50 protein-coding genes and 7 tRNA genes (2 of these 57 cut by a window edge) are annotated in these 56,286 nt (G+C 68.6%); 23 read left to right on the top strand and 34 right to left on the bottom strand.

The annotated features are described in order from the left end of the window. The 4 genes from whiA to uvrA all read right to left on the bottom strand — a co-directional run. Window positions 1-811: the 5' portion of a DNA-binding protein WhiA gene (gene whiA, locus ACUYTF_RS12155; protein ID WP_449279856.1), read on the bottom strand. It extends 164 nt beyond the left edge of the window; the window shows 811 of its 975 coding nt (coding positions 1-811); the start codon lies at window positions 809-811; its stop codon lies off the left edge, out of view. A 63-nt stretch (window positions 812-874) separates the two neighbouring features. Next, entirely contained in the window at window positions 875-1,753 is an 879-nt protein-coding gene (rapZ, locus tag ACUYTF_RS12150) for an RNase adapter RapZ (protein WP_434143522.1), read from the bottom strand. Further along, a complete protein-coding gene (uvrC, locus tag ACUYTF_RS12145) occupies window positions 1,750-3,708 on the bottom strand; it encodes an excinuclease ABC subunit UvrC (RefSeq protein ID WP_434143521.1) in 1,959 nt (652 codons plus the stop codon). The genes rapZ and uvrC overlap by 4 nt, the downstream gene beginning before the upstream one ends. Continuing rightward, entirely contained in the window at window positions 3,705-6,704 is a 3,000-nt protein-coding gene (uvrA, locus tag ACUYTF_RS12140; RefSeq protein ID WP_434143519.1) for an excinuclease ABC subunit UvrA, read from the bottom strand. The genes uvrC and uvrA overlap by 4 nt, the downstream gene beginning before the upstream one ends. 143 nt (window positions 6,705-6,847) lie before the next feature. Between uvrA and ACUYTF_RS12135 the strand changes: the two genes are divergently transcribed. The 3 genes from ACUYTF_RS12135 to ACUYTF_RS12125 are packed head-to-tail and all read left to right on the top strand — an operon-like array spanning window position 6,848 to window position 8,869. Next, entirely contained in the window at window positions 6,848-7,486 is a 639-nt protein-coding gene (locus ACUYTF_RS12135) for a hypothetical protein (RefSeq protein WP_434143517.1), read from the top strand. Then, on the top strand, window positions 7,483-8,154 hold the full coding sequence (locus ACUYTF_RS12130) for a hypothetical protein (protein ID WP_434143516.1): 672 nt from the start codon (window positions 7,483-7,485) through the stop codon (window positions 8,152-8,154). Before ACUYTF_RS12135 ends, ACUYTF_RS12130 begins: the two co-directional genes overlap by 4 nt. Before the next feature lie 31 nt (window positions 8,155-8,185). Then, window positions 8,186-8,869, top strand: coding sequence for a GyrI-like domain-containing protein (locus ACUYTF_RS12125; protein ID WP_434143515.1), 684 nt, complete (start codon window positions 8,186-8,188; stop codon window positions 8,867-8,869). Window positions 8,870-8,903: 34 nt separating this feature from the next. Here the strand turns inward: ACUYTF_RS12125 and uvrB are convergent, their stop codons facing one another. Beyond that, the gene (gene uvrB / locus ACUYTF_RS12120) at window positions 8,904-10,994 is read right to left on the bottom strand and encodes an excinuclease ABC subunit UvrB (protein WP_434143513.1); all 2,091 of its coding nucleotides are present in this window, start codon (window positions 10,992-10,994) and stop codon (window positions 8,904-8,906) included. A gap of 230 nt (window positions 10,995-11,224) precedes the next feature. Here uvrB and ACUYTF_RS12115 point away from each other — a divergent pair, with 230 nt between their 5' ends. The 4 genes from ACUYTF_RS12115 (at window position 11,225) to ACUYTF_RS12100 (ending at window position 14,765) form a co-directional block, all read left to right on the top strand. After that, window positions 11,225-11,686 (top strand): hypothetical protein, encoded by a 462-nt coding sequence (locus ACUYTF_RS12115; protein ID WP_434143511.1) that lies wholly within the window; start codon window positions 11,225-11,227, stop codon window positions 11,684-11,686. Window positions 11,687-11,765: 79 nt separating this feature from the next. Next, the gene (locus tag ACUYTF_RS12110; protein WP_434143509.1) at window positions 11,766-12,914 is read left to right on the top strand and encodes a serine hydrolase; all 1,149 of its coding nucleotides are present in this window, start codon (window positions 11,766-11,768) and stop codon (window positions 12,912-12,914) included. Continuing rightward, window positions 12,911-13,582 (top strand): hypothetical protein, encoded by a 672-nt coding sequence (locus tag ACUYTF_RS12105; protein WP_434143507.1) that lies wholly within the window; start codon window positions 12,911-12,913, stop codon window positions 13,580-13,582. Before ACUYTF_RS12110 ends, ACUYTF_RS12105 begins: the two co-directional genes overlap by 4 nt. A 37-nt stretch (window positions 13,583-13,619) precedes the next feature. Next, window positions 13,620-14,765: a serine hydrolase gene (locus ACUYTF_RS12100; protein WP_434143506.1), complete on the top strand. Its 1,146-nt coding sequence runs from the start codon at window positions 13,620-13,622 to the stop codon at window positions 14,763-14,765. A gap of 8 nt (window positions 14,766-14,773) precedes the next feature. On the opposite strand, the gene ACUYTF_RS12095 is transcribed toward ACUYTF_RS12100, so the two are convergent. The 6 genes from ACUYTF_RS12095 to ileS are packed head-to-tail and all read right to left on the bottom strand — an operon-like array spanning window position 14,774 to window position 22,434. Then, complete coding sequence (locus tag ACUYTF_RS12095) at window positions 14,774-15,505, bottom strand: TSUP family transporter (RefSeq protein ID WP_434143504.1); 732 nt, start codon at window positions 15,503-15,505, stop codon at window positions 14,774-14,776. Window positions 15,506-15,516: 11 nt separating this feature from the next. Continuing rightward, a complete protein-coding gene (locus ACUYTF_RS12090; RefSeq protein ID WP_434143502.1) occupies window positions 15,517-16,758 on the bottom strand; it encodes a DNA glycosylase AlkZ-like family protein in 1,242 nt (413 codons plus the stop codon). A 34-nt stretch (window positions 16,759-16,792) separates the two neighbouring features. Then, window positions 16,793-17,209, bottom strand: a complete 417-nt coding sequence (ndk, locus tag ACUYTF_RS12085) for a nucleoside-diphosphate kinase (protein WP_434143500.1) — start codon at window positions 17,207-17,209, stop codon at window positions 16,793-16,795. A gap of 52 nt (window positions 17,210-17,261) precedes the next feature. After that, window positions 17,262-17,714 carry a DUF4233 domain-containing protein gene (locus ACUYTF_RS12080; RefSeq protein WP_434143498.1) on the bottom strand — a complete coding sequence of 151 codons (453 nt, stop codon included), beginning with the start codon at window positions 17,712-17,714 and terminating at the stop codon, window positions 17,262-17,264. After that, complete coding sequence (locus ACUYTF_RS12075) at window positions 17,711-19,084, bottom strand: glutamate ligase domain-containing protein (RefSeq protein ID WP_434143496.1); 1,374 nt, start codon at window positions 19,082-19,084, stop codon at window positions 17,711-17,713. Before ACUYTF_RS12075 ends, ACUYTF_RS12080 begins: the two co-directional genes overlap by 4 nt. Continuing rightward, window positions 19,081-22,434, bottom strand: coding sequence for an isoleucine--tRNA ligase (gene ileS, locus ACUYTF_RS12070; protein WP_434143494.1), 3,354 nt, complete (start codon window positions 22,432-22,434; stop codon window positions 19,081-19,083). Before ileS ends, ACUYTF_RS12075 begins: the two co-directional genes overlap by 4 nt. A gap of 684 nt (window positions 22,435-23,118) precedes the next feature. Between ileS and ACUYTF_RS12065 the strand changes: the two genes are divergently transcribed. The 6 genes from ACUYTF_RS12065 (at window position 23,119) to ACUYTF_RS12040 (ending at window position 29,899) form a co-directional block, all read left to right on the top strand. After that, window positions 23,119-24,441 carry a betaine/proline/choline family ABC transporter ATP-binding protein gene (locus ACUYTF_RS12065; RefSeq protein WP_434143493.1) on the top strand — a complete coding sequence of 441 codons (1,323 nt, stop codon included), beginning with the start codon at window positions 23,119-23,121 and terminating at the stop codon, window positions 24,439-24,441. Beyond that, complete coding sequence (locus tag ACUYTF_RS12060; protein WP_434143491.1) at window positions 24,441-25,346, top strand: ABC transporter permease subunit; 906 nt, start codon at window positions 24,441-24,443, stop codon at window positions 25,344-25,346. Before ACUYTF_RS12065 ends, ACUYTF_RS12060 begins: the two co-directional genes overlap by 1 nt. A gap of 68 nt (window positions 25,347-25,414) precedes the next feature. Then, window positions 25,415-26,317: a glycine betaine ABC transporter substrate-binding protein gene (locus ACUYTF_RS12055; protein ID WP_434143489.1), complete on the top strand. Its 903-nt coding sequence runs from the start codon at window positions 25,415-25,417 to the stop codon at window positions 26,315-26,317. Window positions 26,318-26,512: 195 nt separating this feature from the next. Next, window positions 26,513-29,101: a valine--tRNA ligase gene (gene valS / locus ACUYTF_RS12050; protein ID WP_434143487.1), complete on the top strand. Its 2,589-nt coding sequence runs from the start codon at window positions 26,513-26,515 to the stop codon at window positions 29,099-29,101. A gap of 2 nt (window positions 29,102-29,103) precedes the next feature. Further along, window positions 29,104-29,373, top strand: coding sequence for a Fe-S oxidoreductase (locus ACUYTF_RS12045; RefSeq protein WP_434143485.1), 270 nt, complete (start codon window positions 29,104-29,106; stop codon window positions 29,371-29,373). A 28-nt stretch (window positions 29,374-29,401) separates the two neighbouring features. Beyond that, window positions 29,402-29,899 (top strand): hypothetical protein, encoded by a 498-nt coding sequence (locus tag ACUYTF_RS12040; protein ID WP_434143483.1) that lies wholly within the window; start codon window positions 29,402-29,404, stop codon window positions 29,897-29,899. A gap of 33 nt (window positions 29,900-29,932) precedes the next feature. Here ACUYTF_RS12040 and clpX read toward each other — a convergent pair whose 3' ends face one another. The 5 genes from clpX to ACUYTF_RS12015 all read right to left on the bottom strand — a co-directional run bounded on the left by clpX (window position 29,933) and on the right by ACUYTF_RS12015 (window position 34,312). Then, a complete protein-coding gene (clpX, locus tag ACUYTF_RS12035) occupies window positions 29,933-31,207 on the bottom strand; it encodes an ATP-dependent Clp protease ATP-binding subunit ClpX (protein WP_434143482.1) in 1,275 nt (424 codons plus the stop codon). Window positions 31,208-31,376: 169 nt separating this feature from the next. After that, window positions 31,377-32,030 (bottom strand): ATP-dependent Clp protease proteolytic subunit, encoded by a 654-nt coding sequence (locus ACUYTF_RS12030; protein WP_434143480.1) that lies wholly within the window; start codon window positions 32,028-32,030, stop codon window positions 31,377-31,379. Between the two features lie 20 nt (window positions 32,031-32,050). After that, on the bottom strand, window positions 32,051-32,638 hold the full coding sequence (locus ACUYTF_RS12025) for an ATP-dependent Clp protease proteolytic subunit (protein WP_434143478.1): 588 nt from the start codon (window positions 32,636-32,638) through the stop codon (window positions 32,051-32,053). Window positions 32,639-32,822: 184 nt separating this feature from the next. Continuing rightward, window positions 32,823-34,181, bottom strand: a complete 1,359-nt coding sequence (gene tig, locus ACUYTF_RS12020; protein WP_434143476.1) for a trigger factor — start codon at window positions 34,179-34,181, stop codon at window positions 32,823-32,825. 53 nt (window positions 34,182-34,234) lie between these two features. Further along, window positions 34,235-34,312: transfer RNA gene (locus ACUYTF_RS12015), tRNA-Pro, on the bottom strand. Between the two features lie 151 nt (window positions 34,313-34,463). Between ACUYTF_RS12015 and ACUYTF_RS12010 the strand changes: the two genes are divergently transcribed. Beyond that, window positions 34,464-34,534: transfer RNA gene (locus ACUYTF_RS12010), tRNA-Gly, on the top strand. 344 nt (window positions 34,535-34,878) lie between these two features. Here the strand turns inward: ACUYTF_RS12010 and ACUYTF_RS12005 are convergent. The 8 genes from ACUYTF_RS12005 to recO all read right to left on the bottom strand — a co-directional run bounded on the left by ACUYTF_RS12005 (window position 34,879) and on the right by recO (window position 42,720). After that, the gene (locus tag ACUYTF_RS12005; protein ID WP_434143474.1) at window positions 34,879-35,433 is read right to left on the bottom strand and encodes a DapH/DapD/GlmU-related protein; all 555 of its coding nucleotides are present in this window, start codon (window positions 35,431-35,433) and stop codon (window positions 34,879-34,881) included. A 56-nt stretch (window positions 35,434-35,489) separates the two neighbouring features. Next, window positions 35,490-35,562, bottom strand: a tRNA-Asn gene (locus ACUYTF_RS12000). Between the two features lie 127 nt (window positions 35,563-35,689). Then, complete coding sequence (locus ACUYTF_RS11995) at window positions 35,690-36,538, bottom strand: ATP-binding cassette domain-containing protein (protein WP_434143472.1); 849 nt, start codon at window positions 36,536-36,538, stop codon at window positions 35,690-35,692. Window positions 36,539-36,596: 58 nt separating this feature from the next. Then, window positions 36,597-38,549: a DNA primase gene (gene dnaG, locus ACUYTF_RS11990; RefSeq protein WP_434143471.1), complete on the bottom strand. Its 1,953-nt coding sequence runs from the start codon at window positions 38,547-38,549 to the stop codon at window positions 36,597-36,599. Window positions 38,550-38,695: 146 nt separating this feature from the next. Beyond that, the gene (locus tag ACUYTF_RS11985; RefSeq protein ID WP_434143469.1) at window positions 38,696-39,967 is read right to left on the bottom strand and encodes a deoxyguanosinetriphosphate triphosphohydrolase; all 1,272 of its coding nucleotides are present in this window, start codon (window positions 39,965-39,967) and stop codon (window positions 38,696-38,698) included. Further along, a complete protein-coding gene (dusB, locus tag ACUYTF_RS11980) occupies window positions 39,960-41,156 on the bottom strand; it encodes a tRNA dihydrouridine synthase DusB (RefSeq protein ID WP_449279855.1) in 1,197 nt (398 codons plus the stop codon). The genes ACUYTF_RS11985 and dusB overlap by 8 nt, the downstream gene beginning before the upstream one ends. Window positions 41,157-41,176: 20 nt before the next feature. After that, the gene (locus ACUYTF_RS11975; protein ID WP_434143465.1) at window positions 41,177-41,962 is read right to left on the bottom strand and encodes an isoprenyl transferase; all 786 of its coding nucleotides are present in this window, start codon (window positions 41,960-41,962) and stop codon (window positions 41,177-41,179) included. 35 nt (window positions 41,963-41,997) lie between these two features. Then, the gene (gene recO / locus ACUYTF_RS11970) at window positions 41,998-42,720 is read right to left on the bottom strand and encodes a DNA repair protein RecO (RefSeq protein ID WP_434143463.1); all 723 of its coding nucleotides are present in this window, start codon (window positions 42,718-42,720) and stop codon (window positions 41,998-42,000) included. Window positions 42,721-42,820: 100 nt separating this feature from the next. Between recO and ACUYTF_RS11965 the strand changes: the two genes are divergently transcribed. Next, entirely contained in the window at window positions 42,821-43,642 is an 822-nt protein-coding gene (locus ACUYTF_RS11965; protein WP_434143461.1) for a TRIC cation channel family protein, read from the top strand. A 13-nt stretch (window positions 43,643-43,655) separates the two neighbouring features. Here the strand turns inward: ACUYTF_RS11965 and ruvC are convergent, their stop codons facing one another. The 5 genes from ruvC to ACUYTF_RS11940 all read right to left on the bottom strand — a co-directional run bounded on the left by ruvC (window position 43,656) and on the right by ACUYTF_RS11940 (window position 48,565). Beyond that, on the bottom strand, window positions 43,656-44,276 hold the full coding sequence (ruvC, locus tag ACUYTF_RS11960; RefSeq protein ID WP_434143459.1) for a crossover junction endodeoxyribonuclease RuvC: 621 nt from the start codon (window positions 44,274-44,276) through the stop codon (window positions 43,656-43,658). Between the two features lie 132 nt (window positions 44,277-44,408). Further along, complete coding sequence (locus ACUYTF_RS11955) at window positions 44,409-45,173, bottom strand: YebC/PmpR family DNA-binding transcriptional regulator (protein ID WP_434143457.1); 765 nt, start codon at window positions 45,171-45,173, stop codon at window positions 44,409-44,411. Window positions 45,174-45,230: 57 nt separating this feature from the next. After that, complete coding sequence (locus tag ACUYTF_RS11950) at window positions 45,231-45,734, bottom strand: HIT domain-containing protein (protein ID WP_434143624.1); 504 nt, start codon at window positions 45,732-45,734, stop codon at window positions 45,231-45,233. Between the two features lie 56 nt (window positions 45,735-45,790). Then, on the bottom strand, window positions 45,791-47,758 hold the full coding sequence (thrS, locus tag ACUYTF_RS11945) for a threonine--tRNA ligase (RefSeq protein WP_434143455.1): 1,968 nt from the start codon (window positions 47,756-47,758) through the stop codon (window positions 45,791-45,793). A gap of 54 nt (window positions 47,759-47,812) precedes the next feature. After that, window positions 47,813-48,565: a DUF4282 domain-containing protein gene (locus ACUYTF_RS11940; RefSeq protein WP_434143454.1), complete on the bottom strand. Its 753-nt coding sequence runs from the start codon at window positions 48,563-48,565 to the stop codon at window positions 47,813-47,815. Window positions 48,566-48,968: 403 nt separating this feature from the next. On the opposite strand from ACUYTF_RS11940, the gene ACUYTF_RS11935 reads away from it, so the two are divergent. After that, entirely contained in the window at window positions 48,969-49,235 is a 267-nt protein-coding gene (locus ACUYTF_RS11935; RefSeq protein WP_434143453.1) for a hypothetical protein, read from the top strand. A gap of 187 nt (window positions 49,236-49,422) precedes the next feature. Here the strand turns inward: ACUYTF_RS11935 and ACUYTF_RS11930 are convergent. The 3 genes from ACUYTF_RS11930 to ACUYTF_RS11920 all read right to left on the bottom strand — a co-directional run bounded on the left by ACUYTF_RS11930 (window position 49,423) and on the right by ACUYTF_RS11920 (window position 49,711). Beyond that, window positions 49,423-49,494: transfer RNA gene (locus ACUYTF_RS11930), tRNA-Val, on the bottom strand. Window positions 49,495-49,522: 28 nt separating this feature from the next. Continuing rightward, window positions 49,523-49,593 (bottom strand) — tRNA-Cys (locus ACUYTF_RS11925). Window positions 49,594-49,635: 42 nt separating this feature from the next. Next, window positions 49,636-49,711: transfer RNA gene (locus ACUYTF_RS11920), tRNA-Gly, on the bottom strand. Between the two features lie 203 nt (window positions 49,712-49,914). On the opposite strand from ACUYTF_RS11920, the gene ACUYTF_RS11915 reads away from it, so the two are divergent. From ACUYTF_RS11915 to ACUYTF_RS11900, 4 genes are all read left to right on the top strand, one after another. Beyond that, window positions 49,915-50,931, top strand: coding sequence for a hypothetical protein (locus tag ACUYTF_RS11915; RefSeq protein ID WP_434143452.1), 1,017 nt, complete (start codon window positions 49,915-49,917; stop codon window positions 50,929-50,931). A gap of 109 nt (window positions 50,932-51,040) precedes the next feature. Beyond that, window positions 51,041-51,113 (top strand) — tRNA-Val (locus ACUYTF_RS11910). 43 nt (window positions 51,114-51,156) lie between these two features. Further along, window positions 51,157-51,522, top strand: coding sequence for a hypothetical protein (locus ACUYTF_RS11905; protein WP_434143450.1), 366 nt, complete (start codon window positions 51,157-51,159; stop codon window positions 51,520-51,522). Next, window positions 51,465-52,598 carry an AAA family ATPase gene (locus ACUYTF_RS11900; protein WP_434143448.1) on the top strand — a complete coding sequence of 378 codons (1,134 nt, stop codon included), beginning with the start codon at window positions 51,465-51,467 and terminating at the stop codon, window positions 52,596-52,598. The genes ACUYTF_RS11905 and ACUYTF_RS11900 overlap by 58 nt, the downstream gene beginning before the upstream one ends. A 50-nt stretch (window positions 52,599-52,648) precedes the next feature. Here the strand turns inward: ACUYTF_RS11900 and ACUYTF_RS11895 are convergent, their stop codons facing one another. Further along, on the bottom strand, window positions 52,649-53,296 hold the full coding sequence (locus ACUYTF_RS11895) for a hypothetical protein (RefSeq protein ID WP_449279854.1): 648 nt from the start codon (window positions 53,294-53,296) through the stop codon (window positions 52,649-52,651). A 3-nt stretch (window positions 53,297-53,299) separates the two neighbouring features. On the opposite strand from ACUYTF_RS11895, the gene ACUYTF_RS11890 reads away from it, so the two are divergent. Next, window positions 53,300-53,626 (top strand): hypothetical protein, encoded by a 327-nt coding sequence (locus ACUYTF_RS11890; protein WP_449279853.1) that lies wholly within the window; start codon window positions 53,300-53,302, stop codon window positions 53,624-53,626. A gap of 202 nt (window positions 53,627-53,828) precedes the next feature. Here ACUYTF_RS11890 and ACUYTF_RS11885 read toward each other — a convergent pair whose 3' ends face one another. Beyond that, entirely contained in the window at window positions 53,829-54,101 is a 273-nt protein-coding gene (locus ACUYTF_RS11885) for a hypothetical protein (RefSeq protein WP_434143445.1), read from the bottom strand. A gap of 387 nt (window positions 54,102-54,488) precedes the next feature. Between ACUYTF_RS11885 and ACUYTF_RS11880 the strand changes: the two genes are divergently transcribed. Continuing rightward, window positions 54,489-54,959, top strand: coding sequence for a hypothetical protein (locus ACUYTF_RS11880; protein WP_434143443.1), 471 nt, complete (start codon window positions 54,489-54,491; stop codon window positions 54,957-54,959). A 321-nt stretch (window positions 54,960-55,280) separates the two neighbouring features. Next, window positions 55,281-56,286 carry the 5' portion of a S8 family serine peptidase gene (locus tag ACUYTF_RS11875; protein ID WP_434143442.1) on the top strand. It continues 311 nt past the right edge of the window, so the window shows 1,006 of its 1,317 coding nt (coding positions 1-1,006); it begins with the start codon at window positions 55,281-55,283; its stop codon lies off the right edge, out of view.

Genomic DNA, 56,286 nt, shown 5'->3' with positions numbered 1-56,286 from the left:
GGGTGAGGCGCAGTGATCCTGCGTAGCGCAGGTGCTCAGGCACCTCGTCGCCGAGGATCTCGAGCGCGCGCTCGACGCGGGCGCAGGCCGCCACCGACGCCTGCGCCGAGCGGCGCAGGTTGGCGTCGTCGAAGTTCACGAGACGGTTCGCGGTGGCGCGGGTCTCGCGCGCCTTGCGCAGCTCGTCCCAGGCGCTGCGGGCCCCGGTCGCGCCCATGACGCCGAGAGCCTGGCCGATGGTCTCGCTGTCGCGGATCAGCACCTTGTGCTGCCCGCGGATCTCGCGGCTCTTCGCTTCGACGCCGAGACGGTGCGCCGCGCCCACGAGCGCCATCGCGACCTCGTTGGTCGGGCAGCCGATGTCCAGGCCGACCGAGCGGCCGGGAGGCGTGAGCGTACCGCGCGCGAGGAAGGCGCCGCGCAGGATCGCGGCGAGCTCGGGCTGGGCGCCCGTGGTCAAGCGGTTCGGCAGGCCGCGGATCTGACGGCGGCGCTGATCGAGCAGGCCGAGCTGGCGTGCGAGGGTCTCGCCGTCGATGACGCGCACGAGGAACTGCGGGGCGCCCGGTCGCGTGCTCGTCGGCGGCAGCTGCTTCGCTTCCGAGCGCACGCCGTAGAGCTCAGCGAGATCCTTGCGCACGCGCTGCACGATCTGCGGGGTGTGCAGTTCAGCCTCGAGCGCGATGCGTCCCGAGATCGTGTGCAGTCCGCCCGCGAGGCGCAGCACGGTCGCGACCTCCGCGATCCGCTCCCCCGTCTGCGCGACGGGGATGCGTACAAGCTCGCTCTTGACCTCAGCGGTTGACGGCACAGATGATCCTCTCTGGAACGATGATAGAAAACGGCGATCGGCGGCAGCAGCCGCGGCGCGGGATTATTCGCGGCCGAGATCGCGGTGGCGCAGACTGACGCTGACACCGGGCAGACCCGCGAGGCGATCGGCCAGTTCACGAGCGCTCGCCACCGAACGGTGCTTGCCGCCGGTGCACCCCACCGCGAGCGACGCATGGCGCTTGTTCTCGCGTTGGAAGCCCGCGAGCACCGGGGTGAGCGCTGCGACGTAGTGGTCGAGGAACTCGGCGGCGCCGTCGCGGCTCAGCACGTAGTCCTTCACCTCGGGGTCGACTCCCGTGAGGGCGCGCAGCTCTGGCTCCCAGAACGGGTTCGGCAGGAAGCGCATGTCGACCATCAGGTCGACATCGGTCGGCGTGCCGTACTTGAACCCGAAGCTCATCACCGACAGCTGCAGTCCCGGGGTGTCCTCGTCCGAGAACAGCTCCCGCGTCGCGGTCGACAGGTCGTGCACGTTGTAGCGGGACGTATCGATCACGACGTCGCTTGAGGCCCGCAGCTCCTGCAGGCGCTCGCGCTCGAGCCTGATGCCTTCGAGCAGGCTGCCCGTGTCGGCCTGGAGCGGATGCGGACGGCGCACGGATTCGTATCGGCGCACCAGCGTCTCGTCGGTCGCGTCGAGGAAGACGACGCGCACATCGGCGTTCTGCCCGAGATCGGTCACGGTCTGCTGGATGTCCTCGAACAGATTGCGGCCGCGCACGTCGACCACGGCGACGATGCGGGGCAGGGCGCCGCCCGAACGATCCGCCATATCGGCGAGCGTCTTCACCATGGCGAGCGGCAGATTGTCGACGACGTACCAGCCGAGATCCTCGAGCGTGTTCGCCACCGTGCTGCGACCAGCGCCCGACATGCCCGTGACGATCAGGATCTCCTGAATCGACGCTGTGCCGTTCATTCGGTTTCCCCCTCGTCTGCATCCGGTAGCTTCGTCCCACCCAGCTTAGCGTCAGCGACGGCGTTCGGTTGCTCGGTTTCGCCCTCCGCCGATGGATCTGCGATATGCGAGGCGATCTGCTCCGCGAGCTTCGGCCCGACGCCCGGGGCTGAGGCGAGCTCGTCGAGCGAGGCGGCCCTCAATCGGGCGACCGACCCGAAGTGCTTCAGCAGTGCCTGCACCCGCTTCGGGCCGAGCCCGGGGATCTCGGAGAGCCGGCTCGAGATGGAGGTGCTGCGGCGCTGCCGCTGGAAGGTGATCGCGAATCGGTGCGCCTCGTCACGGATGCGCTGCACGAGGAACAGCGCCTCGCTCGTGCGCGGCAGGATGACGGGGAAGGGATCGCCGGGCAGCCAGATCTCCTCCAGCCGCTTCGCGATGCCGCAGAGCGCGACATCGGTGATCCCTGCGGCGTCGAGCGCGCGCGCCGCCGCTTTCACTTGCGGCTCGCCGCCGTCGACGACGAGCAGCTGCGGCCGGTCGCGGTAGACGCCCGACGGCAGGTCGCCGTTCTCGGCCGCCGCATTGAGCTGCGCGGCCCGGCGCGACACGACCTGGTGGATCGAGTCGGTGTCGTCGCGCGTCGATTCGATGCGGTACTTGCGGTAGGCGCCCTTGGCGGGCAGTCCGTCCTCGAACACGACGAGCGACGCGACGACGCCCGTGCCCTGGAGGTGCGAGACGTCGATGCATTCGATGCGCAGGGGCGGCTCGTCCATGCCGAGCGCCTGCTGCAGCTCCGCGAGCGCGTCGGTGCGGGCGGTGAGGTCCGCCGCACGCTTCAGCTTGTGCCGGATCAGGTGCTCGCCCGCGTTCAGCACCGCGCGCTCCATGAGCTGCGCCTTGTCGCCGCGCTCGGGCACCCGCACCCGCACGCGCCCCCGGCGCGGCCGCCGCTCGGCCAGCGCGTTCTCGAGCTCGAGCGAGTTCTCGGGCAGCTGCGGCACGAGCACCTCGGGCGGCGGCTCGCGGTCGTCGGCGTAGGCCGACTGGATGACCTGCTCGAGCAGCGTGCCCGGAGAATCGTCGAGCTCGACGTCGACGATCCAGCTGCGTTCGCCGCGGATGCGGCCGCCGCGGATGATGAACTGGTGGGCGGCGGCGGCGAGCTCGTCGGAGCGCAGCCCGAAGACGTCGAGATTGACGTCGAGGCCGAGCACGACGGCGTTCTTCTCCATCACGTGCTCGACCGCCTCGGCCTGATCGCGCAGCCGCGCGGCGTCCTCGTAGCGCTGCTCCCCCGCCGCGGTGCGCATCTCGCTCTGGAGGGCCCGCAGGTGGCTGCGATCGCCGCCCGAGAGAAAGGCGACGAGCTCGTCGACGCGGGCGCGATGCTCGGAGACGGTGAGCAGCTGGGAGCACGGGCCGCTGCAGCGTCCGATCTGCCCGGCGAGGCACGGCCGCCCCGATTGCATCGCGCGCCGGTAGTCGGCGTCGTTGCAGGTGCGGATCGGGAACGCCTGCTGCAGCAGGCGCGTGGTCTCCTTGAGGGCCCAGACCTTCGGATACGGACCGAAGTAGCGGGCGCCCCGGATGCGCTCGTTGCGGGTGATGATGAGGCGGGGCGCCTCCTCGCGCAGCGTCACCGCCAGGTACGGATAGGTCTTGTCGTCCTTGAACTGCACGTTGAAGGGCGGCTTGAACTCGGTGATCCAGGTGTGCTCGAGCACGAGCGACTCGGTGTCGGTCGCGACCACCGTCCAGTCGAGCTTCGCGGCGAGCATCAGCATGCGCCGCGTGCGCGGCATGAGCGCGTCGAGCGGCTGGAAGTAGTTGGCGAGCCGCGCGCGCAGATTCTTCGCCTTGCCGATGTAGAGCACGCGCCCGTAGCGATCGCTGAAGCGGTAGACGCCCGGGCTCGTCGGGATCTCGCCCTGGGCGGGCCGGAAGGCCGCCCGACGATCGTCGGGGCTCACGCCCGGGCCTTCGCCTTGCCCGCCGCCGGCTTCCGGGCCGCCGGCTGCTTCCGAGCTGCCGCCTTCGAGGTGTGCGCCGCCTTCGCCGAGTTCGCCGCCTTCGCGGCGCGTCCGTGCAGCACTTCTGCGAGGAACCGGCCGGTGTGGCTCTCCTCGTGCTCCGCCAGCTGCTCCGGAGTTCCCACGGCGAGGATCGTACCGCCCCCGGAACCGCCCTCGGGGCCGAGGTCGATCACCCAGTCGGCGCTGCGGATGACATCCAGGTTGTGCTCGATGGTGATGACCGTGTTCCCCTTGTCGACGAGGCCGTTCAGCACCAGCAGCAGCTTGCGCACATCCTCGAAATGGAGGCCGGTGGTCGGCTCGTCGAGCACGTAGATGCTCCGCCCGTTCGAGCGCTTCTGCAGCTCGGTCGCGAGCTTCACGCGCTGCGCCTCGCCGCCCGACAGGGTCGTCGCGCTCTGGCCGAGACGCACGTACCCGAGGCCGACGTCGACCAGCGTCTTCATGTAGCGGTGGATCGACGAGATCGGCTCGAAGAACTCCTCGGCCTCGGCGATCGGCATCTCGAGCACCTCGGAGATGTTCTTGCCCTTGTACCGCACCTGCAGCGTTTCGCGGTTGTAGCGCTTGCCGCCGCAGGATTCGCAGGCGACGTAGACATCGGGCAGGAAGTTCATCTCGATCTTCAGCGTGCCGTCGCCCGAGCACGCTTCGCAGCGCCCGCCCTTGACGTTGAAGCTGAATCGGCCCGGCAGGTAGCCGCGGATCTTCGACTCGGGCGTCTCGGCGAAGAGGGTGCGGATCTTGTCGAACACCCCGGTGTAGGTCGCCGGGTTCGAGCGCGGCGTGCGCCCGATGGGCGCCTGGTCGACGTGCACCACCTTGTCGAGGTGCTCGAGCCCGGTCACGCGCGTGTGCTTGCCCGGCACGAGACGCGCGCCGTTGAGCTGGTTCGCGAGCACACGGTACAGGATGTCGTTCACGAGCGTCGACTTGCCCGACCCAGAGACGCCGGTGACGGCCGTCATCACCCCGAGCGGGAAGGTGGCGTCGACGTTCTGGAGATTGTTCGAGCGCGCCCCGACGACCGTGAGTTCGCGCCCGCGCTCGCGTCTCCGGCGCTTCCTCGGCGTCTCGATCGAACGGCGCCCCGCGAGATAGTCGCCGGTGATGGAGCGCGGGTTCTCGAGCAGCCCCGAGTACTCCCCCGAGTGCACGACCGTGCCGCCCTCGACGCCCGCGCCGGGGCCGATGTCCACGATCCAATCCGCGGCCTCGATCGTCTCCTCGTCGTGCTCGACGACGATGAGCGTATTTCCGAGATCGCGCAGCTTCACCAGCGTCTCGATCAGCCGACGGTTGTCGCGCTGGTGCAGGCCGATGCTGGGCTCGTCGAGCACGTAGAGCACGCCGGTCAGCCCCGAGCCGATCTGGGTCGCGAGGCGGATGCGCTGCGCTTCGCCGCCCGAGAGCGTGCCCGCTGCGCGCGCCAGCGTGAGGTAGCCGAGGCCCACCTCGATGAGGAAATCGAAGCGGAGGCGGATCTCACGCAGCACCTGGGCGGCGATCTTCGCCTCGCGCTCGGTGAGCACGACGTCGTCGAAGAAGCGCTTCGCGTCGCTGAGGCTGAACTCGCCGACCGCTGCGATGGATTCGCCGTCGACGGTGACCGCCAGGACCTCGGGCTTCAGGCGCTGCCCGTGGCAGGCGTGGCACGGCACTTCGCGCAGGAACTCCTGCCAGCGATCGCGCTTCGCGTCGGACTCCGCCTCGGCGTACTGCCGCTCGATGAACGGGATGACGCCCTCGAAGCCGCTCGAGTACTTCACCTCGCGCCCGAAGCGGTTGCGCCACCGCACGTTCACCTTGAAGTTGTTGCCGTAGAGCACGGCCTCCCGCACCTCGTCGCCCAGTTCCTCCCAGGGGGTCTTCAGCGAGAAGTCGAGATCGCGCGACAGCCCCACGAGCAGCTTCTCGTAGTACTGGTACAGGCTCTTGCCCTGGCTCGTCCACGGGACGATGACTCCTTCGGCGATCGAGAGCTGCGGGTCGCCGAGCACCAGATCCTCATCGACCGACATGCTCGTACCGAGCCCCGAGCATGTCGCGCACGCGCCGAACGGCGCGTTGAACGAGAAGGTGCGCGGTTCGATCTCCGTGAGCTGCACGGGGTGCTGGTTCGGGCACGAGAGGTGCTCGGAGAATAGCCGGGTGCGGTCCTCCGCCGTCTCGTCGAGATCCACGAAGTCGATGGCGACGATGCCGCCAGCCAGCTTCAGCGCGGTCTCGAGCGAGTCGGTGAGCCGACCGAGGCCTTCGGGGCTCGCGACGAGGCGGTCGATGACGACCGAGATATCGTGCTTGATCTGCTTCTTCAGCTTCGGCGGGTCCGAGAGCTGCACGAGTTCGCCGTCGACGATCGCGCGCGAGTAGCCGCTCGCCGCGAGGTCGTGGAAGAGGTCGACGAACTCGCCCTTCTTCTTGCTCACCACCGGCGCGAGCACCTGGAAGCGGGTGCGCTCCGGGAGCTCCATGAGCCGGTCGGCGATCTGCTGCACGGTCTGCGATTCGATCTTCTCGCCGCAGACGGCGCAGTGCGGCACGCCGACGCGCGCCCACAGCAGGCGCATGTAGTCGTAGATCTCTGTGATCGTGCCGACCGTGGAGCGCGGGTTGCGGTTCGTCGATTTCTGGTCGATCGACACGGCAGGGCTCAGGCCCTCGATGAAATCGACGTCCGGGCGGTCGACCTGGCCGAGGAACTGCCGTGCATAGGCGCTCAGGCTCTCGACGTACCGGCGCTGGCCCTCCGCGAAGATCGTGTCGAATGCCAGGCTCGATTTGCCGCTGCCCGAAAGCCCGGTGAACACGACCATCGAGTCGCGCGGGATCGAGAGGTCGACGTCGCGCAGGTTGTGGACGCGGGCCCCCTGCACCTTGATATGCGCCTGGGCGGCCGAGGATCGGATCGGAGTCGTCTGCTGCGGAGTCACCACTTCATCCTACTTCGATTCGACTGAGTGTTCGAACATATCTACGAACTTTTCGGCCCCTCCCGGCGCCGCTGCTCCGCAGCAGGGTTCCCCGAAACTCGCCTTTCGCGTACTATTGATGAAAGATCACGTAAGGAGCCGAGATGTCGATCGCCCAACTGCCGGCCAGCGGCCGGAGCACGCACGGGGACGCGCAGGCCCGCACGGCGCGAGAGCGCCTCGCCGGCCTCGTCGCGCAGATCGACGCGGATCGCCTGAACGCGGCGGAGTCGCTGCTCGCAGGAGTGGTGGCCCATCAGCAGACCGACCTCCGCGGCCTCACCGAGGCCGAAACCGCGGCGCTCGCGCGGCTCGGGGCGACCGAGGATCAGCTGCAGCAGCCGACCGCCCTGCCCGCGTCGACGCGCGGCCTCGTGTGGGAGCAACAGCTGGGGGCGCAGAGCGTCTCCGTCGCCGAGGCCGCCGAGATCCTCGGCGTCACCCCCACCCGCGTGCGCCAGCGCTGCGCCGCCGGCACGCTGCTCGCGCAGCGGCGCAGCGACGGCTGGCACCTCCCCGCCTTCCAGTTCCACGACCGCCGCGAACCCCGGGGATGGGCGACCGTCGCGCAGGCCATCCCCCGCGCGACGCCGCTGCTGCTCGCGGAGCGCGTACTCACTTCGCCGGCCCCGCGGCTGCGCATCGACGGCGAAGAGCTCGCACCGCTCGAATGGCTGGCCCAGGGCGGCGACCCGCACGAGGCCGCGGCCGCGGTCGACGACGCGCTGAGCCGCCTGCCGTGAGCGAGGAGCTCCCGCCGCCGCGGGCCGACCGCTTCCCCGAACTCCGACCGGAGGGCGAATGGGTGCGGGAGATCCCTGCCGGCACCCTGCTGTCGCGCATCTACAAGGCCGGCGGGCCGCACCCGGTCGACTGGCACGAGTTCCGGGAGTACGGACCGCTCGACTCCCGCTTCGACCCGCACCCGGAACCGACGGGCGAGCATCCCGACGAGGGCGTCTACTATGCGGTGCTGGAGCCGCAGGGCGAGCACGCGTTCCCGGCGGCCGCCTTCGCCGCATGCCTCCTCGAGGCCTTCCAGAGCACCCGCATGGTGCAGCGCAGCGAGGGCGCGCCGACGCTCGTGATGTTCGAGAACGCCAGACCGCTGCGGCTGCTCGATCTCAGCGACAGCGACTGGCTGGCCGTCGCCGGCGGCAATGCCGCGATCTCTTCGGGCGAACGATCGCGCGCCCGAGCCTGGGCCCGCGCGATCAGGGTCGCGTACCCCGAACTCGACGGCGTCGTCTCCGCGTCCTCCGTCGTACCGCCGGTGCGCATCGCCGCGCTGTGGAGCCCGGCGCGCGATGCGCTGCCGCGCCACCCGCTCGCCCGCCTGAGACTCGACCGCGATGAACTCACGTCCCTCATCGACGCCGCAGCCGACCGCTACGGCTACCTCGTGCTCTGACGCCCGCCCCGCACCGCCTACACTGTTCGCCATGCCTCCAGAACACCCCGCGGCGCGCAAGATCGACTTCGTCCGGGAGGGCGACGCGTACCGGGCGAAGCCGGGCGAGTTCCGTCTCATCGACCTCCCGCCGATGCAGTACCTCATGATCGACGGCCACGGCGACCCGAACCGGGCGCCGGAGTTCGCCGCGGCGGTCGAAACGCTCTACCCGGTCGCGTACGGGCTCAAATTCGCGAGCAAGCGCGAACTCGGCCGAGATTACGTCGTGCCGCCGCTCGAAGGCCTGTGGTGGGCCGATGACATGAGCGCATTCACCGCGGCGCGGGACAAGTCGCTGTGGCACTGGACGCTCATGCTCATGCTGCCCGCGTGGCTCGGGCACGAGGATCTCGACCGCTCCGTGCACGCGGCGCGGCAGAAGGGCCGTGCGCCTCGACTCGACGCCCTACGCCTCGAGACATTGACCGAGGGGCTGTGCCTTCAGACGCTGCACATCGGCCCCTTCGATGATGAGGGCGAGACGCTAGCCCGCCTGCACGAGGAGATCGCACCGCGGCACGGGCTCGCACTCCGCGGCACGCACCACGAGATCTACCTCGGCGACTTCCGCAGAACGGCGCCCGAGAAGCGGCGCACTATCCTCAGGCAGCCCGTCCGCCGCGCCGAGGGCATCGCCGTGGAATCCCGCGCAGTCGGGTCGCAGCCGGTCTGAGCCGCCGACTCGCAGACACCGCGCGATCCGCGGCTCAGATGTGCCCAGCGGCATCCATGCTGCGCAGCTCGCGCTTCAGCTCGGCGACTTCGTCGCGCAGCCGCGCCGCGAGCTCGAACTTGAGCTCATCCGCCGCCGACAGCATCTGCTCAGTGAGGTCGGCGATCAGCTCCTCCAGCTTGTGCGCACCCTCGGAGGCGATCGCACCGGCGCGCGCAGCCGATTTGCCCTTCGCGCGCTGCGACGACGAGCCGCCCCGCTGAGCGTGCGCCCCGGTGCGGGAGAGCACCGCTTCGGTGTCGGCGGCCTCGCGGTTCAACAGCTCCGTGATATCGCCGATCTTCTTGCGCAGCGGCTGCGGGTCGATGCCGTGCTCGGTGTTGTACGCCATCTGGATCGCACGGCGCCGATTTGTCTCGTCGATCGCTTCGCGCATCGAACGCGTCACCGTGTCGGCGTACATGTGCACCTGGCCGGACACGTTGCGCGCGGCGCGGCCGATGGTCTGGATCAGCGAGGTCGACGAGCGCAGGAAGCCCTCCTTATCGGCGTCGAGGATCGCCACGAGCGAGACCTCAGGCAGGTCGAGGCCCTCGCGCAGCAGATTGATGCCGACCAGCACGTCGTAGACTCCGGCCCGCAGCTCCGTGAGCAGCTCGACCCGTCGCAGCGTGTCGACGTCGGAGTGCAGGTAGCGCACCCGCACCCCCGCCTCCTCCATGAAGGCGGTCAGCTGCTCGGCCATCTTCTTCGTGAGCGTCGTCACCAGTACGCGCTCGTCGCGCTCGGCGCGGGCGCGCACCTCTTCGAGCAGATCGTCGATCTGGCCCTCGGAGGGCTTGACCACGATCTCTGGGTCGATGAGTCCGGTCGGCCGGATGATCTGCTCGACGACGCCATCGGCGAGCTCCATCTCGTACTTGCCGGGCGTGGCCGAGAGGTACACCGTCTGCCCGACGCGCTCTTTGAATTCCCCGAACTTGAGCGGACGGTTGTCGAGCGCGCTCGGCAGGCGGAAGCCGTGCTCGACGAGCGTGCGCTTGCGGGAGGCGTCGCCCTCGTACATCGCCCCGATCTGCGGCACGGTCACGTGCGACTCGTCGATCACGACGAGGAAATCATCGGGGAAGTAGTCGAGCAGGCAGTGGGGCGCCTCGCCCGGCTTGCGGCCGTCCATGTGCATCGAATAGTTCTCGATGCCCGAGCAGAACCCGATCTGCTCCATCATCTCGAGGTCGAAGGTGGTGCGCATGCGCAGCCGCTGCTCCTCGACCAGCTTGTTCTGCTGCTTGAGCTCGCCGGTGCGCGCATCGAGCTCGGCCGAGATGTCGCGCATCGCCCGGTTCATCACCTCGCGGCTCGCGACGTAGTGGGAGCCCGGGAAGACCGACACGGTGTCGACCTGCTTGATCACATCTCCGGTGACCGGGTGCAGGTAGTAGAGCGCTTCGATCTCGTCGCCGAAGAATTCGATGCGGATCGCGAGCTCCTCGTACATCGGGATGATCTCGACGGTGTCGCCGCGCACGCGGAAATTGCCGCGCACGAACTCGATGTCGTTGCGCTGGTACTGCATGTCGACGAACCTGCGCAGCAGCACGTCGCGATCGAGGCGATCGCCGGTGGCGAGGGGCACCATCGCCTCGTAGTACTCTTCGGGCTTGCCGAGGCCGTAGATGCACGACACGGTCGACACGACGACGGTGTCGCGCCGCGAGAGCAGCGCATTCGTCGTCGAGTGGCGCAGGCGTTCGACCTCGGCGTTGACCGACGAATCCTTCTCGATGAAGGTGTCGGTCTGCGGCACATAGGCCTCGGGCTGGTAGTAGTCGTAGTACGACACGAAGTACTCGACCGAATTGTTGGGCATCAGTGCGCGGAACTCGTTCGCGAGCTGCGCCGCAAGCGTCTTGTTGTGCGCGAGGATCAGCGTGGGCCGCTGCACCTGCTCGATGAGCCAGGCCGTCGTCGCCGATTTGCCGGTTCCGGTCGCGCCGAGCAGCACGATGTCGGTCTCGCCGGCGTTGATGCGGCCGGCGAGCTCCGCGATGGCAGCGGGCTGATCACCGGAAGGCTCGTACTCCGAGATCACTTCGAACGGGCGGATACTGCGTGTCGGCTGCATGCGCTCCAGGCTACTCCGCGGGTACGACATCCGTCTCGGATTCCCGCTCCGGGCGAACCGGGATCAGTCGCGGGACCGGCGCACCCTGGGCTCGATTCTCGCGGGTCGCGCCTCCCGCATGCTCGCCGACCATTCCTCCACACGCAGCTCTGAAGCGCTATTCCCGAGTACCTGTCCACATTCGCGGTTTCCCGCTCGCTTCCGCGACCGCGGAGCCGCAGACTCCTGGCATGACTCCCCGAATCGCCGGCCCGACCCCCGCCGCTCCCCCGCGAGCGAGACTCGAGACCGATGCCGAACTGCAGCGGACGCTGCTGCAACTGCTCACCGGTGCGTGCCGGCGCCAGGTATGGACGTTCCTGCTCGACGAATCGCACCGGATCGTCGACCCCGTCATGCCGTTCGACGAACTCCCCGATGATCCGCAGGAGCTCTGGGACGTCGAGGATCTCGGGACGGTACCGTTCATCGAAGTGTTCCGCGACCGTCTCGCGATGATCGCGGAACTCGCCGGCGCCTCCCGCGTCGTGCTCGTCTGGGAGCGGCTCGGAAGCGAGCGGTTCAGCGCGGAGGATCTCGAGTGGGCCGGCGAGCTCGCCGCTTCCTGGCCGTCGAACGGCCCCCAGATCCGAGCGCAGTTCCTGCTGCACGACACCGGACTCAGGCAGCTCGTCGCCGACGGCTCCGCATAGCCGACTCGGGTACGGTCGCCGCCCGCATTCGCACCGTTCGCACATCTGCGATCGAATCCGGTGTGGTTCGATGGCACCCATGCCCGCACACCCCACTCGCGCGTTCGCCGCTTGCGCCCTCGGCGCGCTGATCGCGATCGCGGCCGCAGGCTGCGCCGCCGACGGCGAGCGTCCCGCACAGGCACCGGCCCCGATCGTCGACACCGCACCGCTGCCCTCCGAGGAGGAGCTGAGCGCCGCCGTCGCCGACGCGCTCGGAGATGCTGCCGTGCCCGGTGGGGCCGTCATGCTCACCGCCGCCGACGGCGACCGGGTCGTCGACGTGTTCGGCAGCGCGACCACCGACACCGAGGTGACGGAGGCGACCCGATTCGCGTACCGCAGCATCACCAAGACCTTCATCGGAACGGTCGTCCTCCAACTCGCCGACGAGGGCGCACTGCACGTCGACGATCCGATCTCGCAATTCGTCGACGGCGTACCGAACGGCGACGACATCACGATCGAGCACCTCGCGGTGATGCGCTCCGGGCTCGCGAACTATCTCGCGATGCCCGAGACGGACGAGCTGTTCGAGGCCGATCCCGAGCACTCGCCCGACGACGCCGAACTGCTCGAGATCGCATACTCCGCCTCACCCGTCTTCGCGCCGGGCGAGGCCTACCAGTACTCGAACACCAACACGCTGCTGCTCGGCGCGGTCATCGCCGAGGTCACCGGCGAGCCTTGGGAGCGGGCGATCGCCGAACGCATCACCGAGCCGCTCCAACTCGCGTCCGTGCACGTCGGCGCCGACGGCTCGGGGTTCGACGCCGACGGATTCGATGTGCTCGGCGCGGAGACCCTCGGCCGGGTCGTGGACGCCGCTCCCGGGTGGTACAGCGCAGCGGGCGGCCTCGACGGCGACGTGGTCGATCTCGCAGCATGGGGCCGGGCGCTCGGCTCGGGTTCCCTCCTCGACCTCGGCACCCACGACTACCGGAGCGCGACGCTCGGCGGTGTCGAGGACGACCCGTCGAGCCCCGAGTACGACAGATACGGCTTCGCGCTCGGGGAGATCGACGGCTGGGTCGGGCACACCGGCAACGGCCTCGGCTTCGAATCGCTGGTGCTCTACGACCCGGGCACCGGCCGCACCGTCGCGATCCTGCTCAACGGGGCTTCGGAGGATGCGAACCTCCCCGCGCACATGTTCCGCGCGATGCTGCCGGTACTCTCGGGAGCATGAGCGCACGCCGTCACGTCATCACGGATCTCGCGGTGCGCGCCGCTCGCATGGAGCTGCGCATCTACGAGAGCCTCTGGCGCGCCGTCGCCCGACGCCCGAAGATCGACGAGGGCGCGACGGGGTTCGCCTACCATCGACCGGTCCTCACGATCCTCATCATCTTCATGGCCGTCTCCGCGGTCGAGATTCCGATCATCGACGCCGTGGTGCACCGCTGGACGCCGGTGCGCATCGCCTTCCTCGTGCTCGGAATTTGGGGGCTCACCTGGATGATCGGCCTGCTCTGCGCCTACTTCACCCGGCCCCACACCGTCGGCGATGACGGCATCATCGTGCGGGAGGGCCTCGAGATCGAGATACCGGTGAGCTGGGAGGAGTTCGGAGCGATCCGCTACGCCCCGCTCACCCAGGAGAGCATCGATCCGACCAGCACCGACAAGCCCGGGCGGGTGTTCCAGTACGAGGGCGAGCGGGTCGGCGCGATCTGGGTCGGCAGCGAAACGAACCTCGCGATCGAGTTCGAAGCGCCGCTCGAGGTCGACCTGCCGGGGAGGCCCCCGAAGGGCGGCGGGCACGCCATCGATGTCCTGAGGTTCTGGGCCGACGACCCCGAAGCACTGCTCGCCGAGGTTCGCAGACGTCTCGATGCACGCCGAGACCGATCATAGGGTTGTCGAATGCCCCGCAGAGTGTTTACATGAGCACATGCAGGCATCGAAGCCCCTCATGAGAGTCGCCGCCCTCGGCACGGTACTGCTCCTCGCCGCGTGCGCGACTCCCCCGCAGGCCGCAACCGAGCCGCGCGGCGTTCCGACTCACGCCGAGCTCAGCGGCGCCGTGCACCGTGCGCTCGAGGGGCAGGACGTTCCGGGCGGCGCGATCATCGTCACGGGCCCCGGCGCGGCCGAGACTCTGCTGACGTTCGGCGACGCCGATCGCGAAGCCCCCGGCGAGACCGGCGGCGAATCGCGCGAGGTCGCGGACGGCACGCGTTTCGCCTACCGCAGCATCACCAAGTCCTTCGTCGGTACGGTGATCATGCAATTGGCGGACGAGGGCAAACTGGCGCTCGACGACCCGATCTCGCGATACGTCGACGGCGTCCCGGGCGGAGACGGCGTGACGATCGCCGATCTCGGCGATATGCGCTCCGGCCTCGCGAACTACTCGGCGAGTCCGCAGCTCGGCGAGCTGCTCGTCTCCGCCCCCGATCGGGAGCCTCGGACCTCCGAACTGCTGGACCTCGCCTACCCGGATTCGCCGGTCTTCGACGCCGGCACGGCGTACGAGTACTCGAACACCAACACGCTGCTGCTCGGCGAGACGATCGAGCGCATCACCGGCAAGCCGTGGCAGGAGGCGGTGCGGCAGCGGATATTGCGGCCGCTGCGCCTCGACTCGGTGCATTACGGATTCACCGATCCGCAGCTCGACGCGCGCGGCTTCCAGTTCGGGCTCGAGGGCGACCCCGAACGCCTTCCGCAGGCGGCGCCCGGCTGGTTCGGCGCGGCCGGAGCCCTCACCGGAGATATCCGGGATCTAGCGACCTGGGGCACGGCTCTCGGGAGCGGAGCGCTCATCGATGCCGCGACGCACTCCGCCCGACTCTCCGTTCTCGGTTCGATCGCCGACGACCCGAAGAGCCCCGAGTACGACCGGTACGGCTTCGCGCTCGGCGAGATCGACGGCTGGGTGGGCCACACGGGCAACGGGCTCGGCTTCCAGGCGCTCACGATGCACGACGCTGGCTCGGGCCGCACCGTCGCTGTGCTCATCAATGGCACGGGGGCCGATCCCGATCTCCCCGCGCACATGTTCCGCGAGATCCTCGCCGATATGCCGCCCCGGTAGGCGGCGGCTCAGAGCGCCGGCGCGACCATCATCCATAGTCCGCGGAGCAGCACGGCGATCGTGCCGATCCATGCGATCACGAGCATCCCGATCCGGGACCAGGCGGGCCGCACCCGCCGCTCCGCCAGCGCACCGACGAGCGTGCCCGCAGCAGCTGCGACCAGCAGTTCGCTCAAGCGGGCGAGGGACACTTCCGGGAACCCGCGCCAGCCCAGGGTGATCAGGTGGAACCCGATGAAGATCGCCTGGAGCGAGGCGATGAAGCTCCGCTGCTCCCACCGATCGTTGAGGCCGTAGGCGATCAGCGGCGGCCCGGAGAGACCGCTCGTGACATGCAGGAATCCGCTCGCGACGCCAGTGGCGATCGCGCCTCCGGTACCGCGCAGCCGTCGCGTGAGAACGGTGAGTCTTCCGGCGATGAGCGCGAGCAGGCCGGCGCATCCCACCCCGAGCAGCAGCATCGGCGCCGAGGAGCGCACGATCGCCAGCGCGGCCAGCGGCGAGGCCAGGGCGCCCGCGCCGACGATGATTGCGGTGCGCCGCCAATCCACGTCCCGGAACATCATCACGAGGAGCACCAGCGACACGAAGAAGCCGATGACGGTGATCGTCAGCACTCCTTGGACGGGCCCCATGAGCAGCACGATGAGCGGAGTCGCCACGAGCGCGAACCCGAGACCGGTCAGCCGTTGCACCGCGGCAGCGATCGCGACAACCGTCACGGCGGCGAACGTCAGCACAGCACTCCTCGTCAGGCCTCGGCCGCGGCGAAGCGCTCGGGGAGCCGGAGGTCGCCGGCTCCGCTCCACCGCACCTCGTCGAGCCCCTGCCACCGCGCCGCTTCCGCGAGCAGCCGCTCCGCGGTCTCCGCCGTGCGCGGATGCGCCCCGGGCTCCCGCCACGCCGCCTGCACCAGCAGCGCCCCGCGCTCGCCGAGCCGTTTCGGCCGATCGGCCTTGAGGTCGAGCCGCCCGGCCATGCGCCCGCCGACGAGCAGCGGGAGGCAGTAGTAGCCGAAGCGCCGCTGCGCCTTCGGAGTGTAGATCTCGATGCGGTAGTGGAAGTCGAAGATGCGCTCGGCGCGCGGGCGGAACCACACGAGCGGGTCGAAGGGCGTCAGCAGCGCATCGGGCGCGAGCCGCGCCGGAACGGCGGCGTCGCGATGCATCCAGGCGCGCTCGGGACGGCCGTCGGCCCGGGCCCACCCGGCGACCTCGACAGGGATCAGCTCCCCGGACTGTTCGAGGGCCTGCACCGCCGCCCGGGCGTCGCCGGCCTTGAGGCGGTGGTAATCGGCGAGGTCGGCGAGCGTTGCGACGCCGAGCGAACGAGCGGCCCGGTCGATGAGGCGGCGCTGAGCGAGCTCGCGCGGCGCCGCACCGAGCGCGATATCGGGAAGCGTCTGCTCGGCGAGCGCGTAGCGCCGTTGGAACCCCTCGCGACCGGCGGAGACGACTTCGCCCTCGGCGAAGAGCTGCTCGACGGCGCGCTTGGTCTCGCTCCAGTCCCACCATGGGCCCCGGCCACCGCGCGATCCGTCTTCGAGCTGACGGACGAACTGCGGGCCGTCGGCGGCGAGGCGGCTCCTGACTCGCGAGACCGCGGCCTCGAGCGCCTCGGTGCGGCCGGTGCGGATATGTCGATCGCGGAAATCCGACATGCGCCAGGCGAACAGCGGGCGGTCGGCGACCGGGATGAAGGCGGCCTCGTGCGCCCAGTACTCGGTGAACTCGCCGCTCGACCAGAGATGCCCATCGAGCGCGCTGCGATCGTATGCGCCGTGCCGCGACAGCACCGGCAGGTAATGGCTGCGGGAGAAGACGTTCACCGAATCGATCTGCAGCACGTGCAGCCGCTCGAGGGCGGCGTCGAACGGGCGCCGACGGCGCAGCCGAGGGGCGTTCGAGAAGCCCTGCGCGCCGAGCGCGACGCGACGGGCCTCGGTCGGGCTCAGCTGCAGGGCCGGGCGATGCGGCGGAGGGGACGATCTCATCTCGCGCCGCATCGCTCCGTTCTCACTGCGCCGTCTAGCCGAACCAGAGGGCGAGCTCGCGCTCCGCCGACTCGGTCGAGTCCGAGCCGTGCACCAGGTTCTGCTGCACCTTGAGGCCCCAGTCGCGGCCGAGATCGCCGCGGATGGTACCGGGGGCCGCAGTCGTCGGATCGGTGGTTCCCGCGAGCGAACGGAACCCTTCGATGACTCGGTGGCCCTCGGCGCGGATCGCGACGACGGGGCCGGACATCATGAACTCGACGAGCGGCTCGTAGAACGGCTTGCCCTCGTGCTCGGCGTAGTGCTCCGCCAGCAGGCCCCGATCGGGCTGCACCATGCGCAGATCGGCGATCGAGTATCCCTTCGCCTCGATGCGGCGCAGGATCTCGCCGGTCAGCCCCCGGGCAACCCCATCGGGCTTCACCAGGATGAGGGTCTGTTCTGCGGACATGCACGCTCCTTCGTGTCGTCGGGAAGGCGGGGTCGATCCCTGCCGAGCCAGTCTACTGGGCGGCCATCCAGGCTGCGCGATCGCGGTCGATCTTCGCGCCTCGCACCATGCAGAAGACCCAGAGGGCCGTGAACACGAGCCCCACGAAGACGGCCGCGGGCAGCACGAAACCGGTGATGAGCATGAGCAGGTGCACCGCCCACCCCATCACGATGCCGATGCGACCGAAGCGCATCGCGGCGAGGGCCGCGATGATGACCACTGCGAGGCCGCCGCCGATGAAGAGACCGAGCTCGCGCGGGTCGAGGATGCCGAGGCCGAAGATGGTGAGCCCCATGAGCACGACGATGATGAGCTCGAAGCCGAGCACGATCGAGGCGAGCGCCTTCTGCGTCGAGCCCGCGCCCCGCCCCGCGCCCGACACGCGGAGAGCCGCATTGTGCGCGCGCTCCTCGGAGGGCGAGAGCACGAGGTCGTCGTCCGAGCCGGGCTGCTGATCGGTCATGCGCTCCCCCAGCCCTCGGCGCGCGCGTGGGCGATCGCCTCGCCGGCGAGCACGACGGAACCGACGACCAGCACCGCGCGGCCCTGCTCGCGAGCGGCCCACGCCCGCGCCTCGTCGAGCGCCTCCGCCAGCGACTCCGCGACCTCGACCGCGGTCTCGGGCATCGCTTCGACGGCGATCTCCCGCAGCCGGTCCGACCCGATGCTGCGCGGCGAATCCACTCGCGTGACGGTGGCGCGATCGGCGATCGGCGCGAACTTCTCGAGCAGACCCGCGGCATCCTTCTCCGCCAGCACGCCGACCACTATCGCGATCTCGGTGAACGCGAACGATTCGACGACCGCGCGCACGAGCGCTTCGGCTCCATGCGGGTTGTGCGCCGCATCGACGTAGACGACGGGGTCGGCGCTGATGAGCTGCAGACGGCCCGGCGAGGTCAGCTGCCCGAAGCCCTCGTCCATGATCTCCTCGGGGACCGGGCGGTCGAAGAACGCCTCGACGGCCGCGGTCGCGAGGGTCGCGTTCTCGGCCTGATGCCGCCCGAACAGCGGCACGAACACCGGATCGTAGGCCTGGCCCGAGACGCCGAGCACGTCGATCTGGCGTCCGCCGACCGCGAGCCTGTCCTCGACGAGGCGGAAGTCGCGGCCCTGCACGATGAGACGCGCGCCGTGGCGTTCGGCCGCCGCTTCGAGCTCCTCGAGCGCTTCCGGCCGCTGCTCGGCCGTCACCGCGGTGCTGCCGGTCTTGATGATGCCGGCCTTGGTGCGCGCGATCGTCTCGATGTCGGGCCCGAGGATGGCCGTGTGGTCGAGGGCGATCGGGGTGAACACCGCGACCTGCGCATCGACGATGTTGGTGGCATCCCATTCGCCGCCCATCCCGACCTCGATGACCGCCACATCGACGGGAGCATCGGCGAAGACGGCGTAGGCGAGCACGGCGAGCGCTTCGAAGAAGGTGATGGGCCCCTGCCCGGCGGCCTCGAGCTCGGCGTCGACCGCCTGGAGCGGCAGCTCGAGCTCCTTCCAGGCCGATTCGAGCACGGCGCCGTCGACGGGCTCGCCGTCGATCTGGAAGCGCTCGGTGAAGTCGACGAGGTGCGGGCTCGTGAAGAGACCGGTGCGCAGCCCGTGCGCACGCAGCAGCGACTCGATCGCCCGGCTGGTCGAGGTCTTGCCGTTGGTGCCGGCGATCTGGATGACGGGGAACGACAGCTGCGGCGATCCGGCGAGCTCGGCGAGTCGGCGCACCGGCTCGATACGGGGGCGCGGGTTCGCCTCGCCCACCCGCGTCATGAGCTCCTCGAAGACCCGTTCCGCGGGCTCGGAGCCGCCCGCGCCGACACCACCGGTGACCAGGGGGCTCATCGCGCGGCCTCGATCACGATCTGCACCGCCGCCTTCTCGGCGCCGAGAGCGGAGGCCGTGGTCGCGAAGACGCCATCGGGCGTCTGCTCCGGAGCCTCGCCCGTGCCTTCGCCGAGGCCGAAGCTCGTCGCGAGGGTCTCCCTCGCGATCAGATCTGCGTGCGCCTCGAGCGCCGCGGCGTACTCGGGAGCCGCGCTCAGGGTGAGCGAGATGCGATCGCTGACGTCGAGGCCGGCGTTCTTGCGCGCCTCCTGAACGGCGCGGATCGCGTCGCGCGCGATGCCCTCCGCTTCGAGCTCCGGAGTCGTCGCCGTATCGAGCAGCAGGAAGCCGCCGCCGGGAATCAGCGCGAGCGCAGAAGCTCCCGCGGAGTCGTCGCCCGCCTTGAGCGTCAGCTCGTACTCGTGCGGCTCGAGGGCGATGCCGCCGGCCGTGACGACGCCGTCGACCTCGCTCCAGTCGCCCGACTTCGCGCCCTTGATCGCCTGCTGCACCTGCTTGCCCAGACGAGGGCCCGCTGCACGCGCGTTGACGGCGAGGGTGTGCACGATGCCGTGCTCGGCCGCGCTCCCCTCCGTCTGCTGCGCGAGCTCCACCGACTTCACGTTGAGCTCTTCGCGCAGAATGTCGGTGAAGGGTTCGAGCGCTGCTGGTCGCGTCGTGACCACGGTCAGCCGCGCGAGCGGCAGACGCACGCGCAGGCGGCGGGCCTTGCGCAGCGAGAGCGCGTGCGAGGTGATGTCGCGCACCTCGTCCATGGCCGCGACGAGCTCGTCGTCGACCGGGAACTCGTCGGCGACGGGCCAGTCCTCGAGGTGCACCGAGCGGCCGGCGCTGCGGCCCTCGGTGTACCCGAGCCCGCGCCAGATCTGCTCGGTGACGAGCGGCGCCAGCGGTGCGGCGACCCGGGTGAGCGTCTCGAGCACGGTGTACAGGGTATCGAAGGCCTGCCGGTTCGCGGGGTCGCCGGTCGCGCCCTCCCAGAAGCGATCGCGCGAGCGCCGCACGTACCAGTTCGTCAGCACCTCGGCGAACGCGCGCAGCGACTCCGCAGCGGAGGTCGTGTCGAGGCCCTCGAGGTGCGCTTCGACGTCGCGCACGAGCTGCCCGGTCTTCGCGAGGATGTAGCGGTCGAGCGGATCGCTCGAGTCGGTGCGGCGCACGCCTTCGGTGCCGTCGGCGTTCGCGTAGAGGCTGAAGAAGTACCAGGTGTTCCACAGCGGCAGGATGAACTGGCGCACGCCCTCGCGGATGCCCTCCTCGGTGACGATGAGGTTGCCGCCGCGCACGACGGGCGATGCCATGAGGAACCAGCGCATCGCGTCGGATCCGTCGCGGTCGAAGACCTCGTTGACGTCGGGGTAGTTGCGCAGGCTCTTCGACATCTTGTTGCCGTCCGAGCCGAGCACGATGCCGTGGCTGATCACGTTCTTGAACGCGGGGCGGTCGAAGAGCGCGGTCGCGAGCACGTGCTGCACGTAGAACCAGCCGCGGGTCTGACCGATGTACTCGACGATGAAATCGGCGGGCTGGTGCGTGTCGAACCAGTCTCGGTTCTCGAACGGGTAGTGCACCTGGGCGAAGGGCATCGACCCCGAGTCGAACCAGACGTCGAAGACGTCCTCGATGCGGCGCATGGTCGACTTGCCGGTCGGGTCGTCCGGGTTCGGCCGGGTCAGCGAGTCGATATAGGGGCGGTGCAGGTCGGGCTCGCCGTCGTCGTTCACGGGCAGTGCCCCGAAATCGCGCTCGAGCTCGGCGAGCGAGCCGTAGACGTCGACGCGCGGGTGCTCGGGGTCGTCGCTCTTCCAGACGGGGATCGGGCTGCCCCAGTAGCGGTTGCGGCTCACCGACCAGTCGCGCGCACCCTCGAGCCACTTGCCGAACTGGCCGTGCTTCACGTTCTCGGGCACCCAGGTGATCGCTTCGTTGTTCTCGAGCATCCGCTCCTTGATGGGAGCGACGCGTACGAACCAGCTCGAGACCGCCTTGTAGATGAGCGGATTGCGGCAGCGCCAGCAGTGCGGATAGCTGTGCTCGTAGCTCTGCTCGCGCAGCAGCCGGCCGTTCTGCTTCAGCAGACGGATGAGCGGCCGGTTCGCATCCATCCACAGTTCGCCGGCGACGTCGGTGACGGCCTTGATGAAGCGTCCGCTGTCGTCGAGGCTCACGATCGTCGGCATGCCCGCAGCGGTCGTGATGCGCATGTCGTCTTCGCCGTACGCCGGCGACTGGTGTACGATGCCGGTGCCGTCGCTCGTCGAGACGTAGTCGTCGACGAGGATGCGCCAGCAGTTCTCGGTGCCCCAGGTCTCGGCATCGGCGAAGTAGTCGAACACGGCGGTGTAGCGCACGTCGGCGAGGTCGGCGCCGCGCACGGTTCGCGCCGCGGCCTCGCGCACGGCGTCGGCGGATTCGTAGCCGAGATCCTTGGCGTAGTTGCCCGCGAGATCGATGGCGATGAGGTATTCCGCCTCGCCCTCGGCAGCGCCGTCGGCCGCGCCGAGCGGCCCTGCCGGCACGACGGCGTAGTCGATCTCGGGCCCGACTGCGAGCGCGGCGTTCGTCGGCAGCGTCCACGGGGTCGTCGTCCACGCGAGGGCGCGTACGCCGGTGAGTCCGAGCGCTTCAGCGCGATCGCCTGTGAGCGGGAAGGTCACCGTCACCGACGGGTCCTGGCGCATCTGGTAGACGTCGTCGTCCATGCGCAGCTCGTGATTCGAGAGGGGAGTCTCGTCGCGCCAGCAGTAGGGCAGCACGCGGTGGCCCTCGTAGGCGAGGCCCTTGTCGTAGAGCTGCTTGAACGCCCACAGCACGCTCTCCATGTACCCGAGGTTCAGCGTCTTGTAGTCGTTCTCGAAGTCGACCCATCGCGCCTGGCGGGTGACGTACTCCTCCCACTCCTTCGTGTACTGCAGCACCGACTCGCGGGCCTTCGCGTTGAACTCCGCGACGCCCATCTCCTCGATCTGGCTCTTCTCGGTGATGCCGAGCTGCTTCATCGCCTCGAGCTCGGCCGGGAGGCCGTGAGTGTCCCAGCCGAAGCGGCGCTCGACCTTCTTGCCGCGCATCGTCTGGAACCGCGGGAAGACGTCTTTCGCGTAACCGGTCAGCAGGTGGCCGTAGTGCGGCAGGCCGTTGGCGAAGGGAGGGCCGTCGTTGAACACCCATTCGGGCGCGGACTCGCGCTGACGGATGGATTCGCGGAACGTGTCGTCGGCGGCCCAGTAGCCGAGCACGCTCTGCTCGATCTCGGGGAGCTTCGGCGACGGCGAGACGCCGAACGCTGCTCCTGAGCGGTCTTCGGCTGCTGGCTGCTCTGCACCGGTGTGCTGCTGCGGGTACGGCATGGGGGTCCTTGTCGGCTGCGGCTGATCGTGTCCTGCTGCCGGGACGGGCCGATGAGATTCGTCGACCCGCGGTACCACCCCGCTTGCCGCACTGCACCCTTGCGGATGCCTGCGCGGCCACTTCGTTCGGCTGTAACGGGCCACCCGCTCGGTTCTACTGAGCGCCGCGGCGAGCCGCGGCACCGTTCTTCCGAGGACTCCCCGGTGATAGCCGGTTCGCAGTCCTTGAAGACCACCCTATCGCATCGTATCCGAGCAGAGCCCGAACCGGGCCGCAGCCCGCGGATGCGGCCCGGCGGCCCGCCGAACGGACTTCCAGGTAACGAACGCATAACGACTGCTCGAAGTGAGAACTCCAGATCAGGCTAACAATCGGATCTTCATAGCGACCGATGGCCGAAACACAGGCATTGCAGATCGCACCACACCCTTGTTAGCGTCGAAGACAGCGTTGAGTGCAGAAATCAGTGCCGCTCATTGCGCCCCCGGACCGAAAACGCTGAGATACGGCGAACCGGGATGAGTGCGATGGCAGGTGGCCGATATGCTCGCGCAATACCAGATGCAGGCCTGCTGAGAGGCCTTCGCTCGGCAGCGCCGGAAAACGGCTCGACCGATCGGAATCGTTTGCGACGACCCCGTCGTTCCCGGCCTCTCGGATTCATTATCGAGAGAGTTGAAGAAGTGAATACACCACCCGAGCACAGCGCCGCGGTCGTCCCGGCGATCGAGGTGACGGGGGCCTACAAGGTCTTCGGCCGTCGCGCGCGCGAGGCCGTGAAGCGGTTGAAGAGCGGAGCCACGCGCGACCAGGTGAAGCAGTTCGGCACGGCCGCGGTCATTGACGCCGACTTCACTGTGCAGCCGGGCGAGATCTTCGTCGTCATGGGCCTCTCCGGATCCGGCAAGTCCACGCTGATCCGCATGCTCAACGGGCTGAACCCGACGACAGCGGGCTCGATCAAGGTGCAGGGCGCCGAAGTGGTCGATCGCTCCCCCGCCGAACTGCGCGAGATCCGTCGCGACCGCATGTCGATGGTGTTCCAGCACTTCGCGCTGCTCCCGCACCGCACCGTGCTCGAGAACGTGGCGTACGGCCTGGAACTGCAGGGCGTTCCGCTCGCCGAACGCAACGAGCGCGCCACCGGGTGGCTCGCCCGCGTCGGCCTCGCCGGCTGGGAGAACCATATGCCCGGCGAACTGTCCGGCGGGATGCAGCAGCGCGTCGGCATCGCCCGCGCCTTCGCCGCGGACACCGATATCCTGCTCATGGATGAGGCGTTCTCGGCACTCGACCCGCTGATCCGCCGCGAGATGCAGGAGCAGCTCGTCGAGCTGCAGCAGGAGCTGGGCAAGACCATCGTCTTCATCACCCACGACCTCAACGAGGCGATGTTCCTCGGCGATCGCATCGCCGTCATGCGCGACGGCCGCATCGTGCAGGTGGGCACCCCGAACGATATCCTCACCGACCCCGCGAACGACTACGTCGCCCAGTTCGTGCAGGATGTCGACCGTGCGCGCGTACTGACCGCGGGCGATGTCATGGAGCCGCCGCGCGCCGTCGTCCCCGCCAGCGCCGGCCCGCGCACCGCGCTGCGCACGATGCGAGACCTGCAGACCTCCGCATGCTTCGTGACCACCGGGTCGCGCAAGCTCCTCGGCGTCGTCCGCGACAAGGACGTGCTGCGCCAGGTGCGCGAGGGCGGCAGCGACATCACCGAGCGGCTGCGTCCGACGCCATCGATCGTGAAACCCGACCAGCTCATCTCCGAGTTGTTCGAGCTCGCCGTCGAATCGCCGCTGCCGGTCGCCGTCACCGATGAGGCGGACCGTCTCATCGGCGTCGTCCCCCGCGTCACGCTGCTCGCAGCGCTCACCGACCTGCCCGCCGTCACTACGGAGATCCCGATCATCGAACCCACGCCCGACGTTCCCGCAGACATCATCACGCAGACGCTCGCCGCCGCGACCGCGGGCGGCGCTGAGGACGGGGAGGCGCGCTGATGGACGGATTCCGCATTCCGCTCGGCGAATGGGTCGCCGACGGTCTCGACTGGTTCAAGAGCACCTTCGACGGGCTGCTCGACGTGATCACGCTCGTCGTGAAGATGCTCGTCTCCGGGCTCGCCGACGGTCTCACCGCCGTCCCGTTCGCCGTACTCATCATCGTCTTCGCGCTGATCGGCTGGCTCGTCCGCTCGTGGCAGCTCGCCGTCGGCACGCTGCTCACGATGCTGCTCATCGTCGCGATGGGGCAATGGGAGAACGCGATGCTCACCCTCGCGCTCGTGATCGTCGCCGCAGCGATCGCCGTGCTGATCGCGGTGCCGCTCGGCATACTCGCCGCGCGGCACGACGCGTTCAGCGCGATCGTGAAGCCGATCCTCGACTTCATGCAGACGATGCCGGCCTTCGTCTACCTGATCCCCGCCGTGATCTTCTTCAGCATCGGCTACGTGCCGGGCGTCTTCGCGACCGTGCTGTTCTCGGTCGCGCCGGGAGTGCGCTTCACCGAGCTCGGCATCCGCGGCGTCGATTCGGAGACGGTCGAGGCGGGCTACGCCTTCGGCGCGACTCCGGGCAAGATTCTCCGCGGCATCCAGCTGCCCCTCGCCATGCCGACCATCATGGCCGGCATCAACCAGGTCATCATGCTCGCGCTGTCCATGGCCGTCGTCGCCGGCATGGCCGGAGCGAACGGTCTCGGCAAGGAGGTCGTCGCGGCGATCGCGACCCTCAACATCGCCCAGGGCGTGGAAGCCGGTCTCGGCGTCGTGATCCTCGCCGTCTTCCTCGACCGCGTCACCGCCGCGCTCGGCAACCCCGGCGACTACCGCCACTCGCTGCTCGGCGCGCTGCGCAAGCGGCGCGATGCGCAGCGCAAGCAGGCCCTGGCCAAGGCGGCCTGACCGGCCGCTGCACGACTTCTAGAAACCCACCAGCCGTGCGTTCGTCGCACGGGAAGAAAGGACGCAATATGCACATGCGCAAGCTCACCGGATTCATCGCACTCGGAGCCGCCGCGGCTCTCGCGCTCACCGGCTGCTCCGGCTCCGGCGATGGAGAGGCCACGGGCGGCGACCAGGGCACCATCACCCTCGGCTTCCTCCCCAGCTGGACCGACGGCCTGAGCACGGCGTACCTGCTCGAGGATCAGCTCGGCAAGATGGGCTACGACGTGAAGATGGAGGAGCTCACCGAGGCGAGCGTGCTCTACACCGGCCTGGCGAGCGGCGACTTCGACATGTACCCGTCGGCCTGGTCCGAGGTCACCCACGCGACCTACATGGAGCAGTACGGCGACGACATCGACGATCTCGGCGCGTACTACGACGGCGCCGTGCTCACCATCGCCGTGCCCGAGTACATGGACGATGTGAACTCGATCGAGGATCTCACGGGCCAGGCCGACCGCTTCGGCGGGGAGATCATCGGCATCGAGCCGAGCGCCGGCCTCACCGAGCAGACCGAGACCGTCATGATGCCCGAGTACGGACTCGATTCGGAGTACGAGCTCGTCACCTCGTCGACCGCCACGATGCTCGCGACACTGCAGGACAAGATCGACAACGAGGAGGACGTCGTCGTCACGCTGTGGCGCCCGTTCTGGGCGAACGACGCCTTCCCCGTCAAGGATCTCGAGGATCCGAAGGGCGCCATGGGCGAGCCCGAGTCGCTGCACTTCCTCGGCAAGAAGGGCTTCGCGGACGAGTTCCCCGAGGTCGCCGAGTACGTGTCGAAGATCAAGCTCGATGACGCCGCGTACGGCGCCCTCGAGGGACTGATCACCGGCGACGAGTACCAGGACGACCCGCAGGGCGCGGTCGACGCCTGGCTCGCCGAGAACGCCGACGCCTACCCCGGCCTGCTGACCGACTGACGCTCGGTCGACAGAGCGACGAAGGGTCGTCCGGTGCAGGTCACCGGGCGACCCTTCTGCCGTGCACCGCCTCCCCGCTTTCCCGAACGCCAGCGGCTAGACTGGGTCGGGTTGACCATCAGGCACCAGAGCCCGTCCGCCGAATCGGCCGGCTCGATCACGCGGTGCCGCCCATAGCGAAAACGGAGCCCCTGTATGAGCGCGATCCCCGACAAGCCGAAACTCGAAGGACTCGAGGAGAAGTGGGGCGAGGTTTGGGAAGCCGAGGGCACGTACGCCTTCGATCGTGCGGGCGCGACCCGCGATGACGTCTACAGCATCGACACTCCCCCGCCCACCGCATCGGGCTCGCTGCACGTCGGCCACGTCTTCTCGTACACCCACACCGACACCGTCGCGCGCTTCCAGCGCATGCGCGGCAAGCGCGTCTTCTACCCGATGGGCTGGGACGACAACGGCCTCCCGACCGAGCGCCGCGTGCAGAACTACTACGGCGTCCGCTGCGACCCCGCGCTCCCCTACGTCGACGGCTTCGTCCCCCCGCATGACGGCGGCGACGGCAAGAGCATCAAGGCCGCCGACCAGCAGCCGATCTCGCGCCGCAACTTCATCGAGCTCTGCGAACGCCTGACGGAAGAGGACGAGCAGCAGTTCGAGGATCTGTGGCGCACGCTCGGCCTCTCGGTCGACTGGAAGCAGAGCTACCGCACGATCGGCCATGAGTCGCTGCGAGCTTCCCAGCTGGCGTTCATCCGCAACATCGAGCGCGGCGAGGCCTACCAGGCGCAGGCGCCGACGCTGTGGGACGTGACCTTCCGCACCGCCGTCGCGCAGGCCGAGCTCGAGGATCGCGAGCAGCCGAGCGCTTACCACGCGCTCGCATTCCACAAGAGCGATGGATCGGGCGACCTCCTCATCGACACCACCCGCCCCGAGCTGCTCGCGGCATGCGTCGCCCTCGTGGCCCACCCGGACGACGAGCGCTACCAGGCGCTCTTCGGCACGACGGTGCGCACGCCCCTCTTCGACGTGGAGGTGCCGATCGTCGCGCACCACCTCGCCCAACAGGACAAGGGCACCGGCATCGCCATGATCTGCACCTTCGGCGATGTCACCGACGTCATCTGGTGGCGCGAACTCGATCTGCCGAACCGCGCGATCCTCGGCTTCGATGGCCGCATCGTCTCCGAGGCCCCCGAGGCCATCACCTCCGCACGCGGCCGCGAGCTCTTCGCCCAGCTCGCCGGGAAGACCGTCTTCAGCGCCAAGGCGGCCGTGGTCGAGGCCCTGCAGTCCTCGGGCGAACTCGTCGGCGAGATCCGCAAGATCACCCACCCCGTGAAGTTCTTCGAGAAGGGCGACAAGCCGCTCGAGATCGTCTCGACACGCCAGTGGTACATCAAGAACGGCGCCCGCGACGAGGCGCTGCGCGAGCGACTCCTGGCGCACGGCAAGCAGCTCGAATGGCATCCCGACTTCATGCGGGTGCGCTACGAGAACTGGGTCGAGGGCCTCTCGGGCGATTGGCTCATCTCGCGCCAGCGCTTCTTCGGCGTCCCGATCCCGGTCTGGTACCCGCTCGACGCCGACGGCAACCCCGTATTCGATCGTCCGATCCTGCCGAGCGAGGACAGCCTGCCCGTCGACCCGTCGAGCGACGTCCCCGTCGGCTACGACGAGTCGCAGCGCGGCGAAGCGGGCGGCTTCCAGGGCGAAGTCGACGTGATGGATACCTGGGCGACGTCATCGCTCACCCCGCAGCTCGCCGGCCAGTGGGAGCGGGATCCCGCGCTCTTCGATCTCGTCTCCCCCTACGATCTGCGCCCGCAGGGCCAGGACATCATCCGCACCTGGCTCTTCTCGACCCTGCTGCGCTCCGAGCTCGAGTCGGGCACCCTGCCCTGGAAGAACGCGGGCATCTCGGGCTGGATCCTCGACCCCGACCGCAAGAAGATGTCGAAGTCGAAGGGCAATGTGGTCACTCCGGCGGGCATGCTGCAGCAGCACGGCTCGGACGCGGTGCGCTACTGGGCGGCATCGGCGAAGCTCGGAACCGACGCCGCCTTCGACCCGCAGAACCCGACCCAGATCAAGATCGGTCGCCGTCTCGCCATCAAGCTGCTGAATGCGGCGAAGTTCACGCTCTCGTTCGATGCGTCGGGCGCCGGGACGGTGACCGAGGCCATCGACCGCTCGATGCTCGCGGGCCTGCAGCACGTGATCTCAGGCGCCACTCGCGCCTTCGAGAACTACGATCACGCCCGCGCTCTCGAGATCACGGAATCGTTCTTCTGGACCTTCTGCGACGACTACCTCGAGCTCGTCAAGGAGCGCGCCCACAACGGCGTCGGCCAGGAACAGGCCTCCGCCGTCACCGCGCTGCGCACGGCGCTCTCCGCGTTCGCACGCCTGTTCGCTCCGTTCCTCCCCTACGCGACGGAAGAGGTCTGGTCCTGGTTCGGCGAGGGCTCCGTGCACCGCGCCGCCTGGCCGAGCGCTGCTGAGGTGCAGGAGTTCGTGGGCGATGACGCCGACTCGGCGCTGCTCGACCTCGTCGGGCGCGCGCTCATCGGCATCCGCGGCGCCAAGACCGAGGCGAAGGCGTCTCAGCGCACGCCCGTCGAGCTCGCCCGGGTGCACGCCCCTGCGGCCGATCGCGATCGTCTCGAGCTCGCGTCCGCCGACCTCGCGGCGGTGGGCCGCATCGCGGATCTGCGCATCGAGGCCGCCGACGTCGACGCCGTGACCGTCGCCGAGATCCGCCTCGAGCAGGTCGAGGGCTGATCATGCAGCTGGGGGTGCGCTGGCAGGCCGGGGACGCGCCGCACCGCAGCGTGCCCCCGCTGCTGCACGACGCGATCGCGGAGCAGGAGGCCGTCCACCCCGGAGCGTCGGCCTGGACGCTGACCTGGCTCGAGGGCCGGCCGCGGGCGGCCCTCGACGACCTCGTCGTGCTCGGCGTCGATGCCGCGGGACGGGTCGGCGCGGTCGACGCAACCGAGCGACCGGATGCGCCGGGTGGCCACTCCGACGATGACGACGACTGGCTCAACTGAACGACACTTCCGAAACGAGGCATCACCCATGCTGCAGCACCCGTATCGCTCGGTAGCGGCTTCGCTGGCCGCCGTGCTCGTCGCGTTCTCGCTCGCGGCCTGCGCGCCCGAGCCCGGCTCCGCGCCCGATGGGAGCGAGTTCCACGGCAAGAACCCGATCGAGCAGGGCGAGGCCGAGCATCCCGAGCCTCCGGAGGAGGCGTTCGAGAAGCGCACCGAGATCCCCGAAAGCTTCCCCGCCGCCTTCCCCCTGATCGACGGCCTCACCGTCGACGACACCGGCGAACGCGAACCGGGGGTCTGGTTCATCGTCTTCGAAGCCAGGGATCAGGCCGGCGCCGACGCGGCCTGGCAGGCCGTGATCGAACAGGGCGGGTTCACGGTCGGCGAGACCGCCGATACCACCGAGGGCGGCATCGCCGCGACGCTCACGAGCGCGGAGCTCTCCGTCATCGCCGTCACGATGCCCGAACCCGATGGCGGCCCGGTCTTCTTGAACTACGACATCACGAGCATCGCCGGTTGAGCTCCTCCGGGGCCCGGGGCCCGCGAGGCCGTCTCAGGCGCTGCGCTCTGCGCGCCCGTGGGCCTGCAGCACCCGGGGCGGAGCCTCACCGAGCACGGCCTCCCGCGTCACGATGACCTTGGCGACATCTCCCGCCGAGGGCACCTCGAACATCACCGGGCCCAGCACGTCCTCCATGATGGCGCGCAGTCCTCGCGCGCCCGTCTTCCGGGCGACGGCGAGCTCGGCGATCGCCTCGAGCGCCTGCGGTTCGAACTCGAGGCCGACGCCGTCGATCTCGAACATGCGCTGGTACTGCTTGACGAGCGCATTCTTCGGCTCGGTGAGAATGCGCGTGAGCGCCTCGACGTCGAGCGGGCTGACCGTCGCGACGACGGGAAGACGGCCGATGAACTCGGGGATCAGCCCGAACTTGTGCAGGTCTTCCGGCTGCACCTCGGAGATCAGCTCGTCGTCGTTGCGCTTGCTCGCGACCGGCGAGCCGAAACCGATGCCGCCCTTGCCGAGGCGCGATCCGATGATCTCCTCGAGGCCGGCGAAGGCGCCCGCGACGATGAACAGCACGTTCGTCGTGTCGAGCTGGATGAACTCCTGGTTCGGGTGCTTGCGCCCGCCCTGCGGCGGGATCGAGGCGACGGTGCCCTCGAAGATCTTGAGCAGCGCCTGCTGCACCCCTTCGCCCGACACATCGCGGGTGATCGAGGGGTTCTCGGCCTTGCGCGAGATCTTGTCGATCTCGTCGATGTAGATGATGCCGGTCTCGGCGCGCTGCACGTCGAAGTCGGCCGCCTGCAGCAGCTTCAGCAGGATGTTCTCGACGTCCTCGCCGACGTAGCCCGCCTCGGTGAGCGCCGTCGCATCCGCGACCGCGAAGGGCACGCCGAGCTGGCGCGCGAGGGACTGGGCGAGATAGGTCTTGCCGCACCCGGTGGGCCCGAGCATGAGGATGTTCGACTTCGCGATCTCGACCTGCTCCGACGCCTCCTCGGCGGCGGTCAGCGCCGACATCGCGCGCACGCGCTTGTAGTGGTTGTAGACGGCAACCGCGAGCGACTGCTTCGCGCGCTCCTGGCCGATCACGTACTGATCGAGGAACTCGGCGATCTCACGGGGCTTGTGCAGCGCGAAGTCCGAGGGCTCCGCGGTCTGATGCTCCGCGAGGCGCTCCTCGATGATCTCGTTGCAGAGCGCGACGCACTCGTCGCAGATGTAGATCTGCGGGCCGGCGATGAGCTGCTGCACCTGCTTCTGCGATTTCCCGCAGAAGGAACACTTCAGCAGCTCGCTGCTCTCGCCGATCTTCGCCACCCCAGGCTCCTTCACACTCGGTATGCATCAACTTCTTATGAAGACTAACCGCACCCGCCGACATTGCCCTGCTGGGCACGCCGTCTCGAGCCGCAGTCGCTCGAACAGGGTGCGCGGGAGCGGCCCCCGATCCCTGCAGAAGCAACGGGATGCGGGGGCCGCGAGCCGATCAGGCGTTCTTGCGGCTCGTCAGCACCTGGTCGACCAGACCGTATTCGAACGCCTCCTGGGCGCTCAGGATCTTGTCGCGATCGATGTCCTTGTGCACTTCCTCGATCGAGCGCTTCGAATGCTTCGAAAGCGTCTCCTCGAGCCAGTCGCGCATGCGCATGATCTCGGCGGCCTGGATCTCGATATCGGAGGCCTGGCCGTGCCCCGCCTGCCCGACCGAGGGCTGATGGATCAGCACGCGCGCGTTCGGCAGCGCCAGCCGCTTGCCCGGCTGGCCACCGGCGAGCAGCACCGCGGCGGCCGAAGCGGCCTGACCGAGGCACACCGTCTGCACATGCGGACGGATGTACTGCATCGTGTCGTAGATCGCCGTCATCGCCGTGAACGAACCGCCCGGCGAGTTGATGTACATCGTGATGTCGCGCTCGGGATCCTGGCTCTCGAGCACGAGCAGCTGGGCCATGACATCGTCCGCCGACGCGTCGTCGACCTGCACGCCGAGGAAGATGATGCGGTCCTCGAAGAGCTTCGCATACGGGTCCTGGCGCTTGAAGCCGTAGGCCGTGCGCTCCTCGAACGACGGCAGCACGTAGCGGGCGTCGGGCATCTGCAGGCCGGAGCCCCCGGCCTGCGGCATCTGAAGGTTCGTCATATCCGGGTTCTTCCTCACCGTTACTTGTTCGTGCCGCCGCCGCCGACGACGTCTGCGGCAGAATCGCGGATGAAATCGACGAAACCGTACTCGAGCGCCTCATCGGCGGTGAACCAGCGGTCGCGATCGCCGTCGGCGTTCACCTGCTCGACGGTCTTGCCCGTCTGCGCCGCCGTGATCTCGGCGAGGCGGTTCTTCATCGAGGTGATGAGCGCCGCCTGGGTCTGGATGTCGCTCGCGGTGCCGCCGAAGCCGCCGTGCGGCTGGTGCAGCAGCACGCGGGCGTTCGGCGTGATGTAGCGCTTGCCCCGGGTGCCCGCGGTGAGCAGGAACTGCCCCATCGAGGCCGCCATGCCGATGCCCACCGTGACGATGTCGTTCGGCACGAAGCTCATCGTGTCGTAGATCGCCATGCCGGCCGTGATCGAGCCGCCGGGCGAGTTGATGTAGAGGTAGATATCCGCTTCGGGATCCTCCGCTGCGAGCAGCAGGATCTTGGCGCAGATCTCATTCGCGTTCTCATCGCGTACTTCCGACCCGAGCCAGATGATGCGATCCTTCAGCAGCCGGTCGAACACCTGGTTCGGCGGGGGCGTCTGTTCTGCCATGCGGCGCTCCATTCTTGTTGTCTGATTCGAGGCTATCGACTCGCCGGGCGATGCGCGGCCGTGTTCGCTGACGGCGACACGTCGCGGGCGCCCCGTCGCCCGGCGTGCCCGAGAAGACGGAAGAGGGATCCCGCGCCTCGGCGGCGGGATCCCTCTTCACGGTGTTCGCGCAGTGCGAAGCGCCCTACTCGGCGGCTTCGGTCTCCGCAGCCTCGGTCTCGGCGGCCTCGGCGGCCTCGGGGGCCTCCTCCGCCTCGTCCTCGGTGTCGACCGAGACGAACTCGCTGAGGTCGACGACGTTGCCCGACTTATCGGTCACCTTCGCCTTGCCGAGCGCAACGGCGAGCGCCTTGTTGCGGGTGACCTCGCCGAGGATGACGCCCATCTGGTCGCCCTGGCTGATCGCCTGGAGGAACTGCGCGGGCTCCATGCCGTACTGCTGCGCCGACTGGAAGATGTACTGCGACAGCTCGTTCTGGGTCGGAGTGACGCCCTCTGCCTCGACGATCGCGTCGAGGAGCAGCTGCAGCTGGATCTGCTGCTCGGAGGACTTGCGCACCTCGGCGCGGTGCTCGTCGTCCTCGAGACGGCCTTCGCCCTCGAGGTGACGGTGCACCTCCTCCTCGACGAGCTCCTCGGAGACCGGGATGCCGGCCTGCTCGATGAGGGTCTCGGTGAAGATGTCGCGCGCCTGCTGGCCCTGAGCGAAGACGGCGGTGCGGTCGGCCTGCTCCTTGAGGCTCTCGCGGAGCTCGGCGATGGTGTCGAACTCGCTCGCGAGCTGCGCGAACTCGTCGTCGGCCTCGGGGAGCTCTCGCTCCTTGACGGCGGTGAGCGTCAGCTCGACCTCCGCCTCCTTGCCCTCGTGCTCGCCGCCCAGCAGCTGCGAAGCGAACGTGGTGGTCTCGCCGGCGGTCAGCGTCTCGACGGCTTCGTCGGTGCCCTCGAGCAGGTTGCCCGCGCCGACCTCGTACGACACGCCCGAAGCCTGATCGACGTCTTCGCCGTCGATGCGCGCGACGAGATCGAGCTCGACGAAGTCGCCCTTCGCTGCGGCGCGGTCGACGGTGACGAGGTTGCCGAAGCGCTCGCGCAGCTTGGTCAGCTCGGCCTCGACGGCGTCGTCATCGGTCTGCGCGTCGTCGACGACGATCTCGAGACCGTCGTAGTCCGGCAGGGTGAACTCGGGGCGCACCTCGACCTCGAAGACCAGCACGAGCTCGCTCTTCTCGTCCTTCGCGTCGGGCCAGGCCTCGACGTCGGCGCTCGGGCGGCCCATGGGGCGCTCGCCCGACTCGTCGAGTGCGGCGCGGTAGAAGTCGTCCAACGAGGCGTTGACGGCCTCCTGGATGACGGCCTCGCGGCCGACGCGCTGATCGATAATCTGCGCGGGCGCCTTGCCCTTGCGGAAGCCGGGGATCGACACCTGCTCGGCGATGGTCTTGTAGGCCTGCTTGAGGTACGGATCCAGCTCGCTCTGAGCGACGGTGGCGCTCAGCTTCGCACGGGTCGGGGTGAGCTTCTCAGCGGTGATCTTCGGCAATTTGGCCTCTCATGAATCGAATTCGTTCTACTGCCTGTCGGGTCTGATGACCCTGGTCGGGGCAACAGGATTTGAACCTGCGACCTCCCGCTCCCAAAGCGGGCGCTCTAGCCAAGCTGAGCTATGCCCCGAAACACGTGGGTGTCACCAAGCGCCGCGCGGGTCTCCGCGCAACCTGAGCAAGTCTAGCCGAAAGCCGCCGAGGGTTCAGCAACCGCGCGAATGCGAACCTCTCGAGTTTTGCACTATGATCGATGAGGTGCTGCGGCGCCGACCCCCTCCGGGGATGTAGCTCAATGGTAGAGCCCCAGTCTTCCAAACTGGTCACGCGGGTTCGATTCCCGTCATCCCCTCTGTGAACAACGAGGTGAACCCCTGCCATCGGTAGGGGTTCACCTCGTTTCCGGGTTGACGGGAATCGAACCCCGCAAGGGGCGCGACAGCATGAGCACGCATCGCGTGCGAACTGTCGCGGCGCGAGCGCAGGCGGAGCCGTAGCGAGCGCGGCGAATGCCGGGCGCAGCCCAGCATTCGCGTCGATTCCCGTCATCCCCTCCACTTCGTTCCGGGTCTGAGACCGGGAATCGCGCGAGATTCGATGGACGCGATGCGTCCATCCCTGAGAATCGTCGCGCCCGTCATCCCCTCGGTCAATAACGACGATCGCCCCCTGCCTCGGTAGGGGGCGATCGTCGTCTCACCGGGTCGCGTCGCGGTGGTGCTCCGTGTAGTCGGCGTACACCTCGGCATTGCGCTGCACGGCGGCGCGGTCGGATTCGCGCAGCTCGCGCACGACCCGCCCGGGGATGCCGGCGACGAGCGAGTGGGGCGGCACGACCATGCCCTGGGGCACGAGCGCGCCGGCGGCGATGAGCGATCCCTCGCCGATCACCGCACCGCTGAGCACCGTCGAGTTCATGCCGATGAGGCACCCGTGCTCGACGCGCGCCCCGTGCACGACGGCGTTGTGGCCGATCGAGACGTCGTCGCCGATGATCGCCGCGCCTGATTCGGAGTCGCCGCGCTGGGTGTGGATGACGACGCCGTCCTGCACATTGGTGCGGGCGCCGATGCGCACCGCGTTCGAGTCGCCGCGCACGACCGCGTTGTACCAGATGCTCGACTCCTCGCCGATGACGACGTCGCCCACGACGATCGATCCCGGCGCGAGCCATGCCGTCGCATGCACGTCCGGGGCGCCGTACGGCGGCACCGCGATCTCGAGCCCCCGCTGAACTGCCGCCTCGGCCATGAGTCCTCCTCGCGGATAGCGAAAAGCCCCTACCGAATCGGTAGGGGCTGAATCCGCTCCCCCTGCTGGTCTCGATCCAGCGACATCCTGATTAACAGTCAAGCGCTCTGCCAACTGAGCTAAGGGGGAATATTGCCGAAGCAACGTCCTCTATCCTAGGCAAACCCGAGGATGCCGCGCAAATCGAATCGTGCGCCCCGGGCGCGTCGGGCCCGCGGGCCGCGAACGGAGCACTGCCGCTCCCCCGCCGACGCGCCTATTCCTCGGCGATCTCGTCGTACGCGGTCGCACGCAGCGCCTGCGCGAGGCGCTGCACGTAGCCGTGGTCGGCATTGCGGAAGATATCGTTGATGTCGCCCTCGCCGACGAAGCGCCCCTGCTGCATGACGAGCACGTTCTGCACGAGCGCCTCGAGCATACCGATGTCGTGGCTGATGAGCATCATCGAGGCACCGGTGCGCGAGCGGTACCACTGCAGCAGTTCGACGATCTTCGGCCGGTTGTTGGCGTCGACCCCGAGGGTCGGCTCGTCCGCGATGAGCAGGGCCGGGTCGAGCATGAGCGCGCGGATCACGGCAATGCGCTGCCGCTGCCCCTTCGAGAGCTCGTACGGATACTCCTGCAGCTTGCTGAGCGGCATGGCGACGATGTCCATCATCTCGGCGATGCGCTCGCCGAGCTCTTCCCGGTCGAAGTTCTTCGACCGTTCCGCGATCGGCTCGAGCAGGATGTCGCCGACGTTGAGCTCGGGCACGAGCGTCGCCCCGGCATCCTGCGCCAGGTACCCGACATAGGCGGTGAGGCGGCTGCGGGTGCGACGGCCGAGGCGGCGCATCGGCACGTCCATGACCGAGGCCTCGCCGCCGCTGTGCTTGATGCGCGCCGCCTTCTGCCCGGCGTCGAGCGCGCGGCCGGCGAGGAACTTCGTCAGGGTCGACTTGCCCGAGCCGCTCTCGCCGAGCAGCGCCGTGATGCCGCCTCGCGGCAGCTGGAACGACACGCCCTCCACGGCCTGGAACGATCGGCCGCCGGCGTGCGCCGGGTAGGAGAGTGAGAGGTCGGAGACCCGCACCACGGGGTCTGCATCGACGACGGGGTATGCCATCAGGCCTCCTTCTAACCGTCAGTTGCTTCGTGCGGACGTGCTTTTTCAGCCTACGCGGTCACTCTTCGCGTAAGCCCCGACGCGCCGCCTCGAGCGCAGCCAGCTGCTCCTGGATGCGCCGGGAGCCCGCGTCGCTCGGGTTGCCGATGCGCTGCATCCGGGCGAGCAGCTCCTGCTTCAACGAGACCAGGTCGCGGTCGAGCAGCGAGACGACGACGCCGCGGGCGTAGGCTTCGAGCATGTCGGGGTTGCGCTGCGGGATGGGCGCGATCGCCAGCTCGCGCACGAGGCCCCGATGCGTCTCGGGGGCAGCGGCGATCACGGCGTCGAGCCATTTGTCGGTGCCGAGCGCCGGCAGTCCGGCGGCGACGGCGTCGCGCACGACGCGCAGCGGTTCGGTCGTCACCTGGGCCGTGACGGCCTGCTGCATGAGGCCCGGGCCGACGGCGACGCCCTGCTGCAGCATCGCCATGAGCGCATCGCGCTCGAGCCAGGCGACGGGGGTGCTGGGCAGGGTCGAGAGCGAGATCCGTGCGGCGCGGGCGCTCTCCTCGCTCCAGGGATCGCCCCCGTCGTCGCCCCAGTCGCTCGGCGCATCGGGTACGCCGACCGGGCCGCCGTGCGCGCGGCCGGTGCGCGGCTGCGGCTGCGGCGCGGGGCGCTGCGGGCCGCGCCCGCCGCCCTGCGGCGCGGGCTTCGCGCTCGCGGCGCGCACGGCCTGCTGCACCTCGACGAGCTCGCTGCCGAGCATGCGGGCGAGCTCACGGGTGTAGCCGGGCCTGAGGGCCGGATCCTTGATCTCGGAGATGATGGGGGCGGCGGCGCGCAGCGCGTTGAGCCGGCCCTCGACCGAGTTGAGGTCGAAGCGGGCGACCTCCTGGCGCAGGGCGAACTCGAACAGCGGGGTCTTCCGCGCGAAGAGTTCGCGCACGGCGTCGTCGCCGCGGTGCAGACGGAGGTCGCTCGGGTCAAGTCCGTCGGGCGCGACGGCGACGTAGGTCTGCGCGGTGAAGCGCTTCTCCTCGCTGAAGGCGCGAAGGGCCGCTTTCTGGCCCGCTTCGTCGGGGTCGAAGGTGAAGACGACTTCCGCCGCCGAGTCGTCGCTCATGATGCGCCGCAGCACGGAGATGTGATCCTTGCCGAATGCCGTGCCGCACGTCGCGACGGCGGTCTCGACGCCGGCGAGGTGGCAGGCCATGACGTCGGTGTACCCCTCGACGACCACGGCGCGCCGACCGCGGGAGATCGCCTTCTTCGCGAGATCGAGGCCGTAGAGCACCTGCGACTTGTGGTAGACCGGCGTCTCCGGGGTGTTCAGATACTTCGGGCCGTTGTCGTCCTCGTACAGCTTGCGCGCGCCGAACCCGAGGGTCTGCCCGCTCGTGTCGCGGATCGGCCAGACGATACGGCCGCGGAAGCGGTCGTAGACGCCCCGCTGCCCCTCCGAGACGAGGCCAGCCTGCACGAGTTCGACCTGGGTGTAGCCGGCGGCGCGCAGGTGCTTCGTGAGGCCGTCCCAGCCGCGCGGGGCGTAGCCGACGCCGAAGCGCTCGCACGCGGCGTCGTCGAATCCTCGGCCCGAGAGGAACTGGCGCGCCGCTGCGCCCTCCTCTTCCGCCAGCTGCTGGCGGTAGAAGGCTGCGGCCTCCTGGTTCGCGGCGAGCAGTCGGGCCCGGTTCGGGCCGTCCTCGCGCTGGAACCCGCCCTCCTCGTACGTGAGCGTGTAGTGGATGCGGGCGGCGAGACGCTCCACCGACTCCGCGAAGGTGAGGTGGTCCATGCGCTGCAGAAAGGTGAAGGCGTCGCCCGATTCGCCGCAGCCGAAGCAGTGGTAGTAGCCGAGGGCCGGCCGTACGTGGAAGCTGGGGCTGCGCTCGTCGTGGAAGGGGCAGAGGCCCTTCATCGAGTCGATGCCGGCGTTCTTCAACGTGACGTAGTCGCCGACGAGATCGCCGAGGTTGACGCGGCGCTTGACCTCCTCGATGTCACTCGCCTGAATACGCCCTGCCATGCTGATGAGCATACCGGCTGGCTCGCGCCGAAGGTCGTGTGGAGCCGTATCGCCCACCGGAGCCTCTCGGATGCGCACAGAGGCTCCACGCTTCGGAGGAAATCTGGTGCGGCCGCGCCGCTGGTGCGGAACGCGATGCGTTCCGCCTAAACCAGCGGCGCCGTGCACAGCCGCTGGTACCAGGCGATCGCCGACTGGTCGGTGAGCGATGCGACCTGATCGACGATGGCGCGCCGCGCCGCCGCCTCGCTCCCGGCCGCGCGGAAGTCGGCGGCGTAGGCGGGTTCGAGCTCATGCGCCCCCGACTCCCAGAGCGTGTGCAGCAGCTCAGTGAGCAGACCGCGCTGACGCCGATAGGTCGGCCTGCGGCGGTCGCTCTGCATCACGAAGGCGGCGACGATGCCCTTCAGCACGGCGATCTCGGCCTGGATCTCGTGCGGCACGACGATCTCGGCCCCGTAGCGGGCGAGCGGCCCGGGCGCCGCCGCATCGAGCGTGGCGCCGATCGAGCCGCGGGCGAAGCGGCCGATCATCTCGCTCGTGAAGTTCTTGAGACGGGCCTGATGGCGGCGCGATCCGTCCCACGCATCCGACCAGCTGCGGCTCGCCGACATGCGGTCGTACGCGGCGCCGAGGTCGTCGGTCGTGAACCGGTCGTCCGCCCACGCCGCGACCTGCGCGATCAGGGCGCTGTGCCCCGAGCGCGCGGTGAGGAACGCGGGGTCGATGTGCTCGCTGACGATCGCGTCCTCGAAATCGTGCACGGAGTAGGCGATATCGTCGGAGAGGTCCATGACCTGGGCCTCGACGCACTTGCGCCGATCGGGGGCGCCGTCGCGCAGCCAGTGGAACACGGGGGCGTCATCGGCGAAGTAGCCGAACTTCACGCCGCCCGCGGCCCCGCCGGGGCCCGCTTCGTCGAGCGCCCAGGGGTACTTGCAGCTCGCGTCGAGCGTGGCGCGGGTGAGGTTCAGCCCGACGCTCTCGCCGCTCTCGGCGAAGTGCTTGGGCTCGAGCCGCGTGAGGATTCTGAGCGTCTGCGCGTTGCCCTCGAAGCCGCCGAAGCCCGACATCCACTCGCCGAGCGCCTTCTCGCCGTTGTGCCCGAACGGCGGGTGGCCGAGGTCGTGGGCGAGGCAGGCCGTATCGACGACGTCCTGCGACAGCCCCAGCGACGCGGCGAGCTCGCGCCCGATCTGCGCGACCTCGAGCGAATGCGTCAGCCGATTGCGGGCGAAGTCGACGCCGGCGGTCGGGCTGAGCACCTGGGTCTTCGCGGCGAGCCGGCGCCAGCCGCTCGAGTGCAGCACGCGTGCGCGATCCCTCGCGTAGTCGCTGCGCGGCCCCCGGTGCTGCTCGGGCATGAAGCGCTCGGCGTCGCGGGCGCCGTAGCCGGCCGGGGTCTGCGCATCAGCCACCGTCCGAGCCTCCGTCGACGCGCTCGGCCTCGGCCACGATCGCGCGGGCCGCACTGTCGATCGAACGGCTCTGCAGCCAACCGTCGGGCAGGTGCACGCTCTTCGGGCTGCCGGCGCGGCCGCGCTGCCCCTCGGCGCCCTCGCCCGGGTAGGGCATGGAAGCGTCCATGGTCCGGAAGATCTCGTCCATCTGCTCGAGCGACTCGACCGTCGCGAGCGCGCGACGGGTGTCGCCGCCGACGCCGTAGCCCTTGAAGTACCAGGCCACGTGCTTGCGGATGTCGCGGCAGGCGCGGCCCTCGTCGCCGTCGAAGAACTCGACGAGCAGTTCGGTGTGGCGGCGCATGGCGTCCATCACGAACCCGAGCGGCGGCTTCGCGAGCGCGCTCGCGGCCTCATCGGCCGAGATCTCGCCGGCTTCGGCGCGGAACGCCGCGTGCAGATCGCCGAACAGCCACGGCCGCCCGAGGCAGCCGCGCCCCACGACGACGCCGTCGCAGCCGGTCTCGCGCACCATGCGGAGCGCGTCGTCGGCCGACCAGATGTCGCCGTTGCCGAGCACCGGCACGCTCGTGATCGTCTCCTTGAGCTTCGCGATCGCGCTCCAATCGGCGTGGCCCGAATAGAACTCGTTGGCGGTGCGGCCGTGCAGCGCGATCGCCGCGACTCCCGCCTGCTCGGCGGCCCGCGCGGCATCGAGGTAGGTGAGGTGGTCGGCGTCGATGCCCTTGCGCATCTTCACCGTGAGCGGGATGTCGCCGGCGGCGCGCACCGCCTCCTCGACGATCGAGCGGAACAGATCGCTCTTCCACGGCAGGGCCGACCCGCCGCCCTTTCGCGTCACCTTCGGCACCGGGCACCCGAAGTTCAGGTCGATGTGGTCGGCCAGATCCTGATCGACGAGGAAGCGCACCGCCTCCGAGACCGTCTTCGGATCGACGCCGTAGAGCTGGATCGACCGGAGCGTCTCGCTCTCGTGGTGCTTGATGAGCCGCAGCGATGCCGGCGTGCGCTCGACCAGCGCTCGGCTCGTGATCATCTCGCTGACGTAGAGGCCCGCGCCGTATTCGCGGCACAGCCTGCGGAAGGCGGTGTTCGTGATGCCCGCCATCGGCGCGAGCACGACGGGGACATCGAGTTCGATCGGGCCGATGCGCAGGCGTTCGCCGTGCAGAGTCTGAGCAGTCATATCGCCCCCATTCTCGCAGATCACGACTGGGAGGGCGCGTCGATCGCTCCCCCGAAGCGGCGATCCCTGTCATGGTAGATCTGGATCGCCCGCCACAGCTCCTCGCGCCCGAAGTCGGGCCAGAGCGTGTCGAGGAAGACCATCTCGGCGTACGCGGACTGCCACAGCATGAAGTTGCTCGTGCGCTGCTCGCCCGAACTGCGCAGGAACAGGTCGACGTCGGGCAGCTCGGGCACGTACAGATGCCGCTCGATGGTGCGCTCGGTGATGCCGTTCGGCGACAGCCGCCCCGCACGTACCTCGGCGGCGATGCCGCGCACCGCGTCGGTGAGTTCGTTGCGGCCGCCGTAGTTCACGCACATCGTGAGTGTGAGCCCGGTGTTGGCGTGCGTGGCCCGTTCGGAGGCCTGCAGCTCGCTGATGACCGACCCCCAGAGCCGGGGCTTGCGCCCGGCCCAGCGCATGCGCACGTTCCAGGCGTCGAGCTGCTCGCGGCGACGCCGCAGCACATCGCGGTTGAACCCCATGAGAAACCGCACCTCGTCGGGCGAACGCCGCCAGTTCTCGGTCGAGAAGGCGTACACGCTCAAGTGCTTCACCCCGGCCTGGATCGCGCCGGCGACCACGTCGAGCAGCGCCTGCTCGCCCATCCGGTGGCCCTCCACCCGCGGGAGCCCCCGCTGGTTCGCCCACCGGCCGTTGCCGTCCATGACGATCGCCACGTGCTCGGGCGGCGGGCCCGCGAAGCGCGGGGGCTGCGCACCGGTCCAATCGACCGGCACGAGCGAGGAGGGTGCTGGGGGCATGGGACGAGTCTATTGCCGGCGCCGCCGGCCCGAGGTCACCGCTTCGCCGCGCCGTACGAGCGCAGACCGCGTTCGAGGTGGAACTGGGTATAGGCCGCCGTGATCCCCGCCGCCTGCCCCTGCTCGCGCTCGCTGCTCTCGAGCGCCGCATCCCAGTCGCCCCGCGCGAGCGCCGCCAGCAGGGCGATCGACCCCGCGTCGAGCCGCGGCGAGCCCGGTACCCGGTGCGCTTCGCAGGTGACGCCGCCGAGCTGCACCGAGACCGCGGTGTGCGGCCCGGAAGACCCGCAGACCACGCACTCGTCGAACCCGGGCGACCATCCCGCGAGCGACATGGCCCGCAGCAGGTAGCCGTCGCGAACGAGGTCGGCAGGGATCCTCCCCGCCGCGAGCGTGCGCAGCGCACCGACGAGCAGCGCGTACTGCTGCGCCGACGGCGCCCCCTCAGCGAGCCGCTCGGCGGTCTCGACGATCACGTTCCCGGCCCGATAGCGGTCGTAATCGGCGGAGATGCGCGGACCGTACGGCGCGAGGGTCTCCACCTGCGTGATGGTGTCGAGCGTGCGCCCCTCGTAGCACTGCAGGTCGGCGACCATGAACGGTTCGAGCCGGGCGCCGAACTTCGACGAGGTGCGCCGCACGCCCTTCGCGACCGCGCGCAGTAGACCGCGACCGCGGGTGAGCAGCGTCACGATGCGGTCGGCTTCGCCGAGCTTCTGCGTGCGCAGCACGACGCCTTCTTCACGGTACAGGGGCACGGCTCCAGTATCGCGCACCCCGGCGGCGGCGCGCGCTCCGCCCGTCGCGAACCGCGACCGCCCGTGCGCGGAAGCCGGTCGGTGCGCAAGAATAGAGCGCGTGTTCGAGACCTTCAAGATTCCGCTCGCCGCAGACCTCATCGCGGTCGGCACCGGCAGTCTGCAGGGCGCCGTCTTCGCGGCCGGCTTCCGCCGTCTCGACCTGCTCGGCGTCGCGCTCATCGGTGTCGTCTGCGGCATCGGCGGCGGCTTCCTCCGAGACATCCTGCTCGGCATCTCGCCGGCCGCGTTCACGAACAACTTCTACCTGCTCGTCGCGGTCGGATCGGCCCTCGTCGGCATGATGCTCCCCCGGCTCTTCCGCCGGCTCGACCCGCTCGTCAACCTGCTCGACGCGATCAGCATCGGCATGTTCGGGGCGATCGGCACGACGAAGGCGCTGTCAGCGGGCCTGCCCGTCGTGCCCGCGCTGTTCATCGGCACGATCGCGGCGGTCGGCGGCGGCGCGCTGCGCGATGTGATGCTGAACCTGCCGATCGCGGTGATGCACGTCGGTTCGCTCTACGCGGCGGCCGCCCTCGCGGGCGTTTCGGTGCTCACGGTGCTGCTCGCCCTCGGCGTGCCCGTGGTAGCCGCGGGCATCGTCTGCACCGTCGTGACCGCGGTGATGCGCATGCTCTCCGTGAAGTTCGGATGGAGCCTGCCCGAGCAGCGGGCGCTCAGCCGGCTCAAGCTGCGCAAGCAGCGCCAGGTCGAAGAGGTCATCGAGGAGGCCCTGCAGACCGGCACCATCACCATGCCGATCACGATTCCCGGGCTCGACCTGGACGACCTCGACGACCTCGACGGGCTCGGCGAGCCCGGCGGCGACGATTCCGACGACGAGGGGCGCGGCCGACGCCGACGCCGCCGACCCGAGTGACGAGCCGCAGCGCCTACGACCGCGCGCCGCGCCGTCGACCGAGCTTCGTCTCGGCCTCCCGCCACGCGCGCTGAGCCGGAGTCTCGCCCGCACGGCCGCCGGCCGATCGACCCGTGGCCCGCGTGTCGAAGCGCTCCATGCGGCTCGCCGCGCCGCCGCGGCCCAGATGCCAGGCGTGCGTGATCGCGAGCGCGAGGGCGTCGGCCGCATCCGCCGGCTTCGGCGGGGCCTGCAGGCCGAGCAGCCGGGTGACCATGGCGGTCACCTGCGCCTTCTCGGCCGCGCCGTACCCCGTCACCTGCGCCTTGACCTCGTTCGGGGTGTACAGCGAGACCGGGATCCCCCGCTCCTCGGCGAGGTACATGACGACGCCGCTGATCTGGGCGACGCCCATCACGCTCGCCACGTTGTCCTGCGCGAACACCCGCTCCAGGGCGACGCCCGCGGGCTTCTCGCCGTCGAACAGCCGCTCGATCGCCGACCCCAGCCGGTGGATGCGTTCCGGAAGCGGCATGTCGGCCGAGCTCGTGAGCACCTCGACGTGCTCGAACTCCAACTTGCGCCCCGCGCCGGCGGTCACCACTCCGATGCCGCAGCGGGTGAGACCGGGGTCGATGCCGATGATCCGTGACACGTATGCTCCCTCGTCCGCACCGCAACCGAGGGCGGCTGCGGCGCACCTCCGTTATGCGGCAATGGGTCGCGAATCGGGGGCTTCCTTCCCGGAGATCCCCGATTCGCGACCCATTGCTCTCGGCAGTGCCGACTACTCGTCGTTCGCGAGCTCCGACTGCACCTCTGCGGTCAGATCGAAGTTCGAGAACACGTTCTGCACGTCGTCGCTGTCTTCGAGCGCATCGATCAGGCGGAACACCTTGCGCGCGGTGTCGGCGTCGATCTCGACCTTGAGGCTCGGCACGAACTCGGCGTCGGCCGAGTCGTAGTCGATGCCGGCCTCGACGAGCGCGGTGCGCGCGGCGACAAGGTCGGAGGCCTCGGTGAACACCTCGAAGGACTCGCCGTTCGGGGTCGGGACGACCTCCTCGGCGCCGGCGTCGAGCACCGCCATGAGCACGTCGTCCTCGGTCGTGCCCTCTGCGGGAACCGTGATGACGCCCTTGCGCGCGAAGTTGTACGCGACCGAGCCGGGGTCGGCGAGGGTGCCGCCGTTGCGGCTGAGCGCGGTGCGCACCTCGGCGGCGGCGCGGTTCTTGTTGTCGGTGAGGCACTCGATCATGAGCGCGACGCCGTTCGGGCCGTAGCCTTCGTAGATGATGGTCGTGTACTCGACGACCTCGCCCGAGATGCCGGCGCCGCGCTTGATGGCGCGGTCGATGTTGTCGCCGGGAACCGAGTTCTTCTTCGCCTTGTGCACGGCATCGGCGAGCGCCGGGTTGCCCTCGAGGTCGGCGCCGCCGATGCGGGCCGCGACCTCGATGACCTTGATGTACTTCGCGAATGCCTTCGCGCGGCGCGAGTCGAGGATCGCCTTCTTATGCTTCGTGGTCGCCCACTTGGAGTGTCCGGACACCGGAGCACCTCATTTCTCAGTCGTGTTCGTGTCGTTTCAAGTTCGGGTGCGCATGCGTCAGTCGTCCGGTCCGGGGTCCACCGGCCAGGCGGCAGCGATGAGGCGGCGCACGTCGCCGAGCAGTTGCGGCAGCGCTTTCGTCTGCGCGATGATCGGGAAGAAATTCGCGTCCGACGACCAGCGCGGCACGATGTGCTGGTGCAGATGGGCGGCGACGCCTGCCCCCGCGATCTGGCCCTGATTCATTCCGAGATTGAAGCCGTGGCAGGCGAGCACCTCGCGGGTCACCCGCATGGCGGTCTGCGTGAGAGCCCCGATCTCGGCGACCTCCTCGGGGGTCGCCTCGTCGTACTGCGCGATATGGCGATAGGGGCAGACGAGCATGTGCCCGCTGTTGTAGGGGAACAGGTTCAGCAGCACATAGGCGGTCTTGCCGCGCGCCACGATCAGCGCGTCCTCGTCCTCGCGGCCGGGCGCCGCGCAGAACGGGCAGTCGTGCTGTTCGGGCTGATGCCCGTCGGACACGTAGACCATGCGGTGCGGCACCCACAGGCGCTGCATCTCGTCGGGGGTGCCGACCGCGTGCGTCGAGCCGAGATCCTCTACCGCCGCCACTGCTACTCCGTCCAGGCGGTCGATACCTGCTCGTGGCCCGCGATCGAGGCGAGGATGCGCTCGACGGCCTCGTCGACGGGCACGCCGTTGAGCTGAGTGCCGTCGCGGAAGCGGAAGCTCACGGCTCCGTTCGCCCGATCCTCTTCGCCGGCGATGAGCTGGAACGGCACCTTGGCCTTCGTATGGGTGCGGATCTTCTTCGGCATGCGATCATCGGAGTGGTCGACGTGGGCGCGCACGCCGTGCTCGCGCAGCTTCGCGATGATGCCGTCGAGGTACTCGCCGTACTGCTCGGCGACGGGCACGCCCACCACCTGTTCGGGGGCGAGCCAGACCGGGAACGCGCCGGCGTAGTGCTCGAGCAGGATCGCGAAGAAGCGCTCGACCGATCCGAGCAGCGCACGGTGGATCATGACCGGCTGCTTGCGGGTGCCGTCGGCGGCCGCGTACTCGAGCTCGAACAGCGCCGGCTGGTTGAAGTCGAGCTGCACGGTCGACAGCTGCCAGGTGCGGCCGATCGCGTCGCGCGCCTGCACCGAGATCTTCGGGCCGTAGAACGCGGCCCCGCCCGGGTCCGCGACGAGCTCGAGACCCGACTCCTCGCCGACCTGGCGCAGGGTCTCGGTCGCGATCTCCCACTGCTCGTCGGTGCCGACGGACTTCTCAGGATCCCTCGTCGAGAGCTCGAGATAGAAGTCATCGAGGCCGTAGGCGCGCAGCGTCGCGAACACGAAATCGAGCTGGCGCTTGATCTCGCTCTTCACCTGGTCGTCGGTGACGTAGATGTGGGCGTCGTCCTGCGTCAGACCGCGCACGCGGGTGAGGCCCGACAGGGTGCCGCTCTTCTCGTAGCGGTACACGGTGCCGAATTCGGCGAGGCGCAGCGGCAGTTCGCGGTAGCTGCGGGCCCGCGCCCGGAAGATGAGATTGTGGAACGGGCAGTTCATGGGCTTCAGGTAGTAGTCCTGGCCCTGCTTGACCACGTTGCCGGCCGCATCCTCGACCTCGTCGAGGTGCATGGCCGGGAACATGCCGTCCTTGTACCAGTTGAGGTGCTGGCTGGTCTCGAACAACGTGCCCTTCGTGATGTGAGGGCTGTTCACGAACTCGTAGCCGTTCTTGCGCAGCTCCGCCTGCATGAAGCTCTCGATCTCGTGGCGGATGATGCCGCCCTTCGGGTGGAACACCGCGAGCCCCGAACCGATCTCGTCGGGGAAGCTGAAGAGGTCGAGCTCGACGCCGAGCTTGCGGTGGTCGCGCTTCGCGGCCTCCTCGAGGCGGGTGCGGTAGTCGCTCAGCTCGGCCTTCGTGGGCCAGGCGGTGCCGTAGATGCGCTGCAGCATCGGGTTCTTCTCGCTGCCGCGCCAGTAGGCGCCCGCGGAGCGCATGAGCGACCAGCCGTTGCCGATGAGGCGGGTCGACGGCAGGTGCGGGCCCCGGCAGAGGTCCTTCCAGCACAGCTCGCCCGTCTTCGGGTCGATGTTGTCGTAGATGGTGAGCTCGGCGCCGCCGACCTCGACGCTCTCGTTATCGCTGCCGCTGTCGGCGCCGCCCTTGAGCCCGATGAGTTCGAGCTTGTACGGCTCGTCGGCGAGCTCGGCGCGCGCCTCGTCGTCGGTCACGACGCGGCGCACGAAGCGCTGACCCTGCTTGACGATCTTCTGCATCTCTTTCTCGATCGCCTTGAGGTCTTCGGGCGTGAAGGACTCTGCGGGGTCGAAGTCGTAGTAGAAGCCGTCGGTGATAGGAGGACCGATGCCGAGCTTGGTCTCGGGGTTGATGCGCTGCACCGCCTGCGCGAGCACGTGCGCCGCCGAGTGGCGCAGGATGTTCAGCCCGTCCTCGGAGTCGATCGACACCGGCTCCACCGTGTCGGTGTCGGACACCGTGGCCGCCAGGTCTCTCAGCTCGCCATTGACGCGCATCGCGACGATCGAACGATCGGTGAACAGGGTGAAGCCATCGGCCACGGGTGATCTCCTTCAGGAGGGAACTGCAGACCAGTCGAGTCTACCGGCACCGGCTCACGATTCTCGGTGCACGAGCAACGACGTGTTCTGCGCAGTGCGCACCTGCGCGACGACGAGTTCGATGACCACCCGGAGCACGATCACGTTGAGCCCGACGAAGACCCAGCCGAAGAGCAATGCCAGCACTCCGAGGATCACGAACGCACCGCCTCCGTCGTACGAACCGACCGCGGATGCGGCGGCGAAGAAGAACACGACCCAGCCGATCCAGGCGAGCACGTTCAACGCGATGCCGAGCACGTACAGCACCTTCGCGAACTTGATCGAGACGAAGTGCGCGAAGTCGAGATCGAACAGCGCGGCGAAGAAGCCGGGCTCGCCGTTCCTGGCCGGTCGCCGGCCCGCTTGACCGACAGCGCGGGCGTTGCCCGCGTCTCCGGGACCGCGGTGCCGCATCTGCGCGGCCGGGAAGCCCTGCGCCGGATAGGGCTGCGTCTGCCCGTACTGCGCACCGTGCGGCCCGGGATCCTGCTGCGGGAACGGATGCTGCGGGGCCGCTGCCGACGGTGCGGCCGGCATCGGCGATCCCTGTCGCCCCGGGTACGGCGCCCCCTGCTGAACCGGCGCCTGCTGCTGCGCCTGCGGCGCCTGCTGCCACGCCTGCGTCGACCGCTGCGGCGCCTGCTGCCACGCCTGCGCGGGCTGCGACGGCATCTGCGGCGGGCGGCTGACGGTCGCATCGCCGCCCTGCGCCGGTGGAGGCACCGGCGCACCGTTCTGGGGCTTCTCGACGGGCTGGTCGTTCAACTTCGCTCCTTCGGGTCGGTGCACATCCGTGCGCTTCGGCACTCTCCACCCTAGGGGCCGGAGCAGCGCAGGCGTTCCCGGTGGTCACGCACCGAGGGAGCGCGAATGCCCGATCTGGTGCGCAATCGCGCCGTGATTCTGCACTGATCACCGCATTCGCCGAACGCAGCCCCGAGGTGAAGCGGCTCCGGGTCCTCGCAGAAGGTCGTGACCGCGACGCGATAGCACAGGCGGCCCGCCCGGTACCGGGCAGTTCGCGATCAGGGAGGTCAGGAAATGCGCTGACCGCTCGCGATCTCGCCGAGTTCGTGCAACGGTGGAGGAGAAAAGCCTTCAGATCGAGGCCCGGAACGACGCCGCGGGGATACGGACCGAGTCCCAGCAGAATCGAGGTATCGGCACTATGGACGCATTCGAACGAACCGACCGGAGCAACGTCGCCACCGCGAGAAGGATGCGCCTTGGGGCGATCTGGCTCCTGGTGCTCGGCCTCATCGGGACGATGGGGCTCACCGGGCTCCTCATCGAGCTCGGCAACCCGTACCAGGATCTGGGACTGCTGACGAGCTACATCGGCAAAGTCGCGAGCCTCTTCGGGCTCCCGCTCTCAGCGGCGCTGTTCGCCGGATCGATGATCGTTCGTCGCCTCCCGGAGAGGCCCGCCGAGTGACCTCGTGAACGCGCGAACGCAAAAACCCCCGGCAGAACCGGGGGTTTTTCTCTGTGCGCGATACTGGGATCGAACCAGCGCGAGAATCTCGGAGCGAACGCACCGCGTTCGCGATTCTCGCGAGGTCACCGTGTTCGATCGCCCCGCGAACGCAAAAACCCCCGGCAGAACCGGGGGTTTTTCTCTGTGCGCGATACTGGGATCGAACCAGTGACCTCTTCCGTGTCAGGGAAGCGCGCTACCGCTGCGCCAATCGCGCCTATGCAGGCTATTCAGTTATACCAGCGAGGTGGCGACGGGATTCGAACCCGTGTATACGGCTTTGCAGGCCGCTGCCTCGCCTCTCGGCCACGCCACCGGAGTGGTTGACACCACAAGCGGCCGAGACGAACTCGGCCACTGGAGCGGATGACGAGACTCGAACTCGCGACCCTCACCTTGGCAAGGTGATGCGCTACCAACTGCGCTACATCCGCAAATCACCTGCCGGCTTCGTTTCCGTTGCCGTGGCGACCTAGATAACTATAGGGGGGTGCGCCGGGCAGTGCAAATCACGCCGTAATGCCCGGGCGCGCCGCGCCTCCAATTTACGTGGCCACCTGGGAATACACAAGGGAATGCCCCGATTTCCGCAGGGCTTCCTCTCAATTGCGAAGGCCGCGCAGATACTGTTGATGCCATGGCAGATCGGGAGCGCAGCGCCGTGCGCCGCGTATTCACGTGGGCGCTCGTGATCCTCATCGCCGGCGCCGTGGCGATCGGCTTCGCCAATAGGCAGGACATCAGCGACCGGATCCGCGCCGCGTCCTTCGAACCGTCGGCCCGCATCTCCCAGATCCTCGACGATCTGCACCTGACCGATCGCGGCGAACGCATCTTCCTCGCGTCCCGGCCGACGGTCGATGGCAGCCAGTACTTCAACACGCAGTGCGCGGATGTGGAGCATTCGGAGAACGGCCATGTGCTCGGCTGCTACTCGCAGGAGCATGTGCGGCTGTTCGACGTGACCGACGAGCGCATCAGCGGGATCGTCGAGGTCACGGCGGCGCACGAGCTGCTGCATGCCGCGTATGCCCGCCTGGGGCAGCGGGAGCGCGACGCGCTGGATCGCGAGCTGCGGCAGACCTTCGACGAGCTGAGCGCCGGCGACTCGGCCCTCGCCGAACGCATGGCGGTCTACAACCACCTCTCCCCCAGCGCCTACGCCAACGAGCTGCACTCGGTGCTCGGTACGGAGGTGCGCGACCTTCCCGACGCCATCGAAGAGCACTACGCGCGGTACTTCTCGGATCGCGCCGTGCTTCTCGACCGCTTCGACGCCTTCCACGCGGTCTTCACCGACCTCGAGCTCCAGGCCACGGCGCTCGAGTCGGACATGACCGACCTGCGCGCGGATATCGAGCAGCGCAACGCCGACTACGACGCCGCCGTCGCGCAGTTCAATCTCGACGCCGCCGATTTCTCGGCCCGCAACGACCGCTTCGAATTCTCGGGCGATGTCGCCGAGTTCGATCGCCTCAAGGCCGAGCTCCAGACGCGGCGCGACGCGCTGGAGGCCACGCTCGCGCAGCTCCAAGCCGACATCGACGCCTACAACTCGATGCGCGATCAGCTGCGCGACCTCGGCCAGGTGAGCGCCGAGCTCGATGAGAAGCTGAACAGCTCCCTCGCCCCCGTGAGCGACACGCCCGAATAGAGCGGCCGGCAGCCCCGAGTTTCCGCGGTTCGCCCGTGCGGGAGCATCAGGCCGTGCTTTTCCGTGTACTATCGTTTCGGTCGGCACAACGCGCGAGCGCAGTGCCTTCGGGCGATTGGCGCAGCTGGTAGCGCGCTTCCTTCACACGGAAGAGGTCGTCGGTTCGAGCCCGGCATCGCCCACCCAAAGTGTCTTACGGGAACACGCGACATCGAGAGATGTGGTGTGTTCCCGTTTCGCTTCCTTGCCTTCGTCGCCACTGTCGTGGGCTTCGCGCAAGATCGTCGCGAAGGGCTCCGCGAGCGTCGGGCGGAGTTGTTCGTCGTCGGTGATGTCGAGCCGGGTGTAGAACGCCTGGTTCGCGAGCCTGCGGTCGGCGTCGCCGGAGTGCAGGTAGGCGCGGTGCGCATCGGTCAGCAGTCGCAGGCTGTCGTGGAGGAACGCGCGTCCGCCCGTGTGGTGCTCACTGTGCTCGGCAAGGCGACGGTTCACGTCGGCCAGGCCCGCGCGAATACGGTCTTGGTGGCGCTTCAATGTGTCGAGGTCGATGGCGTCGGCGAAGTGCGCCGCGAGGAGCTTGTCGGACTCTGACTCCAGGCGCGCCCGCAGCGGTCGCGTCCGCTGATCCGCTGGTGATCGTTGAAGGAGCTGCGGGCAGCGGGAAGACGACCATGCTTGCCACCGCCATCACCGCTGCCGAGCGGGAGGGACGGTCTGTGCGGGTGGTTGCGCCGACGAAGAAAGCCGCTGACGTCGCGCACCAGGCCCTCGGCGTGCCCGCCAACTCCGTTGCTGCGCTCGTACACGCCCACGGGTACAGATGGAACGGTGACGGCGTATGGACACGCCTCGCCGTCGGTGACACTGACCCGGAGACCGGCCGCACCTACACCGGCCCGCTGGAAGCGGCGCAGTTACTACGTGATGAGCGGATCGTGGTGGATGAGGCGGGGATGCTCGATCAAGACAGCGCGCTCGCTTTGTTCACCGTCGTAGCCGAGCACGGCGCAACACTCGCGCTCGTCGGCGACCGGGCGCAACTGCCCGCCGTCGGGCGCGGCGGGGTGCTCGACATGACTGCGCAGATTCGGGGTCGCACCATCGACATGGCCGAGGTTCACCGTTTCACTGACGCCGCCTACGCCGAACTCTCCATCCGCCTGCGGGGTCGGGATCATCCCGCCGCGATCTTCGAGCAGCTACAGAATCTGGGTCTCATTCAGTTGCACGCCGACGCCGACGATCTGCACGAGCACATCGCCACGCAGCGGCGCGACGGGCAGGCGGTCACCGTCGCCACCAACGACGAAGCCACCCGGTTGAACGCCCGCATCCGTGACCAGCGCGTGCGCGCCGGAACCGTGGACGATCAGGTGACAACGACCGGCAGCGACGGGCTACCCATCGGGAGGGGCGATTTGCTCCAGACGCGAAAGAACGACACCAGCCTGAACGTAGCGAACCGGCAGCAGTGGGTCATCCAGCACGTCGAGGAGGACGGCACCGTCTGGGCGGTCGAGGCCGACAGTGGCCGGAAGCGTGATCATTCGGTGCGCCTGCCCGCCGCCTATACTTCCGAGCATGCGCATCTCGCTTACGCCTCCACCGCCTACGGCGTACAAGGCGCGACGGCGCCCGTGTCACACACATCCTCACCGACGCGCTGAGCGGCCCGGCCGTCTACGTCGGCATGACGAGGGGCAAGGACGAGAACCGGCTACACATCATCGCCGACAACCTGCCGGAGGCGCGGGAGCAGTTCATTGAGGCGATGGAACGCGACCGCGCAGACCGCGGCATCACCGACGCAACCCAGCAGGCCGCAGAGGCCGTGCGTGGGTTGGTTGAAGACGGCCCGGTGAAGCTCGTACGCAACGAAATAGCGGCCCTCGTCCGGCGCGCCGAACACGCCGAAGTCAGCGCCGCGCAGTGGCAGCAAGCCAGTGATGCCCTGGACAAGATGCACGCTCGAAAATGGGCTGAGCGCGAGCAGGCGGTTGAGGCGAACGACGCGGCGAAGCAGCAGCTCGACCTGGTGCGCGCTGAGGTCGCAGAACCGCTTATGGCGCAGGCGCGCGCCGCGCTCACCGACTGGCAGGACGCGGACAGTGCCGAGCAGACCGCCCGCGCGAAAGTACGAACGGCGGGGAGGTTCAAGAAGCGCCGCGCCACCGCCGAGCACGACATCACCCAGACTGTCGCCCGCGACGCGAAACGACGCCTCACGAAGACGTGGGGAGAGCCGCCTCGCTGGAACCAGAGTCAGGCGGCCTGGGCAGAGCGCGTCACTCAGCACAGAGTTGATGCTGATCCTCGCGTGGTTGAGGCCGAGCAGCGGCGCACCGACACCGGGCAGGATCTTCACACGGTGATCGAGTCGAACCCGTGGCAGAGCATCAGCGTCTACGTCCGCATCTTCGGCGACGAAGCCGTGAGGAGGAACCCCGGCGGTTACGTCGACGCCCGACCCGCTCGGCAGGCCGAGGCCGCGACCCGCACCGCCCAGCAGGCTCGCGCTGAAGCCGCGACTCTGCGCGCTCTCACCCCCGCCGAGGCGGTCGAACGAATCAAGCAGACCCGCGCCGCCGAGGAAGCCAGACGGGAGACCGCCCGCATGCTCGCAGAACGCGAACGCCAGCCGTCGCGTACGCCCCACGGTATCAGCGCCCAGAGCGGACCGGGTCTGGGACGGTGAAGTATCCGAATCACTACCGTCGGCGGCCTGCGTTGATCAGTCATTGTGAAGCGAAGGGCCGTCTGATAATCAATTGCGAAAGTCGCTTGATATGCCCCGGGGCAGGTTCGGTCTTTCGACAACGTCCAGCGCCTTCATGCCTCTGGGAGCGGCGTCGGGGCCCGAACTCAGGCCGATGCAAGCACGGGCGCGAGTGTTTCATTCAAGTCAGGATGCGGATGACACGCACCACGAACAAGCCCACAGAGACGATCAGCTCAAGGTACGCGAGCACGACGCCGAGAATGCTCGCCCGCCAGAGTGGTCCAGAACGGCGGGCCGCATAATGACCGATGATCACTGCGATCAATCCGGCAGCGATCGCGATGAGGTAGCTGACCGGCCCCCCGGGCATGGCGAACAGCACTACGATGGCGAGTACCCCGGCAGCCAGAGCAGCGATGTGTGCGGCCTTGCTGTTGGGAGCATGTGTCATATCGGAGAAGTTTAGCGACGGAGAACGCCACGCACGGGATGCGCATCCCGACCGTCGGTCAGCGTTGGGTTCACGTGCCGCTCCATGTTGGCAAGGATGGTGAGAACCGGGTGCGGAACGCTGCGAACAGGTAATTCGAGCTGGTCATTGGACATTCCGAGAACGCGGCAGATTTGGAAGCTCCGAATTGGATGGGGGCGACGTTCACGAATTGCGTTGAGGAGGCGTTCGGCGGTTGTCTCCGAGAGCCAGCTGTTCGCAGGCTGGCTTCTGCGGACACCCCGATAGAATCGTCTTGACTATCTGAGGAGTCTGGGGCCTCGGTTTTTCTGATTTCAGATCGCGGTATGCCCAGCTTGTGCCGCCTAGTATCGGAAAGCGTTATGCATGGATAACAACAGCACCGAGAACGACAAACGCGCTGTCCCTAAAGCGCCCAGGCGGTGGAAGCGTCCCGCATATGTCGTTGTCGTTCTGGCGGCGATGATCATGGTGATGGTCGTGTGGTTTCGCATTCCCGAAGTACAGGTGGAGTCGTTGTCCGCGGAGGGCGAGTTTCACTCGTTCGCATGCGCGAACGGAGGCTCGTTCAGATGGGATCCTCCTAAGGTGGTGCGCGGCCAGGAGGTGAACACTGACCCGAACCCGCTACTGCTGCCCTTTAACCAGCAGATCCTTGGCCTGAACATCGACTCGCTTCGGACGGAGGTTGTGTGCGGGAAGGCTCGTGACGCGCACACGAACACTCTCATCGTGACGACCTTCGCTGCGGGCGTGATCCTGTTCTTCGGGTATCACGGGCTCTGGACGCGTCGTGCCGACGAAGAATCCTCGCGAATCCGCGCGCAGCGCGCTTAACCCCGGACCATCTTCCATGAAGAAACCAGCCATTAAGCGCGCCACCCGGCGACCCCTCATCATTGTCGGCATCTTCTTTCTCGCTCTGGGTGTTCTGTGCGGGGTAGGGATCGTCTTCGGGTGGGTGCGTGCGGGCGGAGACCCGGCCTTCCTATTCAGCACGAAACGCGGAGGCATGCCGATCTGGCTCGGGACAATCTGGGCCGGCGCTTGGGGAGCGCTCTTCTGCTGGCTCGGAGGGAGAGCGCTGCGGGACGCGTGGTACTCGCGCGCAGGCGACGACACCGCAGCAGGCACGCACAGTCAAGACAGAGAGAGCGAATGAACGACATCACACATCTGGACGATGAGCGGGATCGCTCTGCAACGCACACCGGTGCTCGTGCGCGGACACACAGGGCGCTCCGGACGAGGGTTCGTCGCTTTGTCGCGCCGGTTGCTCTCAGCGTGGCCGCTCTGCTGGTGAGTGCGCCGGTAGCGGCATCCGCAGATGACGTGAACCCGCTGTGGTATTTCGAGCAGATGGGGGTGCAGGCCGTTCATGATGCGGGTATCACGGGCGAGGGCGTCACGATCGCGGTGCTCGACGGAAAGTTCAACCCGGATCTGGTGACATTCGATGGTGCCGATATCGAGTTACGCCCGTTGGAGGGGTGCGAGCTCGAATCAACGAATAAGTTGGATGCGGGACATGGTTCGGACGTGACATCTCTGATTGTCGGCAACGGGACCTCGTCGAGCGGCGCTGGAGTAAAGGGCATCGCTCCGGATGTCCGCGTGCTGTATTACAACGAGCTCGATATCGAGTGCCATACTCACCTCTCGTTCGACGTGACCCTGCAGGATGCCATCGATCAGGGTGCGGACATCGTCAGCATCTCCGGTACGTTCGGGGCGGCGACGCCTGAAGGCCAGAGGGCGCAGCGCGAGCTGATGGCTGAGGCGATGCGCGCTGGCGTGATCTTCGTCACCGGGTTGCCAAACGCCTGGGGCGTCGATTCTGGCATTTTCGATACGACAAGCGGTGTCGTGAGCGTTGCCGCGGTGGACGCGGCAGGCGATATACAGCCCAATAATCTAAAAGACGGACCGTTGCTCAACGAGAACGTCGATGTGGCAGCGCCGGGCCTCGACGTTGCAGGCGTGCAGGAGGCTGCGAGCGCCGATGGGTGGGGATACGGGTACTGGAGCGGCAATTCTGCGGCGACACCACTCGTGTCCGGGGCGCTGGCGTTGACAAAGCAGAAATGGCCGGACGCGACTTCGGCTCAGCTGCTCCAGTCGTTGATTCGAAATGCCGGTGATGATGCGGAAGAGATGGCGTGGA

Source organism: Leucobacter sp. GX0328, from assembly GCF_053567315.1.
This window is presented reverse-complemented; position numbering and strand designations above follow the sequence as displayed.

What these genes read in the sequence shown, in the direction of transcription:
- ACUYTF_RS11950 (WP_434143624.1), bottom strand. Translation starts at nt 45,734, where the DNA reads ATGCAGCGCCTGTGGGTGCCGCACCGCATGGTCTACGTGTCCGACGGG.
- ACUYTF_RS12110 (WP_434143509.1), top strand. Translation starts at nt 11,766, where the DNA reads ATGCCCGCACACCCCACTCGCGCGTTCGCCGCTTGCGCCCTCGGCGCG.
- ACUYTF_RS12135 (WP_434143517.1), top strand. Translation starts at nt 6,848, where the DNA reads ATGTCGATCGCCCAACTGCCGGCCAGCGGCCGGAGCACGCACGGGGAC.
- ACUYTF_RS12060 (WP_434143491.1), top strand. Translation starts at nt 24,441, where the DNA reads ATGGACGGATTCCGCATTCCGCTCGGCGAATGGGTCGCCGACGGTCTC.
- ACUYTF_RS11975 (WP_434143465.1), bottom strand. Translation starts at nt 41,962, where the DNA reads ATGCCCCCAGCACCCTCCTCGCTCGTGCCGGTCGATTGGACCGGTGCG.
- ACUYTF_RS12105 (WP_434143507.1), top strand. Translation starts at nt 12,911, where the DNA reads ATGAGCGCACGCCGTCACGTCATCACGGATCTCGCGGTGCGCGCCGCT.
- uvrB (WP_434143513.1), bottom strand. Translation starts at nt 10,994, where the DNA reads ATGCAGCCGACACGCAGTATCCGCCCGTTCGAAGTGATCTCGGAGTAC.
- dnaG (WP_434143471.1), bottom strand. Translation starts at nt 38,549, where the DNA reads ATGGCAGGGCGTATTCAGGCGAGTGACATCGAGGAGGTCAAGCGCCGC.
- ACUYTF_RS12080 (WP_434143498.1), bottom strand. Translation starts at nt 17,714, where the DNA reads ATGACCGATCAGCAGCCCGGCTCGGACGACGACCTCGTGCTCTCGCCC.
- ACUYTF_RS12055 (WP_434143489.1), top strand. Translation starts at nt 25,415, where the DNA reads ATGCACATGCGCAAGCTCACCGGATTCATCGCACTCGGAGCCGCCGCG.
- rapZ (WP_434143522.1), bottom strand. Translation starts at nt 1,753, where the DNA reads ATGAACGGCACAGCGTCGATTCAGGAGATCCTGATCGTCACGGGCATG.
- dusB (WP_449279855.1), bottom strand. Translation starts at nt 41,156, where the DNA reads ATGACTGCTCAGACTCTGCACGGCGAACGCCTGCGCATCGGCCCGATC.
- ACUYTF_RS11885 (WP_434143445.1), bottom strand. Translation starts at nt 54,101, where the DNA reads ATGACACATGCTCCCAACAGCAAGGCCGCACACATCGCTGCTCTGGCT.
- ACUYTF_RS12045 (WP_434143485.1), top strand. Translation starts at nt 29,104, where the DNA reads ATGCAGCTGGGGGTGCGCTGGCAGGCCGGGGACGCGCCGCACCGCAGC.
- ACUYTF_RS12125 (WP_434143515.1), top strand. Translation starts at nt 8,186, where the DNA reads ATGCCTCCAGAACACCCCGCGGCGCGCAAGATCGACTTCGTCCGGGAG.
- ACUYTF_RS12090 (WP_434143502.1), bottom strand. Translation starts at nt 16,758, where the DNA reads ATGAGATCGTCCCCTCCGCCGCATCGCCCGGCCCTGCAGCTGAGCCCG.
- ACUYTF_RS11935 (WP_434143453.1), top strand. Translation starts at nt 48,969, where the DNA reads ATGGACGCATTCGAACGAACCGACCGGAGCAACGTCGCCACCGCGAGA.
- ACUYTF_RS12100 (WP_434143506.1), top strand. Translation starts at nt 13,620, where the DNA reads ATGCAGGCATCGAAGCCCCTCATGAGAGTCGCCGCCCTCGGCACGGTA.
- ileS (WP_434143494.1), bottom strand. Translation starts at nt 22,434, where the DNA reads ATGCCGTACCCGCAGCAGCACACCGGTGCAGAGCAGCCAGCAGCCGAA.
- ACUYTF_RS12115 (WP_434143511.1), top strand. Translation starts at nt 11,225, where the DNA reads ATGACTCCCCGAATCGCCGGCCCGACCCCCGCCGCTCCCCCGCGAGCG.
- ACUYTF_RS11880 (WP_434143443.1), top strand. Translation starts at nt 54,489, where the DNA reads ATGGATAACAACAGCACCGAGAACGACAAACGCGCTGTCCCTAAAGCG.
- ACUYTF_RS11995 (WP_434143472.1), bottom strand. Translation starts at nt 36,538, where the DNA reads ATGGCATACCCCGTCGTCGATGCAGACCCCGTGGTGCGGGTCTCCGAC.
- ACUYTF_RS11900 (WP_434143448.1), top strand. Translation starts at nt 51,465, where the DNA reads ATGTGTCGAGGTCGATGGCGTCGGCGAAGTGCGCCGCGAGGAGCTTGT.
- ACUYTF_RS12025 (WP_434143478.1), bottom strand. Translation starts at nt 32,638, where the DNA reads ATGGCAGAACAGACGCCCCCGCCGAACCAGGTGTTCGACCGGCTGCTG.
- ACUYTF_RS12075 (WP_434143496.1), bottom strand. Translation starts at nt 19,084, where the DNA reads ATGAGCCCCCTGGTCACCGGTGGTGTCGGCGCGGGCGGCTCCGAGCCC.
- ACUYTF_RS12040 (WP_434143483.1), top strand. Translation starts at nt 29,402, where the DNA reads ATGCTGCAGCACCCGTATCGCTCGGTAGCGGCTTCGCTGGCCGCCGTG.
- valS (WP_434143487.1), top strand. Translation starts at nt 26,513, where the DNA reads ATGAGCGCGATCCCCGACAAGCCGAAACTCGAAGGACTCGAGGAGAAG.
- ACUYTF_RS12005 (WP_434143474.1), bottom strand. Translation starts at nt 35,433, where the DNA reads ATGGCCGAGGCGGCAGTTCAGCGGGGGCTCGAGATCGCGGTGCCGCCG.
- ACUYTF_RS12030 (WP_434143480.1), bottom strand. Translation starts at nt 32,030, where the DNA reads ATGACGAACCTTCAGATGCCGCAGGCCGGGGGCTCCGGCCTGCAGATG.
- ndk (WP_434143500.1), bottom strand. Translation starts at nt 17,209, where the DNA reads ATGTCCGCAGAACAGACCCTCATCCTGGTGAAGCCCGATGGGGTTGCC.
- ACUYTF_RS11915 (WP_434143452.1), top strand. Translation starts at nt 49,915, where the DNA reads ATGGCAGATCGGGAGCGCAGCGCCGTGCGCCGCGTATTCACGTGGGCG.